Source organism: Streptomyces sp. NPDC033178, from assembly GCF_055577685.1.
In genome coordinates this window covers 148,438-205,849 of sequence record NZ_JBVIPT010000018.1, presented here as the reverse complement: position 1 = coordinate 205,849, position 57,412 = coordinate 148,438, and the positions used below count along the sequence as shown (strand labels likewise).

General features: G+C 66.9%; 51 protein-coding genes (1 of these 51 cut by a window edge). 39 read left to right on the top strand and 12 right to left on the bottom strand.

Annotated features, from left to right (window positions below; all coding sequences use genetic code 11):
• Positions 1-556, bottom strand: the beginning of a protein-coding gene (locus ACZ5VQ_RS37110; RefSeq protein ID WP_469108808.1) for a CaiB/BaiF CoA transferase family protein. The gene continues 590 nt to the left of window position 1, outside the view; 556 of the gene's 1,146 nt are visible here — the first part of the coding sequence; its start codon is at positions 554-556; the stop codon falls past the left edge of the window.
• A 276-nt stretch (positions 557-832) separates the two neighbouring features.
• Between ACZ5VQ_RS37110 and ACZ5VQ_RS37105 the strand changes: the two genes are divergently transcribed.
• From ACZ5VQ_RS37105 to ACZ5VQ_RS37090, 4 genes are all read left to right on the top strand, one after another.
• Positions 833-1,147, top strand: a complete 315-nt coding sequence (locus tag ACZ5VQ_RS37105) for a 2Fe-2S iron-sulfur cluster-binding protein (protein WP_469108807.1) — start codon at positions 833-835, stop codon at positions 1,145-1,147.
• A gap of 2 nt (positions 1,148-1,149) precedes the next feature.
• Positions 1,150-2,403 (top strand): NAD(P)/FAD-dependent oxidoreductase, encoded by a 1,254-nt coding sequence (locus ACZ5VQ_RS37100; RefSeq protein WP_469108806.1) that lies wholly within the window; start codon positions 1,150-1,152, stop codon positions 2,401-2,403.
• 438 nt (positions 2,404-2,841) lie between these two features.
• Positions 2,842-3,309 carry a hypothetical protein gene (locus ACZ5VQ_RS37095; protein ID WP_469108805.1) on the top strand — a complete coding sequence of 156 codons (468 nt, stop codon included), beginning with the start codon at positions 2,842-2,844 and terminating at the stop codon, positions 3,307-3,309.
• Positions 3,310-4,616: 1,307 nt separating this feature from the next.
• Positions 4,617-5,717 (top strand): LLM class flavin-dependent oxidoreductase, encoded by a 1,101-nt coding sequence (locus ACZ5VQ_RS37090; protein WP_469108804.1) that lies wholly within the window; start codon positions 4,617-4,619, stop codon positions 5,715-5,717.
• A gap of 150 nt (positions 5,718-5,867) precedes the next feature.
• Here ACZ5VQ_RS37090 and ACZ5VQ_RS37085 read toward each other — a convergent pair whose 3' ends face one another.
• On the bottom strand, positions 5,868-6,641 hold the full coding sequence (locus tag ACZ5VQ_RS37085) for an SDR family NAD(P)-dependent oxidoreductase (protein WP_469108803.1): 774 nt from the start codon (positions 6,639-6,641) through the stop codon (positions 5,868-5,870).
• Positions 6,642-6,967: 326 nt separating this feature from the next.
• Here ACZ5VQ_RS37085 and ACZ5VQ_RS37080 point away from each other — a divergent pair, with 326 nt between their 5' ends.
• The 8 genes from ACZ5VQ_RS37080 (at position 6,968) to ACZ5VQ_RS37045 (ending at position 14,831) form a co-directional block, all read left to right on the top strand.
• Positions 6,968-8,038 (top strand): phosphotriesterase family protein, encoded by a 1,071-nt coding sequence (locus tag ACZ5VQ_RS37080; protein WP_469108802.1) that lies wholly within the window; start codon positions 6,968-6,970, stop codon positions 8,036-8,038.
• 301 nt (positions 8,039-8,339) lie between these two features.
• Positions 8,340-9,581 carry an acyl-CoA dehydrogenase family protein gene (locus ACZ5VQ_RS37075; RefSeq protein ID WP_469108801.1) on the top strand — a complete coding sequence of 414 codons (1,242 nt, stop codon included), beginning with the start codon at positions 8,340-8,342 and terminating at the stop codon, positions 9,579-9,581.
• 2 nt (positions 9,582-9,583) lie between these two features.
• A complete protein-coding gene (locus ACZ5VQ_RS37070; protein ID WP_469108800.1) occupies positions 9,584-10,372 on the top strand; it encodes an enoyl-CoA hydratase/isomerase family protein in 789 nt (262 codons plus the stop codon).
• Complete coding sequence (locus ACZ5VQ_RS37065) at positions 10,369-11,172, top strand: enoyl-CoA hydratase/isomerase family protein (protein WP_469108799.1); 804 nt, start codon at positions 10,369-10,371, stop codon at positions 11,170-11,172. The genes ACZ5VQ_RS37070 and ACZ5VQ_RS37065 overlap by 4 nt, the downstream gene beginning before the upstream one ends.
• Before the next feature lie 7 nt (positions 11,173-11,179).
• Positions 11,180-12,358, top strand: coding sequence for an acyl-CoA dehydrogenase family protein (locus ACZ5VQ_RS37060; protein ID WP_469108798.1), 1,179 nt, complete (start codon positions 11,180-11,182; stop codon positions 12,356-12,358).
• 12 nt (positions 12,359-12,370) lie between these two features.
• Positions 12,371-13,372 (top strand): acyl-CoA dehydrogenase family protein, encoded by a 1,002-nt coding sequence (locus tag ACZ5VQ_RS37055; RefSeq protein WP_469108797.1) that lies wholly within the window; start codon positions 12,371-12,373, stop codon positions 13,370-13,372.
• A gap of 130 nt (positions 13,373-13,502) precedes the next feature.
• Positions 13,503-14,108: an enoyl-CoA hydratase/isomerase family protein gene (locus ACZ5VQ_RS37050; RefSeq protein WP_469108796.1), complete on the top strand. Its 606-nt coding sequence runs from the start codon at positions 13,503-13,505 to the stop codon at positions 14,106-14,108.
• Between the two features lie 105 nt (positions 14,109-14,213).
• Positions 14,214-14,831 (top strand): DoxX family protein, encoded by a 618-nt coding sequence (locus ACZ5VQ_RS37045; protein WP_469108795.1) that lies wholly within the window; start codon positions 14,214-14,216, stop codon positions 14,829-14,831.
• 237 nt (positions 14,832-15,068) lie between these two features.
• Here ACZ5VQ_RS37045 and ACZ5VQ_RS37040 read toward each other — a convergent pair whose 3' ends face one another.
• Entirely contained in the window at positions 15,069-16,271 is a 1,203-nt protein-coding gene (locus ACZ5VQ_RS37040; RefSeq protein WP_469108794.1) for an ABC transporter substrate-binding protein, read from the bottom strand.
• 731 nt (positions 16,272-17,002) lie between these two features.
• Here ACZ5VQ_RS37040 and ACZ5VQ_RS37035 point away from each other — a divergent pair.
• Complete coding sequence (locus ACZ5VQ_RS37035) at positions 17,003-19,795, top strand: ABC transporter permease subunit (protein WP_469108793.1); 2,793 nt, start codon at positions 17,003-17,005, stop codon at positions 19,793-19,795.
• Positions 19,792-20,532 (top strand): ABC transporter ATP-binding protein, encoded by a 741-nt coding sequence (locus ACZ5VQ_RS37030; RefSeq protein ID WP_469108792.1) that lies wholly within the window; start codon positions 19,792-19,794, stop codon positions 20,530-20,532. Before ACZ5VQ_RS37035 ends, ACZ5VQ_RS37030 begins: the two co-directional genes overlap by 4 nt.
• Before the next feature lie 254 nt (positions 20,533-20,786).
• Here the strand turns inward: ACZ5VQ_RS37030 and ACZ5VQ_RS37025 are convergent, their stop codons facing one another.
• A complete protein-coding gene (locus ACZ5VQ_RS37025) occupies positions 20,787-21,314 on the bottom strand; it encodes a flavin reductase family protein (protein WP_469108791.1) in 528 nt (175 codons plus the stop codon).
• 95 nt (positions 21,315-21,409) lie between these two features.
• On the bottom strand, positions 21,410-21,724 hold the full coding sequence (locus ACZ5VQ_RS37020) for a hypothetical protein (protein ID WP_469108790.1): 315 nt from the start codon (positions 21,722-21,724) through the stop codon (positions 21,410-21,412).
• 231 nt (positions 21,725-21,955) lie between these two features.
• Here ACZ5VQ_RS37020 and ACZ5VQ_RS37015 point away from each other — a divergent pair, with 231 nt between their 5' ends.
• From ACZ5VQ_RS37015 to ACZ5VQ_RS37000, 4 genes are all read left to right on the top strand, one after another.
• Positions 21,956-22,396: an FAS1-like dehydratase domain-containing protein gene (locus tag ACZ5VQ_RS37015; protein ID WP_469108789.1), complete on the top strand. Its 441-nt coding sequence runs from the start codon at positions 21,956-21,958 to the stop codon at positions 22,394-22,396.
• On the top strand, positions 22,393-22,854 hold the full coding sequence (locus ACZ5VQ_RS37010) for a MaoC/PaaZ C-terminal domain-containing protein (protein ID WP_469108788.1): 462 nt from the start codon (positions 22,393-22,395) through the stop codon (positions 22,852-22,854). Before ACZ5VQ_RS37015 ends, ACZ5VQ_RS37010 begins: the two co-directional genes overlap by 4 nt.
• A gap of 145 nt (positions 22,855-22,999) precedes the next feature.
• On the top strand, positions 23,000-23,401 hold the full coding sequence (locus ACZ5VQ_RS37005) for a Zn-ribbon domain-containing OB-fold protein (RefSeq protein WP_469108787.1): 402 nt from the start codon (positions 23,000-23,002) through the stop codon (positions 23,399-23,401).
• Positions 23,401-24,600: a thiolase family protein gene (locus tag ACZ5VQ_RS37000; protein WP_469108786.1), complete on the top strand. Its 1,200-nt coding sequence runs from the start codon at positions 23,401-23,403 to the stop codon at positions 24,598-24,600. Before ACZ5VQ_RS37005 ends, ACZ5VQ_RS37000 begins: the two co-directional genes overlap by 1 nt.
• Before the next feature lie 316 nt (positions 24,601-24,916).
• On the opposite strand, the gene ACZ5VQ_RS36995 is transcribed toward ACZ5VQ_RS37000, so the two are convergent.
• A complete protein-coding gene (locus ACZ5VQ_RS36995) occupies positions 24,917-25,087 on the bottom strand; it encodes a hypothetical protein (RefSeq protein WP_469108785.1) in 171 nt (56 codons plus the stop codon).
• A 151-nt stretch (positions 25,088-25,238) separates the two neighbouring features.
• On the opposite strand from ACZ5VQ_RS36995, the gene ACZ5VQ_RS36990 reads away from it, so the two are divergent.
• The 6 genes from ACZ5VQ_RS36990 (at position 25,239) to ACZ5VQ_RS36965 (ending at position 31,999) form a co-directional block, all read left to right on the top strand.
• Complete coding sequence (locus ACZ5VQ_RS36990) at positions 25,239-26,219, top strand: alpha/beta fold hydrolase (protein WP_469108784.1); 981 nt, start codon at positions 25,239-25,241, stop codon at positions 26,217-26,219.
• Positions 26,220-26,333: 114 nt separating this feature from the next.
• Entirely contained in the window at positions 26,334-27,329 is a 996-nt protein-coding gene (locus ACZ5VQ_RS36985; protein ID WP_469108783.1) for an SDR family oxidoreductase, read from the top strand.
• A 491-nt stretch (positions 27,330-27,820) separates the two neighbouring features.
• Positions 27,821-28,981, top strand: a complete 1,161-nt coding sequence (locus tag ACZ5VQ_RS36980; protein ID WP_469108782.1) for an amidohydrolase family protein — start codon at positions 27,821-27,823, stop codon at positions 28,979-28,981.
• Positions 28,982-29,107: 126 nt separating this feature from the next.
• A complete protein-coding gene (locus ACZ5VQ_RS36975; RefSeq protein ID WP_469108781.1) occupies positions 29,108-29,551 on the top strand; it encodes a Zn-ribbon domain-containing OB-fold protein in 444 nt (147 codons plus the stop codon).
• Positions 29,548-30,768 carry a CaiB/BaiF CoA transferase family protein gene (locus tag ACZ5VQ_RS36970; RefSeq protein ID WP_469108780.1) on the top strand — a complete coding sequence of 407 codons (1,221 nt, stop codon included), beginning with the start codon at positions 29,548-29,550 and terminating at the stop codon, positions 30,766-30,768. The genes ACZ5VQ_RS36975 and ACZ5VQ_RS36970 overlap by 4 nt, the downstream gene beginning before the upstream one ends.
• 37 nt (positions 30,769-30,805) lie before the next feature.
• Positions 30,806-31,999, top strand: a complete 1,194-nt coding sequence (locus tag ACZ5VQ_RS36965) for a thiolase family protein (protein WP_469108779.1) — start codon at positions 30,806-30,808, stop codon at positions 31,997-31,999.
• Positions 32,000-32,278: 279 nt separating this feature from the next.
• Here ACZ5VQ_RS36965 and ACZ5VQ_RS36960 read toward each other — a convergent pair whose 3' ends face one another.
• Positions 32,279-33,451: an acyl-CoA dehydrogenase family protein gene (locus ACZ5VQ_RS36960; protein ID WP_469108778.1), complete on the bottom strand. Its 1,173-nt coding sequence runs from the start codon at positions 33,449-33,451 to the stop codon at positions 32,279-32,281.
• 225 nt (positions 33,452-33,676) lie between these two features.
• Positions 33,677-34,555 (bottom strand): SDR family NAD(P)-dependent oxidoreductase, encoded by an 879-nt coding sequence (locus ACZ5VQ_RS36955; RefSeq protein ID WP_469108777.1) that lies wholly within the window; start codon positions 34,553-34,555, stop codon positions 33,677-33,679.
• A gap of 147 nt (positions 34,556-34,702) precedes the next feature.
• Between ACZ5VQ_RS36955 and ACZ5VQ_RS36950 the strand changes: the two genes are divergently transcribed.
• Together ACZ5VQ_RS36950 and ACZ5VQ_RS36945 are read left to right on the top strand one after the other, a co-directional pair.
• On the top strand, positions 34,703-35,677 hold the full coding sequence (locus ACZ5VQ_RS36950) for an LLM class F420-dependent oxidoreductase (RefSeq protein WP_469108776.1): 975 nt from the start codon (positions 34,703-34,705) through the stop codon (positions 35,675-35,677).
• A gap of 98 nt (positions 35,678-35,775) precedes the next feature.
• On the top strand, positions 35,776-36,654 hold the full coding sequence (locus ACZ5VQ_RS36945) for an amidohydrolase family protein (RefSeq protein ID WP_469108775.1): 879 nt from the start codon (positions 35,776-35,778) through the stop codon (positions 36,652-36,654).
• Between the two features lie 324 nt (positions 36,655-36,978).
• Here the strand turns inward: ACZ5VQ_RS36945 and ACZ5VQ_RS36940 are convergent, their stop codons facing one another.
• Positions 36,979-38,070, bottom strand: coding sequence for an acyl-CoA dehydrogenase family protein (locus ACZ5VQ_RS36940; protein WP_469108774.1), 1,092 nt, complete (start codon positions 38,068-38,070; stop codon positions 36,979-36,981).
• 518 nt (positions 38,071-38,588) lie between these two features.
• Here ACZ5VQ_RS36940 and ACZ5VQ_RS36935 point away from each other — a divergent pair.
• From ACZ5VQ_RS36935 to ACZ5VQ_RS36910, 6 genes are all read left to right on the top strand, one after another.
• Entirely contained in the window at positions 38,589-39,419 is an 831-nt protein-coding gene (locus tag ACZ5VQ_RS36935; protein ID WP_469108773.1) for a mycofactocin-coupled SDR family oxidoreductase, read from the top strand.
• Positions 39,420-39,437: 18 nt separating this feature from the next.
• Positions 39,438-40,907: an aldehyde dehydrogenase gene (locus tag ACZ5VQ_RS36930; RefSeq protein ID WP_469108772.1), complete on the top strand. Its 1,470-nt coding sequence runs from the start codon at positions 39,438-39,440 to the stop codon at positions 40,905-40,907.
• A gap of 1,048 nt (positions 40,908-41,955) precedes the next feature.
• Positions 41,956-43,182 carry a cytochrome P450 gene (locus tag ACZ5VQ_RS36925; RefSeq protein ID WP_469108771.1) on the top strand — a complete coding sequence of 409 codons (1,227 nt, stop codon included), beginning with the start codon at positions 41,956-41,958 and terminating at the stop codon, positions 43,180-43,182.
• 142 nt (positions 43,183-43,324) lie between these two features.
• Positions 43,325-44,155 carry a mycofactocin-coupled SDR family oxidoreductase gene (locus tag ACZ5VQ_RS36920; protein WP_469108770.1) on the top strand — a complete coding sequence of 277 codons (831 nt, stop codon included), beginning with the start codon at positions 43,325-43,327 and terminating at the stop codon, positions 44,153-44,155.
• A gap of 132 nt (positions 44,156-44,287) precedes the next feature.
• Positions 44,288-45,745: an aldehyde dehydrogenase family protein gene (locus ACZ5VQ_RS36915; protein ID WP_469108769.1), complete on the top strand. Its 1,458-nt coding sequence runs from the start codon at positions 44,288-44,290 to the stop codon at positions 45,743-45,745.
• Positions 45,746-45,870: 125 nt separating this feature from the next.
• Entirely contained in the window at positions 45,871-46,338 is a 468-nt protein-coding gene (locus ACZ5VQ_RS36910) for a nuclear transport factor 2 family protein (RefSeq protein WP_469108768.1), read from the top strand.
• A gap of 178 nt (positions 46,339-46,516) precedes the next feature.
• Here the strand turns inward: ACZ5VQ_RS36910 and ACZ5VQ_RS36905 are convergent, their stop codons facing one another.
• The gene (locus ACZ5VQ_RS36905; protein ID WP_469108767.1) at positions 46,517-47,569 is read right to left on the bottom strand and encodes an LLM class F420-dependent oxidoreductase; all 1,053 of its coding nucleotides are present in this window, start codon (positions 47,567-47,569) and stop codon (positions 46,517-46,519) included.
• A gap of 423 nt (positions 47,570-47,992) precedes the next feature.
• A complete protein-coding gene (locus ACZ5VQ_RS36900) occupies positions 47,993-48,220 on the bottom strand; it encodes a TfuA-like protein (protein ID WP_469108766.1) in 228 nt (75 codons plus the stop codon).
• Positions 48,221-48,470: 250 nt separating this feature from the next.
• Here ACZ5VQ_RS36900 and ACZ5VQ_RS36895 point away from each other — a divergent pair, with 250 nt between their 5' ends.
• Positions 48,471-48,719: an HNH endonuclease gene (locus ACZ5VQ_RS36895; RefSeq protein ID WP_469108765.1), complete on the top strand. Its 249-nt coding sequence runs from the start codon at positions 48,471-48,473 to the stop codon at positions 48,717-48,719.
• Positions 48,720-48,873: 154 nt separating this feature from the next.
• On the opposite strand, the gene ACZ5VQ_RS36890 is transcribed toward ACZ5VQ_RS36895, so the two are convergent.
• On the bottom strand, positions 48,874-49,602 hold the full coding sequence (locus ACZ5VQ_RS36890; RefSeq protein WP_469108764.1) for a GntR family transcriptional regulator: 729 nt from the start codon (positions 49,600-49,602) through the stop codon (positions 48,874-48,876).
• Between the two features lie 620 nt (positions 49,603-50,222).
• Here ACZ5VQ_RS36890 and ACZ5VQ_RS36885 point away from each other — a divergent pair.
• The 6 genes from ACZ5VQ_RS36885 (at position 50,223) to ACZ5VQ_RS36860 (ending at position 57,335) form a co-directional block, all read left to right on the top strand.
• Positions 50,223-51,269 carry an ABC transporter permease gene (locus ACZ5VQ_RS36885; protein WP_469108763.1) on the top strand — a complete coding sequence of 349 codons (1,047 nt, stop codon included), beginning with the start codon at positions 50,223-50,225 and terminating at the stop codon, positions 51,267-51,269.
• Entirely contained in the window at positions 51,269-52,216 is a 948-nt protein-coding gene (locus ACZ5VQ_RS36880; RefSeq protein WP_469108762.1) for an ABC transporter permease, read from the top strand. The genes ACZ5VQ_RS36885 and ACZ5VQ_RS36880 overlap by 1 nt, the downstream gene beginning before the upstream one ends.
• Positions 52,217-52,258: 42 nt before the next feature.
• On the top strand, positions 52,259-53,179 hold the full coding sequence (locus ACZ5VQ_RS36875; RefSeq protein WP_469108761.1) for an ABC transporter ATP-binding protein: 921 nt from the start codon (positions 52,259-52,261) through the stop codon (positions 53,177-53,179).
• On the top strand, positions 53,176-54,006 hold the full coding sequence (locus ACZ5VQ_RS36870) for an ABC transporter ATP-binding protein (RefSeq protein WP_469108760.1): 831 nt from the start codon (positions 53,176-53,178) through the stop codon (positions 54,004-54,006). The genes ACZ5VQ_RS36875 and ACZ5VQ_RS36870 overlap by 4 nt, the downstream gene beginning before the upstream one ends.
• Positions 54,007-54,297: 291 nt before the next feature.
• Positions 54,298-55,980, top strand: coding sequence for an ABC transporter substrate-binding protein (locus ACZ5VQ_RS36865; protein WP_469108759.1), 1,683 nt, complete (start codon positions 54,298-54,300; stop codon positions 55,978-55,980).
• A gap of 44 nt (positions 55,981-56,024) precedes the next feature.
• The gene (locus tag ACZ5VQ_RS36860) at positions 56,025-57,335 is read left to right on the top strand and encodes an NtaA/DmoA family FMN-dependent monooxygenase (RefSeq protein WP_469108758.1); all 1,311 of its coding nucleotides are present in this window, start codon (positions 56,025-56,027) and stop codon (positions 57,333-57,335) included.
• The last annotated feature ends 77 nt before the right edge of the window (positions 57,336-57,412 follow it).

Below are 57,412 nucleotides of genomic sequence, written 5' to 3'. Positions count from 1 at the left end.
GACCGCTGGACGACCGCTCGAACAGCGCGCTCACCACACCGAGGACGAGGAACATCGACCCCCCGCCGTAGTCGCCGAGCATGTTGAGCGGGAACACCGGCCGCTCCTCCCGACGCCCGGTGGCCCACAGCGCGCCGGTCAGTGACAGGTAGTTCACGTCGTGGCCGGCGGCCTGGGCCAGCGGCCCGTTCTGCCCCCAGCCGGTCATCCGCCCGTACACCAGCCGTGAGTTGACGGCAGCGCAGTCGTCCGGCCCGATTCCCAGGCGCTCGGTGACACCCGGGCGGAATCCCTCCAGCAAGACGTCACTGCCGCGGACAAGGTCCAGCACCAGGTCACGGCCTTCCGGGGCACGAATGTCGACCTGGACCGAGTGCCGGCCGCGGTTGACGATGTTGCGGGTGGGGTCGGCGGAGCCCGACACCACGGCATTTTTGACCAAGCGGTCGACGCGTACGACATCGGCGCCGAGATCAGCGAGCACCATCGCGGCCAGAGGCACCGGGCCGATTCCGGCCAGCTCGACGACGCGGATACCAGCGAGAGGTCCGGGCACGGCAGCTCCTCGAAGGATGTCTAGGACAGGTGGATGGCAGGCGACACCTTACCCCCGTCCTCAACATTGGATACAGTCGTAGTACAGACGCAAGATGCGCTGCATTGCCGTCCGACGGGCTGGAGTGTTTTACCGCAGGCATGGTTCTCTGATTTGCGACACTTGGATCCCGTGACAGCGGCAGTTGGCAGGTCTAGCGTCCAGACGCGGACACCAGTTTCGAGCTGGCTTCTTCCCGCACACACCCACTCAGATAAGGCAATTCACGTGGTTAAGGTGACCTACGTCAGGCCGGATGGCAGTGAGACGATCGTTGATGCGGAGGAGGGCACGTCGGTGATGGCGGCAGGAGTCGCGAACGGCGTCACCGAGCTCATGGCTGAGTGCGCGGGGACACTGTCGTGCGCGACTTGCCATGTCTATGTCGCCGAGGGTGATCTCGACCGCTTGGACGAGGTCGGAGCGGACGAGAACGAGATGCTGGACTTCACCGTCTCACCCCGCGAAGCGGGCAGCAGGCTCAGCTGCCAGATCGTCCTGACTGCCGATCTGGACGACCTCGTCGTCCGTGTCGCTCCCAAGCAGGACTGATCGTGAGTACCGTCATCATCGTCGGCGCAGGACAGGCGGGGTGTCAGACCGCGGCATCGCTGCGCGAGGAGGGTTTCGACGGCCGAATCGTCATCGTCGGTGATGAGCCCCATCTGCCCTATCAGCGTCCACCGCTGTCCAAAGGGCACATCACCGGCAAGGCTTCGCGAGAAAGCCTCTGGCTGCGACCGGAAAGCTTCTACCTGCAGCAGGACATCGAGCTCCTCTTTCCCGAGCAGGTCACGAGGATCGAGCGTGACCGCAAACAGGTCTGGCTCGGGAGCAGGCCCTCAATGGCCTACGACCACCTAATACTGGCCGTGGGCTCGCGGAACCGCACGCTGCCGCTCGGCGGTGTCGAGCTGGACGGCGTCGTCGCGTTGCGCACGCTGGCGGAAGCGGATGACGTCCGTGAGCGGCTCACCTCCGCAGGGGACGTCGTCGTCATAGGAGGGGGATTCATCGGCCTGGAGGTCGCCGCGACCGCGGTCGCCCTCGGCAAGCGGGCCACCGTTATCGAGATCGGCCCTCAGCTGCTGGGCAGGGTTGTGTCCGGGGAGATGGCCGACTTCTTCGTCGAGGCACACCGGGCTCGTGGTCTCGGCATCGAGTTGTGCACCAGCGTCGCTGAGATCACCGGGGCCGGGAAAAAGGTCGCGGGCGTGCGAACGAGGGACGGGCGGCAGATCCCCGCCGACCTCGTGCTCATCGGAGTCGGCGCTCAGCCGAACGTGGAACTCGCCGCCGAGGCGGGTTTGGCTGTCGATGACGGAATCGTCGTCGACGAGCAGCTGCGCACGAGTGATCCGTCGATCTCCGCGGCCGGTGACTGCGCGACCTTCCCGAGCTCATTCGCCGAAGGGAAGCGCGTCAGGCTCGAATCGGTGCAGAACGCGACAGCGCAATCGCGTTGCATCGCTGCCCGGATCGTCGGGAGCCCGTCGAAGTATCACAGCGTGCCGTGGTTCTGGAGCGATCAGGCGGATCTTAAACTGCAGATAGCCGGGCTGACCGCGGGACACAAGAAGACGGCCGTCCTGGGAGAGCTGGAGGACGAGCGCTTCTCAGTGCTGTGCTTCGACGAAGCCGATCGTCTCATGGGGGTGGAATCCGTCAACCGCCCCGCCGACCACATGGCCACCCGGCGCATCATGGAGGCCGGTGCCGGACCGAGTCGGCTCCAGGTGCTGGAAAAGGGGTTCAGTCTCAGGTCCTATGCAGCAGCACTCAAGAAGCGCACCGCGGCGACGGCCTGAGCGGGTCTCGGGGAAGTGAGGTATGCCCCCAGGCAGCCGGCACAGCATCTCGCCGCACTGCGGCGTCACCCGAGTATGGTCCCGTTACAGCCCTGTACGAGGTTGACACGGCAGGGCAGTACGCCGACGCACCGCACCACGGTGACATCAGCCGCTCCGCGGCAGGTCCGGGCACTGTGGGTGTCCATACGTTCGTCAGCTCGCTGACCCCTCCGACTCGATGCATTTCACGGATCGTCCGAGGCTGGACTTGCCCTTCTGGTCCGCTCTCGGCGGTTTTCATAGGAGGGTGACCCTCACACTCGTTGGACGCTGCGGCCCCGTCTCGTGTTACGCGCTTCGCGTCCCCTATTCTGAGAGTGGTCAAGGCTGGGTTCATTGCATAATTGGACTGGGCAACCAGCTCGGTGCCTCCATCGAGATCGCGAAGGACGGGTCATGGCGACAAGGACAGCGAAGGCATCTGCCAACAAGCCGGACGGCAGGCCAAGGCAACGCGCGGGCTCGATGTCCGATGCTCATAAGGCGGCCCTCGCGGAAGGCCGGGAGCAGGGCCAAGTGGTCCGCCGCTACCTCGAAGCCGTCGAGGCGCAACCGGCTCGCAAGGGCCGGCGCCGGACGCCGGAGGCGATCGAGAGTCGCTTGGCGGCAATCGAAGCGGAGACGGCGACTGCGCCGGCCGTGATCCGTCTCCAGCTGGTACAGGAGCGGCTCGACCTGCTGGATGAGCTACAGAACTCCGAATCCTCGGAGCAGATGCAGGAGCTGGAAGACGCGTTCGTGGAGGTTGCGCGGGCCTATAGCGAGCGCAAGGGCATCTCGTACGCCGCGTGGCGGGAGATCGGTGTGAGCGCGGCGGTCCTCAAGCGGGCGGGCATCGATACCCGATCCGCGTTCAAGCTCTAGGGCTGAGGACGAACGTTCGCCGGGTCGTCGGGCCCGCCAATGCCGGCCACCCCGACGTCCTGGCCGCTCCATGCCGCGAACGCGCCCAAGTCCGCACCGAACCCAGGCGGTGCTGGGGAGGCCCGCGACTCCGGACCGCCTGACCGAAATCGCCTACCACACCCGGCAGACGTTCCTGGGCAGCACCGGAGGCAGTCTTCGGGGCGAGCCTGTTCGGTCCGCTGGACCGCGAAGAGCGCTCCGGCCTCGGCCGTCACCGTGTCGTCTCAGCCGTCGCTGTGTCGTTCGGCTCGTCGGCCGCGCTGGTTCGAAACCCTTCCGCCCCTGCAGGCGGTTCAGCCGTGCCTCCATGGTCAACGGCGTATCGAAGGACGGATGCTGCGGAAACCGACCTTGAGGGGGCGGCGTGCGGCGGTGGCCGCCCATCACTCGCCAGTGACCCGAGAATCTCGTCGAACACCAGGATCACCGTCCTGTGTGGACGCCTCCGTCCCACCCATGTCGTAGCGTGAGCCGCCCAGCCCGCACAGTGCGATCGATTGTCCAGCGAGCCGACTTGTGGCCGCCTATTTCGTTGAAAATGGGCACGCTAGCCGTAGATGCATGGTACACACGTCAGGTCGCCGATGCGGCACGTCAACCGCTGCCGTACTCGAAAACCAGCCGACCGCCGGGGCATCAGAAGGATCCATGCGCAAGGCTTCGTCTCTTCGCTGAGATGTGCATAATGGTATGGCGGTATATGCCAACGGTAGAGGCTCCGAATACTTGTATCGCTGCCGCACAGAGCGATGAAACATGGCGTGCGGTACTGTCGAATCGAAGCCGCGCCGATCAGGTCGGTCGCAGTGGATGGCCCGCCATCGGAAGCGAGCCGGCCCAGCCGGTGACCGCTGACGCCGACTGGCCCGCTCAAGCTGGACGTGCGCTCTGTTTGGTTTCCATCAGTGCGCAGACGTGGCGCGGTGGATGCTCGTTGACCTCGTGCGGCGCTCGGTCGCCAACGGCATCAGCCAGTACATCGGTTCGGTCCTGGAGGGATTGGCACTTGCGGATCTAGTATCGGACCGTACGATACGGAGTGGAGGCAGGTCGACGTAAGGGAGAGGGTCGTCGAACGACAATGGCCACCGCCTGGTTGTGGTGTCAAGCAAGCCCAACTGCTCCAAGTGGGAGCCGTGGAGGCCGGACAAATCAGATGTGTGATCGCTTGTGGGTAGGTCGTCTGCACCACAATGAAGCGTCACTCATAGACCTGATCGAATTGCTCTGATAAGCCACATTCAGGGCTCGGAGAGGAGAGTCGTGTGAAGGTCGGATTGGGTGCCATGTTCCAGGGGGACGGCAGCACCATGACGGATCGGGAGGTCTGGGAAACCGATCTCGCGATGGCCGACGAGGCCGAGGCCTTGGGCTTCGACTCGGTGTGGGCTACGGAACACCACTTCACGCGCTATCACATGTCGCCGGACCCGTTGCAGTTCGTCACCTACATGGCCGGGCGCACCTCGCACGTCCAACTCGGCACGATGGTGACTGTGCTGCCGTGGCGCCAACCGGTCCGCGTCGCGGAGAACATCATCGTCGCCGACCACCTGTCGAAGGGGCGGCTGCTCCTGGGTGTCGGGCGAGGTACCGGGCCGGTGGAGTTCGAGGGCCTGGGCGTGGAGATGGAGACCGCCCGCGAGAACCTCAAGGAGATGACTGACGTCGTTGTCCGCGGGCTTGAGACCGGCATCATGGAGTACGACGGCGAGCTCATCAAGCAGCCGCGCGTCGAGTTGCGCCCGGAGCCGTACAAGTCGTTCAAGGGCCGCGTGTTCGGTGCGTCGGTCTCTCCGGAGTCGGCGGAGATCCTGGCCGGCCTCGGCGCCGGTGTCCTGGTCATCCCCCAGAAGCCCTGGGGCATCGTCGCGAAGGAGATGGAGTCCTACCAGCGGTTGTACACGCAGTACAACGACGCTGTGCTGCCTCCGTCGGTCGTCGCCGGCTGGACGTTCGTGGACGAGGACGAAGAGCGCGCGTACGAGATGGCGCACAAGTACATCGGTGGCTACTTCCACTCGGTCGTAGAGCACTACGGCTTCAATCGTCCGCTGCTCAAGGACATCAAGGGCTACGAGTCGCACGCCGTCATGTACGAGCGGCTGAGCAAGCCGGGCGGTCTCGAGAAGATGACCGAGGGATACGTCAACCTCAAGCCCTACGGAACGCCTGAACAGGTGTACGAGAAGATCAAGGGTTTCTCGTCGGTCGTCGGAGCCGACCACTTCGTGGGCGTGTTCCGCTACGCCGGGATGACCGCTGACGAGGGCAATCGGAACATGCAGTTGTTCGTCAAGGAGATCCTGCCCGAGCTCAAGAAGCTGGACATCAGCACTGTTGTCCCCGAGGTCGGGGTGGCCTGATCGGGCGACTGTTCGCCGCACCCGCACTGCTGGGTCGGCAGGCATCGAAGAGGCGGGGTTCCCGGACGTGATCCGGGAACCCCGCCTCTTCGGCCTTCGGGAGAACGGCCTTCGGAAGGGTGGTCTTCCGAAGGCGGGGCGGAGGGCCGCTCAGTTGCGGCTGGGCGCCGCGACGCCGCCGTCCACAGCGATCAGTTCACCCGTGACGTACGACGATTCCGAGGACAGCAGGAAGGACGCCACCTTCGCGATCTCGTCCGGGTCCCCGACACGCTTCAGCGGTGCGCCGCGCTCGATGGCGGCGCGGCGCTCCGGGGTGAGCTTCGCGCGGTTCATCTCGGTATCGATGAAACCGGGCGCGATGGAATTGACCCGTACGCCCTGGGGGCCGAGTTCCATCGAGGCCACCTTGGTCAGGGCCAGGACACCGGCCTTGGAGGCGGCGTATGCGGCGCTGTTCTTGCGCACCACGCGAGCCTGTCCGCTCGCGAGCGTGACGATCGAGCCGCCTTCGCCGAGGTGCGGGGTGACTGCCTGCACCGCCCACAGGGTTCCGGTGAGGTTGATGTCGATGACGCGTCGCCACTCGTCCTCGGTGAACTCGGCGATGCTGTGCGGCGGCTGGTTGACTCCGGCCGCGTGCACGAGACCGGTCAGTGAGCTGAACGCCGCCAGGGCCGCCTCGACCATCGCGGCGCAGCCGGACTGCGAGCGCACGTCGACGGCCACGCCGATCGCGATCTTGTCGCTGCCGACGGTATCCATGGTCGCCGTGAGGGCCCGCGCCGCGTCGGCGGCCTTCTCGCCGTCGATGTCCGCGACGACGACCTGCGCGCCCTCTGCGACGAGGCGCTGCGCGCAGGCGCGCCCGATGCCGCTCGCGCCGCCGGTGACGATGACGACCGATCCCTTGTGCCTGGTCATGTCGATGATGACGCTCCTCTACGGATGACGGGCGAAGCATTGCGACGGAGCCCTCGATGTGGCGGTGACATGGCTACACGGCCAGTCGCGGGTCGGCTCACGGGAAGCTGCGGATTGAGTCGTTCAAGGACAACGTCAAAGCGCACGCAAGTAAGCTTTCATATGGCATTGTTTCTCGCCAGGCATATACATTACCGAACGTGCTCACATACGATGAGTCTGTGAGGTCACATCATCGTCATAGACGCGGTGAACGGACGAACACGAGGGACGATCGCCTTGCAGAGGATTCGGGTGACAGTCGGTCGCGTTACGGGCGGCCGAGCGTGAGCGCGGCGCCGGGATGCGCGCAAGTAGCGTCCACACGCGACGACATCTGGACGACAACCGGACGGCTGCCGCTCGACGAGCTCGGTATGACTCTCGTTCATGAGCACGTCAAGATAGTGGTGCCGGGTGCCGATATGGACCCGACGAAGAGCCTCGATCGCGCCGACGCGATCGCGCGAGCCGTCGACGCGCTCTCGGAACTTCACGACCACGGCGTGCGCACGGTCATCGATCCGACCCCGATCGACCAGGGTCGCGACGCCGAGCTGATCGCTGAAGTGTCGAGCCGCAGTGGGATCAATCTGGTCTGCGCGACCGGTTTCTACTTCGAGGACGAGAACCGCGGCGTGCCGTTCTACTGGCGCCAGCGGCAGCCCGAGGAGATCGCCGAGCTCTTCATCGCCGAGCTGGAACGCGGCATCGGGGCGACTGGTATCCGGGCCGGAGTGATCAAGGCTGCGACCGGTCGTACGGTCGGCCAGCACGATCGCAAGATCTTCGAGGCGGCGGGCATCGCTTCGGCCGCGACCGGTACCACGATCATCACTCACACCGAGCACTCCTTGCACGGTGAGGAGCAGCAGCGGATGCTGCGGGAGGCGGGCGCCGACCTGAGCCGGTGCATGATCGGCCATCTGGACAAGCTGACCGCCGGCGAGCTGATCAAGCTGGCCGAGGCCGGTTCGATGGTGAGCGTGGACCGGATCGGGTGGGACGTGCTCGGTGACGAGGGGCACCGGGCGGACCTGGTGGCAGCGATGTTCGAGGCCGGGCTGTCCGACCGGCTGTGTATATCGCAGGACCGCGTGTCGACGTATTGGAGCCCGCGTCCGCAGTTCTGGGTGCCACAGGACAAGCAGGATTACGTTGACAACGTGCGGGTGCCCGCACTGTTGCGGGACGGCACGACGAAGGGCTTCGCCTACCTGTTCACCCACTTCGCTCCGCTGCTGGAGGAACGCGGCGTTCGGCGCGAGCAGTTGTGCCGGCTGCTCGTCGACAACCCCAGGCGGCTGCTCGGTGGACCTTCCGGCGAGAGCCGTCCTGCACTTACGAGCGATCAGTGATTGTTCGACATTCATTTACCAACGGTGGTCGGGGTCATTCAGGTACAGTCTTGCCCCGTGCATGGGCTTCATATACGCTTTGATGACGGCTCAATTGTAGCAATCGCGGGACGATTTATTTCAGCGATGCCGCTACATGGAGAACCCCGAGGCCGCCGGTGTTCGTCTGCCGCCCGTCCGGCATCCACAGCACCGATGTCGGCCGGCTGCCGCCCGGGCGACCCCCGCTTCGATCCGATCCCGGCCCGGTTGAGCCAGGCGTTGGGCGACATCGCACAAGCTGCCGACTAAGGAGATTGTCTTGACTGCCCTGCACCGCGACCCGGAGGCGGACGCCGACGTCGAGATGATCGTCGATGGCGTGTTGTCCTTCGCGCGCCGCTATGTCCAGCCGCTGTGGGAGAAGCACAGCGACGTTCTCGAAGACCCGCGCAAGGCGTACACCGACGACGGCAGCCCGTCGGACGCGGTGGTGGAACTGCGCCGCCAGACTCGGATGGCGGCGGCGGAGGCCGGCTACTACACGTTGTTCGCCCCTGAGGAACTGGGCGGCGGCGCCCAGGGCGCAGTCGTGTCGTTCACGCTCTACGAAGCACTGTTCCGCGAATTCGGGCCGGGTCGAATCCTGTTGGAGGACGTGGTCGGGAAGTGGAACCGGGGGCCGAGCGGGCTGATCAGCTACTTCTCCGACGCGCTCCAGGCCGAGCTGTCCGACGACCTCATGTCGGGCCGCAAGACGTTCTGCTTCGCGCTGTCCGAGCCGGATGCCGGCTCGGACGCGTGGGCGCTGACCACCCGCGCGGTACGCGTGGACGGGGGGTGGCGCATCAATGGTGTGAAGCAGTGGATCAGCGACTCGCCGTACGCCGACTACGCTCTCGTCTTCGCAGTCACTGATGACGAGCTGCGTGGAAAGCGCAAGGGCGGCATCTCGGCCTTCTTCGTGCCGATGGACAACCCCGGCGTGAAGGTGGCGTCGGTGATCAAGCTGTTCGGGGAGATCGGTGGCAGCCGAGCGATCCTCACCTTCGACGACGTCGTGGTGCCTGACACCTCGGTCGTGGGCACGCCGGAGCGCGGGTTGGACATCGCGCGTTCGGGTGTCTCGCTGGGGCGGATGCACAACGCCGGTCGCGCGGTGGGTACCGCGCGGTGGGCGCTCGCGCAGGCGGTCGACTACTCGCAGGTGCGCAAGACCTTCGGGGAGCTGATCTCCTCGCACCAGGCGATCCAGTTCAAGCTCGCCGACTCGGCGATGGAGATATATGCGGGCCACACGATGGCGCTGGACTGCGCGCGGCGCATCGACGCCGGGGAGAAGGTCGAGAAGCAGCTGGCGATGGTGAAGGCGTTCACCTGCGACACGAGCTTCGAGGTGCTCGACCGCTGCATCCAGATCCACGGCGGCATGGGCCTGACCAACGACGCAAGGCTGGTCGACGGCTGGCACTCGCAGCGGGTGTCGCGGCTGGCCGATGGCTCGGCCGAGATCATGCGGCGTAACGTGGCGCGCGCGCTGCTCCGCGGCGACCTGGGGATCTGACTGTGACTGTCTCCGATGCGGGCGCCGGTATCAGCTGGAGCGAGGGCAGTGGCATCGCCACCGTCACGATCGACCGGACGGACATGCGTAACTCGCTCGACCGTCCCAGCGTGCTCGCACTGATCGAGGCGTTCGAGAAGACCACCGACGCCCGGTGTGTGGTGTTGCGCAGCACCGGCACGTCGTTCTGCTCCGGCGGCGACCTGCCGCATCTGGAGAGGCTCGCGGCGAAGCCCGATGAGATCCGGGGCTCGATCGAAGGATCCTTCCAGCTGCTGATGCGCAGGGTTCGGGAGCATCCGGCACCGGTGATCGCGCGGGTGCAGGGGCCCGCTGTGGGCGCGGGCGCCGATCTCGCGCTCAACTGCGATGTGCGGGTCGCCTCGTCCGATGCGTGGATCCGGGAGTCGTGGATCGACCTCGGTGTGATCTCCGCGCTCGGTGCGTCGGTCAACCTGTCCGCCGCGGGCGGCCCCGGCTTCGCGCTCGATGTTCTGCTGTCCGGCCGCAAGGTGCGGGCCGACGAGGGCCTGGCGCGCGGGTTGTTCCAGCGGGTGGTCGCACCGGGCGAGCTCGACGGCGAGGTGCAGGCGTTCGCCGGGCGCGTCGCCGGGCTCGATGCGGACGGCGTGCGTGCGATGAAGCAGCTCGTCCGGCTCGTCCACGACGACGACTTCGACGTCGCGCTGCGTGCGGGCGTCGATCACCAGGAGCGGCTGATGCGCGCGCCGGAGTTCGCCGTACGCGTACGCACCATCCTCGACAGCATCAGCCGCAGGAGCGCGAAATGAGTGATCGCATGACGAGTGACACGACCGGTGCGCCGATGTTCGAGACGATCGAGTTCACCGTGTCCGACCACGTTGCCACCGTGACCCTCGACCGCCCGGAGGCGCTCAACTCGTTCAACCGGACGATGCTCGACGAGTTCGTCGAGGTGTGGCGGCGGTGCCGCGAGGACGACGACATCCACGTCGTGGTGCTGCAGGCCAACGGGGCACGTGCGTTCTCCACCGGCGTCGACCAGAAGCAGGGTCGTCGTCGTGCGACCAATCCGTGGCAGGACGAGGACCCGGGTTCGTCCCTCGGCGCGAAGCAGAACCGGTGCTGGAAGCCGCTGATCGTGGCACTGCACGGGATGGTCGCCGGTGGGGCGTTCTACTGGGTGAACGAGGCCGACATCGTGATCTGCGCCGAGGACACCGAGATGTTCGACCCGCACACCAGCTACGGCATGACCTCGGCACTGGAGCCGATCGGCCTGCTGCGTCGTGCGCCGTTCGGCGAGGTGATGCGCTTCGCGCTGATGGGCCTCGACGAGCGGATCGGCGCGCGCAAGGCGCTGTCGATCGGCATCGTGAGCGAGGTCGTGCCGGGCGAGTCGCTGCGGGCGCGCGCGCAGGTGCTGGCTCAGCGGGTCGCGTCGAAGCCGCCGATCGCGGTGCAGGGCACGGTGAAGGCGATGTGGCAGTCGATGGACATGAGCGCGAGTGGTACCCGCGCGATTCCCCAGATCTTCCCGCAGTTCGGCAACCCGCTGGCTCGTACGGCCTTCACGCCGGGCAGCCGCCCGAAGTACGAATTGAGGTGAGGACGCGATGGAGCTGAGTTTCACGGCGGCACAGGACGACTTCCGCGAGGAGGTCCGTACCTGGTTGCAGGAGAACATTCCGGCGGAGGATCCGCCGCACGGCGACTTCGAGGAGATGGTCGCCTATGACGTGGAATGGCAGCGCCGCCAGTTCGACGGAGGCTGGGCCGGTATCTCGTGGCCGAAGGAGTACGGCGGCCGCGGGCTGTCGACGGTCGAGCAGCTGATCTGGTTCGAGGAGTACGCGCGCGCGCAGGCGCCGACCGGGCGCACCAACTTCGTCGGGGTCAGTCACGCGGGTCCGACGTTGATCAACCGTGGTACGGAGCAGCAGAAGCAGGCGCATCTGGAGAAGATCCTGCGCGGTGACGAGGTCTGGTGCCAGGGGTTCTCCGAGCCCGAGGCGGGCTCGGACCTCGCGTCGCTGCGCACCCGGGGTGTGATCGACGGCGACAAGATCGTGGTCAACGGGCAGAAGGTGTGGACGAGCTTCGCGTGGGCGGCCCAGTTCCAGGAGCTGCTCGTGCGAACGGATCCGGACGCGCCGCGGCACAAGGGCATCACCTGGGTCATCTGTGACATGCGCTCGCCCGGTATCACGATCCGGCCGATCCGTACGATCGCGGGGGACGAGGACTTCTGCGAGGTCTTCTACGACGACGTGGAGATCCCGCTGTCCAACGTGGTGGGGGAGGTGAACGACGGCTGGAAGGTGGCGATGACCACGCTGTCGTTCGAGCGCGGCACGGCCTTCATGTCCGAGCAGGTCGCGCTGTCCACCGCCGTCGACCGGCTCATCGGCGTCGCGCGCGAGCGCACTGTGCCCGGCACGTCACGGCGCGCCATCGACGACGACGAGTTCCGCTTCCGGCTCGCCGGGCTGCGGGCTGACGTCTACGCGTTGCGGGCGATGACCTATCTCGGTATGTCGCGCAACATGAGCCGGGACCAGCCCGGCCCGGAAGGCTCGTACCTGCGGCTGACGGTGGGGGAGACGATGCAGCGCATCGCCCAGCTGGCGATGGACCTGCTCGGCCCCGAAGGGCTGGTGGCGACGCCACCGATCCGCCGGCGCAGCAACTGGAGCAACGACTACCTGTACAGCTTCTCGCGCACGATCAGCGCAGGCACGAAAGACATCCAGCGCAATCTCATCGGTGAGCGCATCCTCGGACTGCCCAGATAGAGGGGTACCACTGTGATCGACCTGATGCCGGACGCCGATCAGGAAGCGCTGATCGAGTGGGTCCGCGACTTCCTCGACAAGGAGCTGCCACGCAACCGCTGGCTCGACAGCGATGTTCACGACCCGGCGATCGCCGAGCTCATGCCCCGCATCGGACAACTCGGCTGGTTCCGTCTGGCCGGAGTCGACGGCGACGGACCGAGCTTCGTCGACGAGGCCCTGCTGTTCCGCGAGCTTGGCCGACACCTCGTACCAGGGCCGCTGATCTCCACGACCATCGCCGCCGATCTCGCCGCGCGATCCGGCAACGACGCGCTCGCCGAGTCGTTCGCCACCGGCCGGTCACTCGCCGGGATCGCGGAGTTGGTCGATGGCGACCGCCTGATGATCCTGGCCGGCGCGCCCGTCGACTACCTCCTTGTCGTCGACCCGCGCAGCGGCGGACTCTCGGTGGTGGAGTACTCCGGGGTGCCCGAACACCGGTTCGCCCCCTCGATCGATCCGTTCCACGAGATCGCGTTCGTCGAGGGGCCCATCAACGCGCCGGTGGTGACGGCCGGCGAGCATGCCGTGGAGGTGCTGGCCCACGCCCGGTTGCTCGTTGCGGCGTACCTCACCGGGCTCGCCGAGGGAGCACGCGACGACTCCGCGGCCTACGCCGGCGAACGCGTCCAGTTCGGCAAGCCCATCGCGGTGTTCCAGGCCGTCAAACACCGTTGCGCCGACAACGCGCTGCGTGCCGAGGCCGCGTGGGCGTCGACCGTGGTCGCGGCGCTGCGTCTGCGCGATGTGCCGGTGGCCGACGCCGAACTCGATGTCGTCGTGGCCAAGGTCGTCGCGGGTGACTCGGCCGTACGCAACGGACGCGACAACATCCAGAACCACGGCGGCATGGGCTACACGTTCGAGAACCTCGCACACCTCTACCTCAAACGCGCTCATGTGCTGATCAACGTCCTCGGCGACACCCGCTCGTTCACCGACTCCCTGCTCGAAAGCACTCCGACCTGGTGACCGGCGAGTCCGCCCGGGTTGGGTGCCATGACGTCGGAGTGGGCCTCGGAGCGCCCCTCTGCCGCGCGCGCAACCGTGGCGGGCCGGAGAGCGGTACGGCACAGATTTTCAGAAGGAGGTGCCCCACATCATGCGCATCCAGAGCCATCGGACTGTCCGCTTCGACGTGGTCGATCGCATCGCATGGATTACCCTCAACAGGCGCAGCGCCCTCAACGCCGTCGATGACACGATGGCCGAAGACCTGCACAGGGCCTGGTCGCGTGTGGCGACGACGACACCCCCCACCGAGGGAGTCGTGCTGATCGGGGCCGGCGTCGAGGCGTTCTCACTGGGCATCGACCGTTCCCCCGGCGCGGTCCCTGCCCTGCCGGACAGTCTCGTGCCGCCGCGGCTGGACGTCCCCCTGGTGGTTGCCGTCAACGGGATGGCATGCGCCGAGGCGCTCGACCTCGTGCGTGCCGCCGATTCAGTGGTGGCCGCCCAGCACGCGCGCTTCTTCGCCCTCAGGCCGCCCTCACCGCCGGACAGCAACGCCGCGATGCGCGCCGCCGAAGCCCACACGGCAGGGCTTGTGGATACCGTGGTTCCGGCTGTGTGGCTGCGCACTGAAGCGGAGAAGACGGTGCGTCGGCTCGCCGGGAGTGAGAAAGGCACCGCGAGCGCAAGACAGTCCAAGCCGGATCTGGACACCGCCTGGCGTCGGCTCGCTGACACCATCGCGCAGCGGCCGTAGACCTCCTGACCGGCAGTCTGCCGTCCCGCACAAGCAGCTCGTGGCCGGCCGCGACCTCCCCCGATACGCCGGGGCGCGGAGCACTCCACACAGAGGAGAAAAACCATGTCGACACGCATCCACCACGCGCGGGACGCCGACGGTCGCGACGCCGCGGCGTTGCTGCTGCGCGCCGCACTGGGGCCGATGCTGTTCGCGCATGGCTGGAACAAGGTCCGCGGGCCAGGTGGGCTGAAGGGCACCACCGGCTGGTTCCGGGCGCTGGGCCTTGAGCCGGCCACCGTCCATGCCCGGATGGCTGCCGGCACCGAGATGGCGGCGGGCGCAGCCCTCGCCCTCGGCGCGGCCGGCCCGTTGCCCGCGGCCGCGACCGTCGGGCTGATGACCGTGGCCGCCCGCACCGACCACCGTGGCAAGGGCTTCTTCGTCTTCAAGGGCGGCTGGGAGTACACCGGCGTCGTCGCCGGCGCCGCTGTGGCGTTGGCCGCGCTCGGGCACGGTACCTACTCGCTCGATGCCGTGTTCGGGTGGCGGCGCTCCGGGCCGAGAGCGGCGCTGCTTGCCGCCGGGCTCGGCGCCGCCGGCGCGGCGGCCCTGCTCACGGTGTCCTATCGACCGGCGGACGAACCGGACAGCACTGGCTCGGCGGATGAGCAGGACAGCACTGGTCCGGCGGATGAGCAGGACAGCACTGGTCCGGCGGATGAGCAGGAGCAGCACTGATCCAAGCGGTCTCGGGGAAGTGAGGTACGCCCCCGCCCCGCCCGGCACGCGCCCCACCCTCCAACCGGCTTCGCTCGGTTCGGCTCCGACAGTGCACCCCGTCGCCGCGCCGGGCGAAGGGGTGCACTGCCTTGAAGGGGTGCACTGCCTTGGTGCGCCGAGGCCACCTCGCCGGTGACGAGGTGGCCTTCGGTCGCCGCATCGAACTACGGCGTGCGGGCGGCAGCGGACGACGAATCAGCTACCGGGGACGACCTTCCCGGTGAGGACGTTGAGGAAGGCGGTGGGTGTGATGTCGACCTGCTCGCCGTTCTTGATCTCGTGGTTCACCACCGTGGGGGCGAACAGGCGCGCGAACCCGGTCACTCCGGTCTCCTTGGTGAAATTGACCGGCGGGGTGAGGCCGTCGGTGGTGAGCGACGACGTCGCGTCGAAGGTGTCCAGCACGCTCTGGCGCGTGAGGTCCTTGCCCTTCATGACCTTGGCGAACGACTTGATGCCCAGCCAGGCGTTCATACCCTCGTCGCTGGTATCAACGGAGGGCTGGTACTTCGTCATGTCGGCTAGGTAGTTCTTGCGTCCGGCGCTGTTGTAGCTGTAGCAGCCGGTCGACTGGATGTTGGTCGTGTCGTCGATCTGCTTGATGGCTGACGGCGTCATCACGGTCGATGCTGTTTGGATCTTGCCGGTGTAGCCCTGCGCCCGCAGTTGCTTGATGCCCGCCACGCTCAGAGGCTCAGTCAGTGACAGGAGCACGCCGTCGGGCTTCTTCGAGTTCGCCTGGGCGGCGTAGGACGTCATGTCCGAGGCGGTGCTCGGGACGGCCACCTGCAGGACTTTCGATGACGGGAAGAGCGTTTCGACCTTCTCGCTGAGGAATTCCACGCCCGGATGGCCGCCCGGAGTGTCATAGAACATCACGACGATCTTCTTAGCGCCCTGCTTGGCGAGCCACTCGGCCATGCCGCTCTGGATGCCGATCCCCCCGCAGTCGGTCGCAAAGCCGACCTTGGACGCGAAGTCTGGTGCGGTGTACGGCTTGGACGCGACGGCTGCCATCTTTCCGTTGAGTACGCCCATGATGGGGCCGCCGCCCGCGTAGTCGTTGTTTCCGACGGTGGCGATGATCGACTTGTCTGTGACCGCCTTTTGCGCGCAGGCCGAGGCCTGGTTCTGGTTGCCGTGGGTGTCGCAGATCTTCAGGTCGATCTGATGGCCGTCAACACCGCCGGCGGCGTTGACGGCCGAGACCGCGGCCTTGGCGCCAGGGATCACGTGGTCGCCCGGCAGTCCCGCGCCGGTTGCTGTGATCATCATCAGGCTGACCTTGCCGCCCGACGAGGTAGAACTTCCGCCGTCTTCGCCCGACGTGCAGGACGACAGCAGAACGCAGAGGGCCGTCCCTGAGACTGTCGAGATTGTTCTGAGCGATCTCTTCAACGCCGTGCTCCTTCTTTGGCCAGTTTCCCGTTCGGGACTGATGCGTCGGGGCGACTGCGTCTCGCGATACCGAGTGACCGCGCGCCGATTTCATGGATGCACATGCGCTCACTGGCCGGATACCTTCCGGGTCGAGCGTGGCCGGGAGTCTTGCCTACAGGTCAATAAGGTGTCAACGATAAGTCAAGTAGGCGCGAAGCCGATATGGAATCGTTACTAAAGTCCATTGAAGCTCTTTGGGTAGATTGCTCCGGCATGGTTTCCCACATCATTCAACTCAAGTTAACAACAGTCATTCAACGTACATCGCGCCACGATAGGTCGCCATCGAGCGGGCGCTTCCGGCGTCTACCTGTTCAAGCACCCCGAAGGAGGGTGTTACAGCTGGTGCAATCACGAGCTGTGGGAGGCGGTCTCGTGTCCGCTCGACGGAGTATGCGTGACGCATACGTTGACATGTAAGCCATGCAAGCTGACACTCTGTGTGGCGACTGGGCGACAAACATTCATGTCCTATGGGCTGCGTCCACTGCACGATGTGAGTGTCTGAGGATGGCGCGGCCGTACACGCGGCATGCTGGCCGTGTACTTGGCGGCGTACTCCTATCATCCGGCTGCGCGATCACCTTCATCCCGATGTCCGATGGCGTAGGTGCAGCTCAATCGCAGAGTGAGCGTCGTACCGTGCCGTCGCCGGTAAAGCGTCCGCGCATCCGACCAGAGGGACAGGCATGCAGGAGATAATCGGGTTCGCGCTGTTCGGCCTCGGAGCCGCCGCTGTTTACACGCTGCTCGCTCAGGGCGCGGTGCTCATCTACCGTGGGTCCGGGGTGGTCAACTTCGCGCAGGGCGGCTTCGCGCTCGTCGGCGCCTACGTCTATTACGAGGCACTCAAGGTCGTGCCGAAGTGGCCCGCCGCCCTGATCGGTGTCGCGGCCGCCGCAGCGCTCGGACTGCTGGTCCAATTCGCGATCATGTGGCCGATGCGCAGATCGTCGGCGCTGGCCCGGGTGGTCGCCACTCTCGGCATCCTCTCGGTGCTGACCCAGGCCGTGTCGATCCGGTATCAGAGCACGACGTACTACGTGCCATCGCTGGTGCCGCAGGGAGGTGTGTCGTTCGCCGGCGTGTCGCTCTCGCAGGATCGGCTCTGGCTGTTCGGTATCGCACTGGTCTTCACCACGGCTTTGTGGCTGGGCTACCGCTACACACGTATCGGTCTGGCCACATCCGGGGTGGCGGAGAACCAGACCCTGGCCGCGAGTCTCGGCTGGTCTCCTCGCATGATCGCCGGTCTCAACTGGACGCTGGGTGCGGCCCTGGCGGGCGCGGCGGGCGTGCTGCTGCCGCCGATTGCCGGTGGGCTCACGCCGAACGTGTTTGTGTTGCCGATGGTGACGTCGCTGTCCACGGCTCTGATCGGCTCGTTCCGATCATTTCCGCTGACGATGCTCGGCGGCGTGATCATCGCGGTGTTGCAGTCGGAATGCACGCACTACATCTCGACGCCCGGGTGGACGAACGCCGTCCCGTTCCTCGTCATCATCGTGCTGATCGTCGTGCGCGGTAGGGCACTGCCACTGCGCAGCTTCCGTTCCGACCGCCTGCCTGCCGTCGGCAGCGGCAAGATCAATCCCGTCGGCGTCGTCGTCGGCCTCGGGCTGTCCCTTCTCGGCATCTATGGTTTCAGCGACGCGTTCGCCAACTCGGTCACTGTCTCCGCGGCCTTCGCACTCGTGGCACTGTCCCTCGTCGTGGTCACCGGCTATGCCGGTCAGATCAGCCTGGCCCAGTACGCGCTGGCCGGCGTGGGCGCACTCGCCTCCGCACGCATGATGGCGGTCTGGCACGTACCGTTTCTTGCGGCACTGGTGCTGAGCATGGGGGTCACGGTGCTGGTCGGGCTGGTGATCAGCCTCCCGGCCCTGCGCGCCCGAGGCGTGAACCTCGCGGTGGTGACGCTCGGCCTCGCGCTCGTGATCGAGACGGTTGTGCTGGGCAACCCCGACTACACCGGCGGTGTCGTGAACGGCACCGTGGTGAGCGACCCGAACCTGTTCGGGTGGGACATCCAGTCGGTGCAGTATCCACGCCGGTACGCGCTTGTCTGCGTGATCGTGCTCGCCCTGGTCGCCGTGTTCGTGGCCCGTCTGCGACGGCGCGGTGCCGGCCGTCGCCTGCTCGCGGTGCGTGACAACGAACGGGCAGCGGCGAGCGTCGGGGTGAACGTCGTCGGGGCCAAGCTCTACGCGTTCGGTGTGGGTGCCGCGTTGGCCGCACTGGGCGGTTCGCTGATCGCGCTCAAGGACAGCTTCGTCGACTTCACGCAGTTCGGCACGGTGCAGTCGATCAACGTGCTGATGCTGACGGTCATCGGCGCTGTCGGCTTTGTACTGGGCGGCTTCGTCAGCGGGGTCGCGGCCGTGGGCGGTGCCTTCCAGCAGTTCCTGTCGAACTACTTCGAACTGTCGAACTGGTGGCTGCTGATTCTCGGCCTGTTGCTGATCGTCCAGCTCGTCGTGCTGCCCGACGGCATCGCATCGGATCTCGGCCGCCAGGGGCGGATGGTCACCGGACTGGTCGGGCGCTTCTACCGCCGAGCGCCGAAATCGCGGGCGGTTGATGTCCCCCAGGTGCTGGGCCGTGTGGTGGCCAAGCCGCTCGAACTGAAGGACGTCACTGTCCAGTTCGGGTCCACTGTCGTGTTGAACAAGGTCAACCTGACCGTCAGCCCCGGCGAGGTGGTGGGGTTGATCGGCCCCAACGGCGCCGGCAAGACGACGCTGATCGACGTCGCGACGGGCCTCGTCAAGGCTCGCGCCGGCCAGGTGCTGCTCGGCGGCGAGCCGGTCGACCGGCTCAGCACGCGTCAGCGGGTTCAGCGCGGGCTCACCCGTTCATGGCAGTCGGACGAGCTGTTCGAGGTCATGACGGTGGCCGAGAACCTGCGGGTGGCCGCTGAGCCGGGCGGCTTCGGCTGCTATGTCCGTGACATCGTGTGGCGCGAACGTCCGCTGCCGCCTTCCGTCGCGGCGAGCGTGCGGCAGTTCGAACTGGAGGAGCTGCTCGAACAGCTGCCCACCGAGCTTTCCTACGCCACCCGTCGACTCGTCGGTGTGGCCCGGGCGATGGCCACGGAGCCGTCGATCCTGCTGCTCGACGAGCCCGCCGCCGGCCTCGACGAGAACAGCACCGAGGAACTGATCAGCCACATCCGCCGTCTCGCCGAGGAACGCGGGCTGGGCATCCTGCTCATCGAACACGATGTCTCGATGGTCATGCGTACCTGCGACCGCGTCGTCGCGATCAACTTCGGCGAGGAGATCGTCACAGGCACGCCGGCCGAGGTACGTGCCCACCCGGCGGTCATTTCCGCCTACCTGGGCCGTACCGAGGGGCACCACGCAGGCCGCACCAGGGCTGGTGCAACTGTCGGAGCAGGGACCGATCCCCTCTTGGAGCCATCGGCCCCCTCGCCGGACGCGAGCCGGAAACTCACTCCCCGAATCGGAGACAACCGGTGATACCCATCGAGGAACGCGCCGTCGGTACCGCGCCGGTACTGCACGCGAAGAACATCTCGGTCGGCTACGGCAGGATCGCGGTGATCCGCGGGCTCGACCTCAGCGTGGCGCCCGGGGAGGTGGTGGCCCTGCTGGGCGCGAACGGCGCCGGGAAGAGCACGACCCTCATGGCGCTCGCGGGCCTGCTGCCGCTGACCGGTGGAGAGATCTACCTCGGCGACAAGCGCACCACCGCGCCGTTGTACCGCCGCAGTCGCCAGGGTGTCGCCTACCTGCCTGAGCAGCGGGGCGTGTTCCGCGAGCTGACGACGATGGAGAACTTGCGACTGGGCCGAGGGGACCCGCAGGTGGCACTCGACCTCATCCCTGAACTCAAGCGGGTCGCCGACCGCAAGGCGGGCTTGCTGTCAGGCGGCGAACAGCAGATGTTGGTGCTCGCTCGGGCGATCGCCGGCAAGCCGCGCATCCTGCTCTGTGACGAGCTCTCGCTCGGCCTCGCGCCCGTTGTCATGGACCGGCTCTACGACCTGCTCGGTACGGCTTCGGAGGGGGGCGTCGGGATGATCATCGTCGAGCAGCACGTGCGTGCCGCTCTCGAATTCTGCGACCGCGCCGTTGTTCTCAAGCGCGGGCGGATCGCGCTGCAGGGCACCAGAGCGGAGCTGGCCGGACGCCTTGATGAGATCGAGTCCCACTATCTGTCCTCCGTGACCGACGACGACGTGCCGGACTTCTGACCGTTTTCATCCGCTCCGTGTGAGTGGGCCGTGACACGCACGCTCGCGGCATTGCCGAAACGCCCTCGCGGCTCAGCTGCGAGGGCGTTTCGGCGGCGGTTCGGGGCGAGGGCGGCCTGTGGCCTGTGCTGTGGCCTCGGTGTCGACGGGGCCGGAATTGACCTGGTATCTGCGGTTAGCCTCGCGGTATGGGCAGCCGGTCTCCGTCACTGTGACCTCGTTAACTTCGTGTTCGCGGTACGAAATCCTCGATGTCAGTCGGTTCCGGCCCGTATGGCCGCCTCGGCCGTCGACGTGTACGCGCCGCGGTGAAACACCAGCGCGTGGGCATCGCGTCCGATGTCGAGATCGAGTACGCGGCCGAGTACGAGCGTGTGGTCGCCCGTCTCGATCTCATGCTCCAGTTCGCAGTCGAGCCAGGCGAGGCAGCCGTCGAGCACCGGAGCACCGTTGCGGCCGGGACGCCACGGTACGCCGGCGAACTTGTCGCCTCCGCTCGTGGCGAAGCGACGGCTGATGTCGATCTGGTCATCGGCCAGCACGTTCACGCAGAACCAGTGCGCGGCGCGCATGCCGGGCCAACTGGTGGACGTCTTCGAGGGAAAGAAGCCGATGAGGGGCGGATCGAGCGAGACCGACACGAACGAGCCGACGGCGAGACCCACCGGCCCGTCCGGCCCGGCTCCAGTCACGACCGTGACGGCCGACGGAGTGTGCGCCATGATCTCGCGGAACCGGGCGGACTCGATGACCTCGTCGGTCCGAGGGGACGAAAGAGCCATAACGACCTCCGACTATTCCACTGCCGCAAAGTAATGTCGTACCGAACGATACTAGTTGGTCTCACGCCCGTCCAGCGTCCCTGAGGTGCCGGCCGTCAGTCGCTGCTCGGAAGGACGCGCGCCTGCTTGACTGTCAGAGGGGTGCCACCCAGGGCCAACGTGCCGCGGCCCGCCTTGGTCACCAGGACCTCCAGTTCGCCGGCGTCGCCCGCGGAGTAGCGCTTGCCGAGCTGTGTGCCCGTGTCGGAACCCGGCACGAGTGGTGCCCGCTCGGTGGTCGGCTCTGGCGACATCGGTACCCCGCCGCAGGTGAGTTCGACGCCGTCATGGCCGACCGCACGGATGACGATGACCTCGGTGTCGCATGCGCTGCTGCGCAGTTGCATCCCCGGCTTCAGATCCATGCTCATGTGCTCCCGTACCTCGGTGCGTGAACGGTTCGCCGACGCGAAGCGTCCACATCTGTAGCGGCCATCTATTTCGTCATAGGACGCGATCGGATACGGTCAGCATAGTACAGTGCATGGCCAGGACAAGTAAGTTGCCATTGAAGGCCATACGGTCATCTCATTGCAGACTATCTTGACAGTGATTGTCGCGGAAGAGCTTCAGAGACAGCCAGGAGAGGTGGCGGCGTGCCTGTGGACGTCGACAAGATCGGTGCGGCCTGTGCACCGTTTCCCATGCTTATCGAGGTCGGTAAAATCCGCGAGTTCGCGCGGTCGGTGAACTCGACCCATCCCGACTATCTGGAGTCGTGGACACCGGTCAGCCCGCCGACCTTCCTGGCGGCAGCGTCGTTCTGGATGAGCGAGGAGAACTCGCCCATGCTTCAGGCGAACCTCGACTTCGAGCGCATCCTCAACGGTGCGCAGGAGTTCGTCTTCCATGGGCCGCCGCCGCGCGCGGGTACCAAACTCACGGGCACGGGACGCATCGACAAGGTCTACCAGAAGACCGGCAAGCGAGGTGGGGCGATGACGTTCCTCGAGGTGGTCTATGAGTACGTCGACGAGTCGGGAACAACGGTTGCCGAAGTGCGCTCCACCGTGATCGAGACGGCCGGAGTGGTGGACGCATGAGCACGTCAGGATCGGTACGCGATACCCGCGTCCGTACGGCGGCCGATGCTGCGGACTGGGACGCGATCACCGTGGGCGACACCATGGAGCCGTTCGTCGAGGCACCACTGACCATCACGGACTTCGTCCGGTACCAGGGCGCTGCCAACGACCAGAATCCGATGCACCACGACGCCGCGTTCGCGCAGCGCGCCGGGTATCCGGGGCCGTTCGCCGTCGGCATGCGGCAGTCAGGCGTGCTCGCCGACTATGTGGTCGGAGTGTGGGGTCCCGACAACGTGCGCCGGTTCAAGGTGCAGTTCCGGGAACAAGCCTGGCCGGGTGACGAGCTGACCTACGCCGCGAAAGTCGTCACGAAGAACGAGAACGACGGGCAGCGTGAGGTCGAGCTCGAAATGACGGTGACCCGGCAGACCGGGGGTGTCCACATCCTGGGCTGGGCAACGTTCGTCGTGTGATCGGTCGAGACCGGTCGATCGTGGTGAGGCGGGCTGTAAGCCAATCAAGCTTCGAGTGACTCTGAATCAACACATGAATCTTCCGAAAATGGTTGCCCTGCGAACGCATCGCGCCAGTGTGTAGCGAGGGAAGAGGTGGGAGTCCGTGGACACACATATTCCGCTGGTCGACTATCTGGTGCTCGGCGACCGGCCGCACCTGATCGCCCACGAGTGCACCAAGTGCCGCGCGCGGTACTTCGACCGCCGCAACGCCTGCGCGAGCTGCTTCGCCACCTCGTTTGGTGACGTGGACGTCGCCACCGACGGGACGGTCCGGTCATTCACGGTCGTCACGTTCGCGGCTCCAGGCATCGACGTCCCGTTCGTCGCCGCAGTGATCGACTGTGACGGCACGAGCGTGCGGGCGAACCTCGTGAACGTGCCACCCGATCCCGAGCACGTGCACCTTGGGATGAAGGTGCGTCTGACGACGTTTCCGATCGGCACGGATTCGCAGGGTACCGAGGCGGTCGGCTTCGGTTTCGAGCCGCAGGAGGTGGCGTGATGACCGATCCGGTGTGGATCGTCGGGATCCATATGACGAAGTTCGGCAAGTACCCGGACAAGGACATCGTCGACCTGGCGGCCGAGGCGTCGCTCGCGGCGTTGACCGACGCCGCCATGACGATGCGGGACATCGGCGTGCTCGTGGCGGGCAACCAACTGGGCCAGAACCGCTCGGTGGGCCAGCTGGTCCAGAAACAGATCGGCCAGACAGGCATCCCGGTGTTCAACGTCGCTAACGCCTGTGCCACCGGTGCCACCGCGCTGAAAACCGCGATCATGGCAGTGCGGGCGGGGGAGTGCGAGGTCGGGCTCGCCGTCGGCGTGGAGAAACTGGCAGGCATGGGCCTGCTTGGCGCCGAGGCGCGCAACGACTCCGATGTCTTCACGCCGTCGGGTCGGCAGGGTGCGGTGGCGGCGCTGGACGGCCGGGTCGGGACGAGCTCGATGCCAGGTGTGTTCGCGCAGGTGGGGATGGAGTATGCGCACCGCTATGGCGAGGTGGATTTCGAGACGTTCGCGCGTATCTCGGAGAAGAACCACGCCCACTCGACGTTGAACCCGCTGGCGGCGTACCAGAAGCGCATGTCGCTCGACCAGATCATGAACGATGTCATGATCGCCTACCCGAACACTCGGCCGATGTGCTCGGCCAACTGCGACGGCGCGGCTGCCGCCGTTGTGGTGTCGGCGGAGAAGTTGAAGACCCTCTCGCTCGACCAGCGCCGCCGCGCGGTGAAGGTGGCCGCGTCGGTGCTCACCACGGACCCGTGGGAGGAGGCCTGCCAGGTGTTGCCGGACATCAACACGCTCACCCGCAACGCCGCCCGCCAGGCGTACGAGCAGGCCGGCGTCTCCCCGTCCGATCTGGACCTGGTGGAGCTGCACGACTGCTTCGCGACGGCCGAGTTGGTGCACTACGACAATCTGATGCTCTGCGACGAGGGCAACGCGGTCGACTTCTTCGAGTCCGGTGCCACCTGGCGCGACGGGTCGACACCGGTCAACGTATCCGGTGGCCTTCAGTCCAAGGGGCACCCGATCGGTGCGACCGGCATCGCGAACATCTGGGAGATCTGTCACCACCTGCGCGGTGAGGCCGGAGACCGTCAGATCCAGGGCGCCACCGTCGGGCTCGCGCATGTCATCGGGCTCGGGTCCGCATGCGGCGTGCACATCCTGGAGAAGTCGGCCGCCTGAGAGCGCCGCCGCGGGGAGGAAGACGCAAGTGGCCGGCCGCTGGACATTGATGTGCCGACGCGCGCTTTCGCGTAAGACACAGGGCGGCCGGCCGACGGACGCGTGACTCGGGCACGAGGCGATTGCCGACCCGCGGCGCGGGATCACCCAGCTCCGGCTCTTCGTTCTCCTCACCGCGTGGATGTGCCACCAAGCCGCCCACCGCCGACGCGCGGCGTGCGTGGTGGAGGCGGTCAAGCTCATGGGCCTGCTTCATGGGCGGGTTCATATCACCCGCACGGCGTGTTCGGAGCTTCCCACGAGACGCGCTGGATCGTTAGAGGTGCTGGTCGAGCATGGCGACCTCCAGTGAGATCAACAGCTCGCGGGCCTCGTAACGGGTTTGCAGCAGGTCGAGCTTCCGGAGCACGTCGTGGGTCGCGTGAATCTCCGTGGAGATGGCCTCGATGCGCCACTCAAGGGCGACGCGGTCGATGGTAGCCGTCATGGGTACCTCCGAAAGGATGAGCGACGAGACCGACGTTAGTTTTGTTCGGTACTAGATAATACCGTCCGTTCCTTGTTTACCTCTTGGGTGGCGAGTCAGGCAAGGGCTCGGACAGGCCCGAAATCCACACCAGAATCGGACGGTACGAAACATGGCCGGACACATCGGCGGCGAGCACCGGGCATCCGAGCGGGCGATGGGGCGACGGATCCATGGCGCTTCGCGGAGCACCCATCGCGACATCGCTACCGGAACGGCAGGTACCTCCTCCGGGACCCCTGCGCTCGAACTGTTCACGGCAGTCGGCTCCGATATTGAGCTGACCGGCGACATCCGCCGTGCCGAGCGGCCGGTGGGCGAGGTCGTGCTCCTGCATGGCGGGGGCCAGACGCGACATTCGTGGGGCTCGGCGAGCGCGGTGCTCGCCAGGCGCGGCTGGACCGCGATCACCTTCGACGCACGGGGGCACGGCGACAGCGGCTGGTCACCCGGAGCGGCCTACGCCGCCGCCGACGGCGCGGGCGACCTCCGCGCCGTGGTGGAATCCGTCTGCACCGACACGCCGGTGCTGATCGGGGCGTCCATGGGCGGCGTGACCAGCCTGCTGGCCGTCGGCGAGAATCCCGGCTTCGCCCGAGCGCTCGTGCTCGTCGACATCGTCCCGCGGATCGAACCCGGGGGAGCGGACCGGATCCACGCCTTCATGACCGCACGCCCGGACGGCTTCGCCACTCTGGACGAGGCCGCCGAGGCGATCCGGCTCTACAATCCGCACCGCGCACGGCCGGTGAACCCGAACGGCCTGCGCAAGAACGTGCGGCAGCGACCGGACGGCCGCTGGTACTGGCACTGGGACCCGGCCTGGCTGGACCACGGCCGGCGCCCGGTCGAGCGGGAATCACGCGCCGACCACCTGCGGGCGGCCGCGGCCGCGGTCACTGTGCCGGCGCTGCTCGTTCGGGGCACGGAGTCCGACATTGTCAGCGACGAAGGTGTCGCCGACCTGCTCGCCGCCAACCCCGCAATCCAGGTGGAGGACGTACCGGCCACCGGGCATATGGTCGCCGGAGACGACAACACCGCCTTCGGTGAGGCACTGCTCGGCTTCCTGGACGGGCTTGTCGCCACCTGAGCACAACGACTCACCCGGCAGCCGCTGAGAGGCGCGCTGCGGCGCGATCGATACCAGATGTGCGCGCTCCGATCTCACGCTCAACATCGACAGGTATGAGTCCACGCCATTTACTTGGAGCAGTTGACCCATTTAGAGTGCCTGGATACGTTCATTTTATCTACTAGAAGGAGCGTAATGGGTGCACTGGATGGGCGTGTCGCCATCATCACGGGGGCCGGGAACGGCTTGGGCCGTGAGCACGCGCTGCTGTTCGCGCGCGAGGGAGCCAAGGTCGTGGTCAATGACCTCGGCGGGGACGCGCATGGCGCCGGCGCCGATCGCGGGCCGGCCCAGCGTGTGGTGGACGAGATCATCGCGGAGGGTGGCGAGGCGGTCGCGAACACCGACAGCGTGGCCGACTGGGACGGCGCGAAGCGCCTGGTCGACCAGGCGGTCGAGGCATTCGGCGACCTCCACGTCCTCGTGAACAACGCTGGGATCCTGCGCGACCGTATGTTGGTGAACATGACCGAGCAGGACTGGGACGCGGTCATGGAGGTGCATCTCAAGGGCCACTTCTGCCCGAGTCGGCACGCCGCAGCCTACTGGCGTGACCGTTCGAAGGCGGGTCACGAGGTCAACGCTGCCATGATCCACACATCCTCCGCCTCGGGGGTGCTGTTCAATGTCGGGCAGACGAACTACGGCGCAGCCAAGGCGGGCATCGCGTCCTTCTCGGCGATCTGTGCGCAGGAGCTCGGGCGCTACGGTGTTCGCTCGAACGCGATCACGCCCAATGCCCGCACCCGCCTCACCTCCGGGTTGCGCGACAAGTACGACGAGCCGGACGCGGCGGACGCCGAGTGGGACCCGCAGCATCCGGGCAACGTCTCACCGATGGTCGCCTACCTGGCCACTGCCGACTGCACCATCACCGGCGAGTTGTTCCATGCTTCGGACGAGCTCGTCCTGCGCTACCAGCCACACGCCGTCATCGGCGACGTGAGCGCGGGCGGGAAGCGGTGGACGGTGAGCGGCCTGCGTGCGGCGATACCGAAGCTGATGAGCGCCGAGCGGCGCGGTGGACTCGACGAACTGCGCGCGTTCTACCCGGAGGCTGCCGGCTGACCGGCTGTCGGCGTGGGCCTTCGATCCGATGTGAGCACGTTCGCGGACGCGCCGCATGCTGCATCTTCGACGGCTGCTGCCTGCGTCGGACCGAGCAGTGTGGCCACGGGACTGCCATCGGCGAACCTCGACGGACGCCCTGGCGGCATACCGGCCGGCGCATGCGGCAGGGCGAGCTGTATGAGACGGCGGCCGCGATCATGTCCACCGCGAAGAGGCGCGAACAGGCCTGCACCGGCGCCTGACAACCCGCTCGACCAAGTCCGTGTGCACTCGACCGAGTTCCTCCTCGGGCTGAAGTCGTCGGCGCGTGGGCTCGCCTGCGGCGGTAAGCATCGCGACCATATAGCCGATCAGTGAGCTGCATGCTTCAGTCTGATCGATCCACGATCTATCCATATAAGCATTGACGCAGAAGCCAGAAATATGCTGTTCTGGGATTGCATCAATGACATCCTCCCCTGATGTTGAATGTGAGGCGAAGCGCCGCAATGACTGCCGTCAAGTTCGTAGATGTGGACAGCCACGTCACCGAGCCGCCCGACCTGTGGACGAGCAGGATCTCCAAGAAGAACGCCGAGTACGCGCCTGTCGTCATCACCGATGAGAAGAGCGGTCGCCCTCGGTGGCGACTCGGCAAACACCTGAGCTTCTACGTCGCCGAGCTGAATCACGCGGGGTGGCACGAGTTCTACCCCTCGTCCCCGCCGGACTACGCCGACGCCGATCCGGGCGGCTGGGACCCGGCGGCGCGGGTCAAGAAGCTGGACGAGAACGGAATCCTGGCGCAGGTGCTGTACCCGAACATCATCGGGTTCCACGCCTTCGCGTTCATGGAGATGCCGCGCGAGCCGGGTCTGGAATGCGTGCGCGCCTACAACGACTTCCAGGCCGAGTTCGCGGCGAGCCAGCCGGGACGGTTCCTGCCTCAGATGTTCCTGCCGTTCTGGGACGTCGAGGCGTCGGTCGTCGAGATGAGGCGGTGCCGCGAACTCGGGCACAAGGGCGTCAACCTGGGTTTCGAGACCGAGGCGATGGGCCTTCCGCCGCTGCGGGACGAGCACTGGACGCCGCTGCTCGCCGAAGCGCAGGAGCTGGGGCTGCCGATCGATTTCCACATCGGAACGGCGATGCGCACCGGTGAGCAGATGACCAAGCGGATGATGTCGCAGCGCCTGGACGAGCTGCGCTGGGCGCAGAACGTGGCGATGGAGTTCATGGGCAACGGCCGTGGGATCTCCGAGATCATCATGGGCGGGATCTGTAAGCGCTTCCCGCGGCTGAATTTCGTGTCGGTCGAGAGTGGCTTCGGCTACATTCCGTTCCTGCTGGAATCCCTCGACTGGCAGTTCCGCAGCATGTCCTGCGACAAGCTGAATCCGGACTGGCTGCTGCCCAGCGAGTACTTCCGCCGGCAGATCTACACGACGTTCTGGTTCGAGAGCGGTATCGGGCGTCAGATCGACCTCTACCCGGACAACGTCATGTTCGAGACCGACTACCCGCACCCGACCAGCCTGTCGCCGGGCGAGGGCTCCTACGCCCTGTCGCCGCAGGACACGATCGCGAAGAACCTGGCTGATCTCAGCGAGGAAAACCGCCGTAAGGTGCTCTTCGAGACCGCGGCGAAGGTGTACGACATTTCCCTCTGACCGCGGCGGGCACATCCGTCCGGGCGACCGCCAACCGGTGGCGCGATCGGGTCTCGTTGCGCCACCGGGCCGACCCACGGCTTCACTACGGAACCACGGCTTCACTACGAAAGTGAGGTGCATGTTATGCCCGTCCGGTTGTTGCCCACGCTGAACGAATACAACCGCGACTTCTGGACCGGGGGGAGCGAGAGCTCTCTGCGCATTCAACAGTGCGGCCACTGCGACTACTACATCCACCCGCCGGCGCCGGTGTGCCGTCGCTGCAAAGCGATGGAGAATCTCAACCCCGTCGAGATGTCCGGTAACGCGACGGTGATCACCTACACGATCAACCGCCACCCGTGGAGCGAGGGCCAGGAACCGTACGCGATGGCCCTGGTCCAGCTCGACGAGCAGGCCGACCTGCGGCTGGTGACCAACATCGTCGACTGCCCCCTTGAGGACGTCCACATCGGTATGCGTGTACACGCCGTGTTCGAACAAGTTGACGACATCTTCGTACCGGTCTTCGCGCCCGGGACCTCCGCCGACGTCGAGCGGACCATTGCGACAGGAGCTGGGTCGTGAGCAAGTTGCTTGAAGGGGTGCGGGTCATCGAGGTCTCGATGTGGGGCTTCGTACCGACCACCGGCGTCGTACTCGCGGACTGGGGCGCCGACGTGGTCAAGGTCGAGCACCCGGACGCGCCGGACCCGGCCCGCGGCCTCATGACCAGCAGTTGGGTGGCCGGGAAGAACGGCGTCCGCTTTCTGTTCGAGATCTTCAACCGGGGTAAGCGCTGCGTGGGCATCAATCTCGGCCACCCGGACGGCCGCGAAGTGCTCTACAAGCTGCTCGCCGAGGCCGACGTGTTCGTCACCAGCCTGCGCGCCGACGCCCGGGCCCGGCTCGGGATCAGTGCCGAAGAGCTGACCGAACGCTTTCCGCATCTGGTGTACGCGAGCGGCAGCGGCCTCGGGACGGAGGGGCCGGACGCCAACCAGGGTGGCTACGACCTGTCGGCCTACTGGTCACGCGCGGGCGTCGCCTACTGCCTGACGAAGCCGGACGCCAAGTACCCGGCCGACATGCCGTCGCCCGGCTTCGGCGATGTACCGGCAGGCACCATCCTGGCCGGTGGCATCGCGGCCGCACTGTACCGGAAGACGCGAACCGGCAAGGGGTCGGTGATCGATCTGTCTTTGCTCAACACCGGTATGTGGGCCATCGAGGGGGAGATCACCGCGACCGACTCCATCGAAGCAGACCGGTTCTACCAGGGAGACGGCCGCAACTCGAAGAACCCGCTCGTCGCGATGTACCGCACGAAGGACGACCGTTTTGTCCAGCTTGTGATGACCGACGGCGACCGGCACTTCGCCGACTTCTGCCGTCACATCGGCCGTCCGGACCTCGTGGACGAGTCTCGTTTCAACGTTCAGGCCGCACGCCGCGAGAGCAGCGACGAACTGATCGCGATCCTGGAGGAGGTCTTCGCGAGCCGCACCTTCGACGAGTGGAGGCAGGCGCTCGCGGGCACCACGGGCGTATGGGCCGCGGTCGCGTCGCCGCGGGAGATCCCCAACGACCCGCAGGTGAAGGCCAACGAGTACGTGCGCACGCGCCAGGACAGAGAGGGTCGCGACTACCTGAGCGTGGTCAGTCCGGTGCGCGCGCTGGGCGACCCCGACGAGGACAAGCTCCCGGCGCCGGCCCACGGAGAGCACACCGACGACGTGCTGCGGGAACTCGGCATGGAATGGGACGACGTGGTCGCGCTCAAGGTGTCGGGGGCGATCCTGTGACTGCGCGAGCCACCGGCGAGGCAAGAAGGACGGGCTCATGAGCAAGTTGTTCGGTGGCAAGGCCGTGGTGAGCGGTGTGGGACAGTCGCAGATCGGTCGCAATCTCAACCGCTCCGGGCTGGAGCTCACGGCCGAGGCGTGCCTGCGCGCGATCTCCGACGCGGGCTTGCGGCCGGAGGACATCGACGGGCTCACGACCTATCCCGGTGCCGGCAGCACAGACCCGGGCTTTGTCGGCGGCGGCGCGTACGAGGTGCTCGACGCCCTCGGACTGAATGTCGACTGGTTCACCGGCAGTTGGGAGACACCGGGACAGTTCGGCCCGGTGATCAATGCCTGCTCGATTGTCGCGGCGGGCATTGCCAAGCATGTCCTGGTGTTCCGCTCCGTCACCGAGTCCAGCGCGCAGAAGGGCCGGGGGCGCCGCGCCGTCGTGCCCGGCGGCGACTTCGGGACGCGGATCGTGGAGCGGCACTGGAGCGAGTGGATCGGCCCGTACGGCGGGTATCCGCCGAATCTGGTGGCGATGCGCGCGCAGCTCTACATGCACGAATACGGCCTCACCCCCGAGCAGCTGGCCTGGGTGACGCTCAACGACCGGCGGCACGCGGAGCTGAACCCGAACGCGATCTTCCGTACCCCGATGACGATGGACGACTACTTCGCGTCCCGCATGATCACGACACCGTTCCGCCTCTTCGACTGCGACGTGCCGTGCGACGGGTCCACCGCCGTGATCATCTCGCACGCCGACACCGCGCCCGACCTGCGCCGCGCGCCGGTGCGGGTGGAATCCGCGGGATGCTCGATGCGGGGACGCGCGGCCAAGGCGCACTACGCCGTGGGCAAGAGTTCGCTGCACGACACCGGCGACTACCTGTGGGCGCACACCGACCTCAAGCCGAGCGACGTCGATGTGGCCGAGCTCTACGACGGCTTCAGCATGCTCACGCTGCTGTGGCTGGAGGCGATGGGCTTCTGCAAGGTCGGCGAAGCGGGCGACTTCGTCGACGGGGGTAAGCGCATCGGGCTCGATGGAGATCTGCCGCTGAACACGCAGGGCGGACAACTGTCCGCCGGGCGGCTGCACGGCCTGGGCTTCCTCCACGAGGCATGCACCCAGCTGTGGGGTGAGGCAGGTGACCGCCAAGTGCCGAACAACCCTCAGGTCGCGGTCGCGTCGGCGGGCGGCGAGACGTTCTCCGGCGGTCTGCTCCTGACCACGAGCTGATCGCGGAGGACAGTCCTTCGACTCATCTCCGAGTCCCGATGTCCGGTCGGCACCAGCATCATCGTGTGCCGTGCACGAGTTCACCCCGGCGCTCGTTTACTTCGGTGGCGTCGGGGTCTCGGGCGTTCCATGTGGGAGAGGCACGGCCCCCCACGCCGCCCTGCGCGCCCTCTCGCGGCACGAAGCGAAGACCCAAGTACAACCGGGCAAAGGCCCAAGTACATCAGCACGAGGGCCTTCGCCCGGCACTTCGACGAAGACGAGACGAAGATCAGCGCGTCAGACGCCGCGGGGGATGTCTTTCCAGGGAACACCGCGGTCGGCGGCGGGCTCCTTCGGCAGGCCGAGCATGCGCTCGCCGACCAGGCCGCGCATGACATCGCTGGTGCCGCCCACGATCGTCGCCGACGGCGACCACAGGAAAAGGGCTGCCGGGTCGCCGCTGTCGTGTGAGCGCGGCGGGTCGTCCGGGTCGTAGGCGACGAGCGCCTCCTCGCCGTACAGATCGAGAACGAACGAGCGGATGTCCTGCGAAAGCAGCGCGTTGCCGAGCTTCAGCAGCGAGCCTTCGGCACCGGGTGTGCCGGACGACGTACGCCGCTGCGCGGCGCGGAGCTTGACCAGGCGCAGTACCTCGGCCTGGATCCACAGGGACGTCAACTGGTCGCGCTCGACCGCGGTGTGTTCGCCTGTCGATCGCCATGCCTCCAGCGCGTCGGTGATCGGGCCGCTACCGCGCGGCTCGATGACTCCGCCGATCGACACCCTCTCGTTCATGAGCGTGGTGACGGCAACCGTCCACCCCTCGCCCACCTGGCCCAGCCGTGCCGAGTCGGGAATGCGGACGTCGGTGAGGTAGACCTCGGAGAACTCGGCCTCGCCGGTCATCTGCCGGAGCGGGCGGATGTCAACGCCGGAGGTGCGCATGTCCAGGAGAAAGGCAGTCAGGCCGGCGTGCTTCGGGACGTCGGGGTCGGTGCGGGCGATGAGGAGGCCGAAGTCGGCGACCGCGCCCCACGACGTCCACACCTTCTGCCCGTTCACGACCCAGCGGTCGCCCTCGCGGGCCGCCCGGGTGGCGAGAGTGGCCACGTCGGAACCGGCGCCGGGCTCGCTGAACAACTGGCACCACAGCTCTTCGGCGGTGAAGATCGGCCGAAGGTGGCGCGCACGCTGCTCCGGGGTGCCATGGGCCGCGATCGCGGGCCCGCACATGCCGATGCCCATCGGGTTGCGGTGCCAGTCGGACAGCCGGCCCTCGGGTTCGAGCAGGCCGTTGATGGTGGCCTGCGCGCTGCGCGGCAGCCCGAGTCCGCCCTCGCCGACCGGGTGGTGTACCCACGCCAGTCCGGCGTCGAATTGCTCACCGAGGAACTTCACCACGTCGGTACCCGCGGCATGCTCAATGAGGTCGCCAATGATAGCGGGAAGGTCATCTTCACTCACGGTCACGGTCGCCAGCGTAACTCTCCCATTGCATCACGGCAACCACTGTGACTTGTCGCTATCGCTGGCACCTAACTCGTCATACACCCCGCCGCTCGGGAGGGTAGATTGCTGCCAGGTCGCAGACGAGCTATTTTGCTACTGCTGTTGCCTCGATATTTTGAATGGTAAGTGCCTTCATTTGGTGAACATGGCCGAGCAGAAGCGGGACCGCTCGTGCAGGTGCGACTGTCAGGCGGAGTGCGGAGCGAGGCCGGCCAGCACGTCCGCGTGCCACAGCACCTGCCCAGTCGTGATCTCGGGGCTGACAGCGGCCAGGTGCGCCGCGGCGCGGGCGAAATCGTCGTCGCTGCCCCAGTCGTCGACGTGCTGTCCCTGGAGGAGCATGGTGGAGCCGGGCGTGGCGATCGGCTGTGACGGGATGAGCACGTTGGCGGCCACGCCGTGCGACGCGCCCTCGACCGCCGCTGCCTGGGTGAGTACGTGCAGCGCCGCCTTGGTGCTGCCGTAGGCGAACAGCGACGGCCGGCCCGGGTGTTCGTAGGGCGGTGTGCCGGGTTCGAATGCCGCGCGGGAGCTGATCGAAATGATGTTGCCGCGCCCGGTGTCGATCATTCCCGGCAAGGTGAGCTGTATGAGCCGGTACGGGGTGAGGACGTTGATGGCGAGGTGCCGGCGATAAGCCTTGACCGGAACCTCCGCGATCGACGGCGGCCGGGTGAAGCGCACCGCGTCCGAACCGGTCCGTGACGCCTGTCCTGGTCGGCCGCCGACGGTGAGGGCGGCGTTGTTGACCAGCACGTCGATCGCGCCCAGTTGCCCGCGCACCTCGTCGACGAGCCGATCAACCTCCTCCTCGACCATCAGATCGGCCGCGCAGGCCACAGCGGTGCCCCCTGCCTCGCGGATGGCCGCCACTGTTTCGTGGATGGTCCCCGGCAGACGTTCGTCCCACACCTGCTCGCTGCGGGCGGCGACGGCGACAGCCGCCCCCCGGCGGGCCAGTTCCAGTGCGATGCTGCGCCCGAGCCCTCTGCTTGCGCCGGTGACGAGAGCGATGCGGTCGGTGAGTGGTGAGTCGTTGACGGCTGTCATATTGCTGATCAACATGGCCACAATGTTACTGACCGACCCTATCGAACAGAACCGTCATTGCCGTATTGGCATGTCAGCCATTGCATCCTTGTCGCCGATCTGATTGGCTCCTGCCTGCCACACATTTGCTCATTGTCGGAGGTTTCGTTGACCGTGCTGCCGATGGCTGATCCTGAGCAGTGGGGGGTGAGCGCGCCCGTCCCGGGCATCGCACTGCGCGACCACCGCGCGTCCCTGGAAGAGTTCGAGCGGCTCGGCTACTCCGGCATCTGGCCGGGCGAGGCGGCTGGTTACGACGTGTTCACACCGCTCGCCCTGGCCGCCGCCTGGACATCGTCACTGCGTCTCGGCACGGGCATCGTGCCGGTGCAGACCCGCGGACCGGCGGTGATAGCGCAAACGGCGGCGTCGCTGTGTGACGCGGCGCCCGGGCGTGTCGCGCTGGGCATCGGCGCCTCCTCCTTCGCGGTCGCGCAGAGTTGGAACGCGCGGCCGTACGAGCGCCCGCTGGCGCGTACCCGGGACCTGCTGCGGTTCCTGCGTGAGGCGTGGACGGGGGGAAAGGTCAGCGCTCAGTACGAGACCTTCGCCGTCGACGGCTTCCAGCTCCAGGCCCCGCTGCCCGATCCGGTGCCCCCGGTGCTGGTCGCCGCCCTGCGACCCAAGATGCTCGAATTGGCCGGCACGTGGGGTGACGGCGCCATCGTCAACTGGATGTCGGCCGACGACCTCGCACAAGTCACCCCGCTGCTCGGAAAGGGCAAGGAACTGGTCGCACGGGCCAAGGTGATTCCGAGTACCGACTGGCAGCACGTCCGCAGCCTCGCCACCCGCATGATCAACGGATACTTCCACGTGGCGGGCTACCGGGCTTCCCAGGAGTGGCTGGGCCGGGGTCCGGCGCTCACGCCCATGTGGGAGGCGTGGGCGGCCGGTGACCGCAGGCTCGCCACCGAACTGGTTCCCGACGAGGTCGTCGACCAGCTGTTTCTGTGGGGCGATCACGCCGCCATCCGCCGCGGTCTCCAGCGCTATGCCGAGAGGGGGGCCACCACGACGGTGCTCACCTTCTACAGCCCGGTCGATCGTATGTTCGAAGTGCTGCGTGCACTCTCCGCCCCCGGAGTGCGGCGATGACCGGCGTTCTGGGGGTCCGGCGCCATGATCCGGACGATCCCCGCTGCGAACAGCCGATCGATCCGGCTACGGAGATCTGTGATCCCCATCATCACCTCATGGACCACGAGTGGATCCGTTACGGCGTCGGCGACCTGCTGGCCGACCTCGGAGCCGGGCACCGGGTGACATCGACGGTGTACGTCGAGTGCTCGGCCGCGTATCGACGCGAGGGCCCGCCCGACCTGCGGCCGGTCGGTGAGACCGAGCATGTGGTGGTTCAGCCGGTACCACCCGGGGTCATGCGAGGCATCGTGGCGCACGCCGACCTGGCGCTGGGCTCCCGGGTCGAGCGTGTACTCGAAGCCCATCTCACCGTTGCGGGCGAGCGGCTGCGCGGCATCCGCTACTCCACCGCCTGGCACCCCGACCGCAACAACGGCGCACGCGTGCCCGGCATGCTCGCCGACGAAGGGGTACATGCCGGTATCGGCGTCCTCGGCCGCTTCGGGCTGTCCCTCGACTGCTGGGTACACCCCCACCAGCTGGACGAAGTGGGCGCGGTGGCGCACCGGTTCCCCGAGCAGCGTTTCGTCATCAACCACCTCGGCACACCGCTGGCCGGGCTGGACAAAGTCGACGACTGGTCCGCCGCGCGCGAGGCCTGGCGGTCCGGCATGGCCCGCCTGGCACACCACGAGAACGTCTCGATCAAGATCGGCGGGCTCGCCGGGACCCTCGTGGGCTCCCCGTGGGCAGTGGACGACCGGCCGAGTTCGACGCAGATCAGCGATTTCTGGCAGGCCGACGTCACATGGTGCATCGACACCTTCGGCCCGAAGCGCTGTATGGCGGAGAGCAACTTTCCGATCGACGGGATGGTCGTCGACTACGTGACCCTGTGGAATGCGCTGAAGCGACTGGTCGCTGCCTACTCTGTGGAAGAGCGCTCCGCTGTGCTGCACGGTACGGCGACAGGTACGTACGCTCTTTCCTGAGTAGCGCGAGAAGGCTGGAGATCAGCAGCCGGAATATCCTGTTCCGTCGAACTCGGTGAGGTCTTCGTGGAAGCGTGGCGGCAGCGCGCCTACCGACGCGTGCCGTTGAGATCTCTGCGTCTGTCTCTTCGGCGCGCGCCAGGCGGCGTGGCCTTCGATCGACGTCCGGGGCGTGCACACCGCCCCCGCCGACCTTGTCGCGGGGGGCGATCAACCTCTTGCGGATGCGCTCGCGCAGCACCCACGCACAAAGTCGCTGACGCGGGTGGAGGCCGGACGGAACCGCACCGGAAATCGTCCGGTGCCCACAGCCGTGCGATCAGCCTACAGGCGCAGGGCGTCGGCAACGCGGGTTCGTTGATCGGCCGGCTGCCCCAGCAGCAACTGCTGCGACTTGGCACGGCGGAAGTACAGATGCGCCACGTGTTCCCACGTGAACCCGATGCCGCCGTGCACCTGGATGTTGTCGGCTGCCACGCGGAAGAACGCGTCGGAGCAGTACGACTTCGCCATCGCCGCCGCGAGCGGGGTGTCGGCGGGGTCGTGCACGAGCGCCCACGTGGCGTACGCCGCGGCGGCCTCGGCGAACTCCACCCGCATGACCATGTCCGCGCAGCGGTGCTTGACAGCCTGGAAACTCCCGATCGGCCGGCCGAACTGGACGCGCGTCTTCGCGTAGTCGACAGACATGTCCAGACACATGCGGGCCGCGCCGACCTGTTCGGCGGCGATCGCGGAGAGAGCGTGGTCCAGCGCCACCGAGGCCGCCCGGGCGCCGTCCCTGCCGATGCGGTGTGCCGGGCAGTGTGCCAAACGCACGTCGGCGATCCGGCGAGTGAGATCCAGCGCCGGCCGCGCCGTGCGGGTCAGGCCCTGAGCCCCGGACTCGACGGCGAAAACGCCCGTTCCGTCGGGCGCCTCGGCCACGACCAGCAGCAGACCGGCGGTGATGGCGTCCAGAACGACACCGCGCCGTCCGTCGAGCACCCAGCCGTTGCCGTCGGGTGCCGCGGTGACCGACTCCGTGCCGGGTGCGGGCAGTACTACGGCCACCACCAGCGACCCGTCGGCGATCCGCGGCAGATACTGCGCGCAGGCCGCCTCGTCGCCCGAGGCGAGGAGCAGTTCCGCCGCGATGACGACCGTCGACAGATACGGGCCGCCGTACAGCACTCGTCCCATCTCCTGGAGCACGACGCCGCGCTCCACCGCGGAGTAGCCGGCGCCGCCGAAACGCTCGGGTATCGCCAGCCCGTGTACGCCCATCTGCTCGGCCAGCCGGCGCCACACCGTGCGGTCGAAGCCGTCCTCCGTGCCGAGCTGACGATGCAGCTCCGATGGACCGCAACGGTCGCTGAGGAGGCGCCGCGTCGCCTCGCGTAGCTGCCGTTGCTCGTCGGTGTCGATGAGCTGCATGGTGGGAGGCCCTTTCCGCGTGGATCCTTGGCCAAATATACAAGTCACTGCCGCTTGGCCACCTCATGGCGCCTCGGTCGCGCGCTCGCATTGGTATGCAGGTGGCACCTGCATTTATAGTCCAGTCAGCAGGCATATTTGAAGGTGCTGTGTAGTGGATCACGCCGGACACGCTGCGCCCGAAGGTAACGGCTGCCAGGGAGCCGTAGTGTGCCTCGCGCCTGTCGGGCGTGCCAGACCGTGCTCACCGAAGGGCGCGAGCAGAGGCGGCTCGTGCGCCGTTGTCTCGGGGTCGTGGAGTCCGAGCCAGGTGCGACGGATGCGCAGGCGCAGGCCAGTGCCCGCTGGGCGAGGCTCTCGTGTGGACGAAATCTTCCGAACCAAAGCCAGTCAATGATCTGCTCGGTTGCACAAGTATTGTGGTCCAATCTGCCATGTGACAGTCTGAATGCGCTTGTAGCCAGGCATCGATTGACCATGCAAAGTGCCGCGTGTCGACTGGATGGGGCGAGGTTCAGATGGGACGAGTTGACGGCAAGGTCGCGTTCATCACGGGTGCGGCTCGGGGGCAGGGGCGCGCGCACGCCGTACGGCTGGCTTCCGAGGGAGCCGACATCATCGCGGTGGACGTATGCGGCCCGATCGAGCACAGCGTGGCGCCACCGGCCACGGAAGAGGATCTGGCCAAGACGGCTCAGCTGGTCGAGAAGGAAGGTCGGCGGGTGGTCACCCGCAAGGTGGACGTCCGCGACTATGACGCCCTCAAGGCGGCCGTCGACGAGGGGGTGGCAGAGCTCGGGCGGTTGGACATCGTCTGTGCCAACGCCGGAGTGTGGACCTACGGGCTCAGTCATGAGTTGCCCGGGGCCGAGTGGCGGGAGATCATCGACGTCGTCCTGACCGGCACCTGGCACACCACCAAGGCGACCATCCCCATTCTGCTCGCGCGGAACGAGGGCGGTTCGATCATCCTCACCAGCTCAATGGGCGGGCTCAAGGGTGTGCCGCATCTCAGCCACTACATCGCCGCCAAGCACGGCGTCATCGGCCTCATGCGCTCGCTTGCCAATGAGCTCGGCCCGCACAGCATCCGAGTCAACGCTATCTGCCCGGGCACGGTCGACACCGCCCTTGTGCAGAACCAGTCGACCTATGAACTCTTCGCGCCGGACGTAGCGAATCCGACCAAGGAACAGGCGGCCGAGCGGTTCGCGTCGATCACGGGCATGCCCGTGCCGTGGGTCCAGCCGGAGGACGTCGCAGGCGCTGTGCTGTATCTGGCCTCCGAAGACGGTCGCTATGTCACGGGGTCCACGCTGTCCATAGACGCCGGCACGTTCGCGAAGTAGACAGCAAAGGGAGAAGCAATGGGAGAACTGACTCGGGACACCTTGTTCATCGGCGGTGAGTGGGTTAAGCCTGATTCGACACGGACGATCGACGTCATCTATCCGCACACGGAGCAGGTCGTCGGCCGGGTGCCAGAGGCCTCTGTCCGTGACATCGACGCCGCGGTGTCCGCCGCCCGGACCGCGTTCGACGACACGGATTGGGCCCTGCGGCCTCCGCAGGAACGGGCGGAGATCCTGCGGCGATTCGCCGGTCTCTACGCCAAGCGCCTGAACGAGATGGCCGATCTCATCACGCTGGAAATGGGATCGCCGACCGCCTTCTCGCGCATGGCGCAGGCACCCGGTCCGCTCTCGATGCTCACGACCAACCTGGATCTGGCCGAAACCTATCCGTGGGAGGAACAGCGCACCGGTTCGTTCGGTACACCGGTGTACGTGAGGCGGGAGGCGATGGGCGTGGTGGCGGCCATCGCCCCGTGGAACGGCCCGCAACTCGTCGCGATGAGCAAGATCGTCCCAGCGCTGCTGGCCGGTAACACGGTGGTGTTCAAACCGGCGCCCGAGACACCGCTCGACGCCTACCTCATGGTCGACATGTTCATCGAGGCAGGCCTCCCCGCCGGGGTCCTGAACGTCGTGCCGGCCGGTGGTGAGGCCGGCGAGCACCTCGTGTCGCATCCGGGCGTCGACAAGGTGGCCTTCACAGGCTCGACCGCGGCCGGGCGTCGGATCGGGGCGATCTGCGGCGAACAGCTCAAACGGTGCACCCTCGAACTGGGCGGCAAGTCGGCGGCGATCATCCTGGACGACGCCGATCTGGAGCGTACGATGCGGGGCTTGCGTTCGGCGTCGCTGGCCAACAGCGGCCAGGTGTGCGTTCTGCAGTCGCGTATCCTCGCCAGCCGCGAGCGTTACGACGATGTCGTCGAGGCCGTCGCGGGCATGGTCGAAAGCATGCAGGTCGGGGACCCCATGGATCCGGCGACCGAGATCGGCCCGCTGGCCGCGGCCCGGCAGCGCGACCGGGTCAACGGCTACATCGAGATCGGCCTGGCCGAAGGTGCCCGGATGGTGACCGGCGGAACCGGAGCGCCGAAGAGGCTGGACACCGGCTGGTACGTCAAGCCGACCGTCTTCGCCGATGTCTCCAATGACATGCGCATCGCACGCGAGGAGATCTTCGGCCCGGTCCTGGCCGTGATCCCGTACGACGACGTGGATGACGCGGTTCGCATCGCCAACGACAGTGACTACGGGTTGGCGGGCTCGGTGTGGACGCAGGATGCCGACGCTGGCCTGGACGTCGCTCGCCGGGTACGGACCGGGACATACGGTGTCAATCAGTATCGCGCCGAGCGGCGGGCTCCCTTCGGCGGCTACAAGTGTTCCGGCGTGGGGCGCGAGTACGGCGTCGAGGGCATCGACATCTACACGGAACTGAAGACGATCGTTCCGGAGGAAGCTGCCCCGTCGGTTCCGTCCTGATCCGGTTCGGCCAGTGCCAGGCGAGCCGGCGAACGGCCAATATTCTGGGCTCCGATCCACTAATGACGTAGAGCGATACCTGAAATGGCCGTTCGACCAGCTGCAAAATGGATTCAGGTCGACAGGCTGCCTGGCCGCGGTCACCGCCTCTGCGTCGGTGACCGCGGCACCGGCTGCTTCCGGACGCGGTCGCTTGTAGCGCTTCAACATGCCGGATGCCTTCCGCGCCACGGCAGCCGAGCTGGCAAACCCGGCACCGGTCCAGCTTCAAGACGGCTTGATCACCGGGCAGATGCTCCGCGTGGCTGCGGACTCCGATATGGCTACATTCTTAGATCAGTCCCAGTCATTCGACAGGTATGTACCTCAATATATATGTGAACTAGTTGACTTGATATTGACGTAATCACTACAGTCATTTTTAGTTTGCGGCGCAGCCACATGACTGAGTAACAGGTGCCTGTGCCGAGTCAGGTGGCCGTGTGGGCGATGAGGGAGAACGCAATGGGTGGGCTGGACGGCCGCGTTGCGATCATCACCGGAGCCGGGAACGGCCTGGGCCGCTCAGACGCACTGCTGTTCGCGCGCGAAGGCGCCCAGGTGGTCGTGAACGGCCTTGGGCACGACCCGAGGCGTTACCGGGTGTGGCCGAACGCCGTCACACCCGAAGCCCGGAACTGTCTCAGCGACCGCCGGCCCGCGGGAGAAGTGCGACGAGCCGGAAGACGACAGTCAGGTCCGGGACCCGCGGCAGCCCGGCGGCGTATCGCCGACGGTCGCCTGCCTTGCCATCGCCGACCGCATGATCACCGGCGGCTCTTTCCAAGTACCCGACGAACTCCCACCGCACTACCGACCGCTGGCCGTGACCGAAGGGGATGCGGGCGACAAGCGCTGGATGGTCGGCGAACTGCGCGCCTTCCACCAGGACACCCGCCGCGATCTGAAGTCTCCCCGGGGGGCCCGATGGGGCCGCCGAGAATCCGTGGACAGTGAAACCGGCCGTCGTCTGTGCGTGCGGCCCTGATACCCAGCGAAAGGATTCCCGATGTCAGTGCTCAACGACGACAACGCAGCGATGCGCTGCCCGGCGCACGTGCCGGCCGAGGTTGTGAAGGATTTCGACTACCACACGGATCCAAGCTTCCTCGCCGACCCGTGGGCGGGTTTTGACGCGGTCCGCGACGCGCGGGTGTTCTGGACGAACTCCCACGGCGGGTACTGGGTGATCACGGGAGCGGAGGACATCCGCGAAGCATCCCAGCACCCCGAGTACTTCTCGAGCGAGACCCGGTCCAACGCCAACGACCTCAGCCCGAGCCGGAAGGCCGGCGGTGCGCGACGGCTGATCCCGGTCGGCATCGATCCGCCCGAGCACGGGCGGTACCGGCGCCTGCTGATGGCACCGTTCTCGCCCACCTCGGTGGGCGAGATGAAGGAGCGCATCGCCGAGGTCTGCGAGCAGCTGGTGGCCGATCTCGCCCCGCGCGGTGGCTGCGACTTCCTGCACGAGTTCGCTCAGCCCTACCCGACGATCCTGTTCACCGGGATGCTCGGCATCCCGGCCGAGCGGGCCGAGGAGTTCCTCAGCTGGGAGGACGACATGCTCCACGGCGATCCGGACCGGATCGCGTCAGGAACGCGTAACGTCACGGCCTACTTGGACCAACTCATCGACGAAGTGACCGAGCGCCCGAAGCCCGACCTCATAAGCTTCCTCGTCCAGGGCAAGGTCGGTGGCCGGGACATCACCAAGCAAGAGGTCCTCGACACCTGCATGCAGCTGTTCCTCGCGGGCCTGGACACGGTGTCGACCGCGCTGGTGTCCATCTTCAAGTACCTCGCCGAACACCCGGAGGACCGGCGACGGCTGGTGGAGGACCCCGCCGTGATCCCGGCCGCAGTCGAGGAACTGCTGCGGCTGACCGCGTTCGTGAACGCGTCCCGCACCGTTGCGCAGGACGTCGAGTTCGCCGGTGTCAAGATGAAGAAGGGCGACCTGGTCCTGCTGTCGACCGTGCTGGCCTCGCGTGATCCCCAGGTGGCGGCCGACCCCACCGTAGCCGTGCTCGACCGTCAGACCAATGTGAACCCGGCCTTCGGCGGCGGCCCGCACCGCTGCCTCGGCTCGCACCTCGCGCGCGCCGAGATCACCACAGCGCTCTCGACGTGGCTCGCCCGCATCCCGGATTTCAGCGTCGACAGCGACCAGCCCGTGACGTACCACGGCGGCGGGGTCATGGGCTCGGACCGGCTCAGCCTGGTGTGGCAGTAGCGAAGGGTTTCCGGGCAGGGCCGCATCATCCCGACCTTGCGGTCGCTTTGTTCGAGACCCCAACCACAACCCGAACCCGAACCGAGGGCCTGGGCCTACCCCGGTCCTGCTGAGTGGATCCAACGAAGGGACAAAGAAGGCAATGGGAACTCTCGACGGCAAGGTCGCATTCATCAGTGGTGGAGCTCGCGGCCAGGGCCGGTCACACGCGGTCCGGCTGGCCGAAGAGGGCGCCGACATCGTCACGTTCGACATCTGCGAGTCGCTCGACACGGTCGCCTACGCAGGGGCGGACGACGCGGACCTCGCGGAAACCGTGAAGCTCGTGGAGACCCTCGGCCGCCGAATCATCGCTCGCAAGGCGGACGTCCGGGATCAGGCCGCGGTGCAGGCGGTGCTCGACGAGGGTGTCGCCGAGTTCGGCCGGGTCGACATCGTGCTCGCCAACGCCGGCATCATGCCCATCATCGGTGAGCAGGCCCGGCGACGTCAGGCGTGGCACGACGCGGTCGACATCATGCTCACCGGTGTGCTGCACACCTGTGAGGCCGCGATTCCGCGCCTTATCGAGCAGGGTGAGGGCGGCTCCATCGTCATCACGAGCTCCACCGCGGGGCTGAAGGGGCCGATCCGGGAACTGGCCGTCAAGAATGACGGGTTCCTCGGTTACGTCGCGGCCAAGCACGGCGTCGTCGGTCTGATGCGCGCGTACGCGAACTCTCTGGGCCCGTACGGGATCCGGTGCAACACCCTGCATCCCACCGGCGTCAACACCCCGATGATCGCCAACCCGGAGTTCGCCGAGTTCAGCCAAGTACAACCGAGTCTGGGGGAGGCCATGCACAACACGCTGCCGATCCCGATGGTGGAGGCGGTCGACATCTCCAACGCGATCGCCTACCTGGTGTCCGACGCGGGACGCTACGTCACCGGGGCCGCCATGCCGGTCGACGCCGGAGCGCTCGTCTACTAGGACGCGTCGCATGAGTCGGCTGGGCGCAGCGGTCCTGATCTGTTGCGCCTTGCCATAGGCAGATCGAGCGCGTACCCGGTCGGGGCGGTGCAGCGTCACGTCTGAAGCAGTGCGCGCCGAGAGAGGAAGACCATGGACAGCAACGAGGGCCGTCTGTTCATCGACGGGGAACTACGGGAGGCAAGCGGCGGCCGAAGGTTCGAGGTGATCGATCCGAGCGACGAGTCGGTCGTGGGTACCGCCGCCGACGCGACCGCCGACGACGTCGCGGCTGCCGTCACGGCCGCGCGCACGGCGTTCGACACAACGTCGTGGTCGACCGATCACGCCTTCCGCAAGCGGTGCCTCCTGCAATTGCAGAAGGGGCTCCGCAAGGAGGCCGCCGGGTTCAAGGAGCTCAACGTCGCCGAGGCGGGCCTGTGCGCGAGCGTCGGCGGCCTGATCGACGGTGCCATCGAGGAGATGTCGTTCTCGATGGACCTCGTCGACTCCTTCGGCTGGGAGGAGGAGTTCCCGCCGTACGAGGCCTTCGGTATGCGCAGCCTGCGCACCGTGCGGTACGAGCCGTACGGTGTCGTCGGAGCGATCACCCCGTGGAACGCGCCGACCATGCTCAACCTGTGGAAGCTCGTCCCCGCACTCGCGACAGGCAACACCGTGGTGCTCAAGACAGCGCCGGAGACCCCGCTCGCGGGCGCTGCTCTCGCGCGGGTGATCGCCGAGCACACCGACATCCCGCACGGCGTCGTCAATATCTACAGCTCGTCGGACAACGCCGTCGGCGGTGACGGGCTGACCGGCGACCCGCGCGTCGACATGTTCCACTTCACCGGTTCGACCAAGATTGGGGAGCGTATCGCCGAGCGTGCCGCGAGGGGCGTCCGGAAAGTCGTGCTTGAGCTCGGCGGCAAGTCCGCGAACCTTTTCCTGGAGGACGCCGATCTCGACATCGCGGTGCCGTACAGCGCCTTCATGTGCATGCTGAACAGCGGACAGGGGTGCACCCTGGCCACCCGGATGGTCGTCCACGAGAGCCTCTACGACGAGGTCGTGGAGCGGCTGACCGCGGCGGTCGCGGCGCTCCCGATGGGCGACCCTCGCGACGTCAACAACGTCGTCGGTCCGATCATCCGGCGGGACCAGGTCGACAGGATGGACGGGCTGGTCCAGCGCGCGAAGGAGCAGGGCGCCCGGGTCCTCGTCGGCGGGAAGCGGCCGGACCGCGACGAGGGCTTCTGGTACGAGCCCACACTCGTCGTCGACGTCGCCGAGGACGCCGAGATCGCCCAGACCGAGGTGTTCGGCCCGGTGCTCTCAGTTCTCAAGTACTCGGGCGGGGACGACGAGGCTGTCCGGATCGCCGACAACACCATGTACGGCCTGTCCGGATACGTACAGACCCGCGACGTCGAACGCGGCAAACGGATCGCCCGCAGGATGCGGACGGGCACCGTCAACGTGAACAACTCGATCTACAACGCTCCGGACACCCCGTTCGGCGGCTACGGGGCGAGCGGCCTGGGGCGTGAGCACGGCATCGACGGCTGGCGGGAGTTCCTCCAGGCCAAGACGATCGCCACCCCCGCTTGATCGACCGCCGCAGGTCTTGATCTCGTAACGCGCAAGGGGGGTCCCGACATGGTATGTGCGCCTATGGGTGTGCGGTGTATGCACATATCGTCGCGCTCGTATCATCACGATGACAAGGACGAATCATGACTGCGATCTCTCCCGACCTCGACGTCCTGACGAGCGAACGCGAGATCACGAGGCTCGTGTACAACTACTGTCACGGCATGGACCGTCGGGACATGGATCTGTTCCTCGGCATCTGGACCGACGACGCGGTCTACGCGACCAACACGACGATGGGCGAGTTCGTCGGCAAGGCCGAGATCGAGCGTGGCGTCCGGGAGACCATGTGGCCGACGTTCAAGACAACGCACCACTGGACGGTCAACCTCGTCATCGATGTCACCGGCGACACGGCGAAAGGCATCTCCAACCTCACCGCCCAGTGCGTGCCCATCAGCGGGGGTGCCACGATCGTCGCGGCCACCTATCACGACGAGTTCCGTCGGCAGGACGGCACCTGGCTGATGTCGAAGCGGGGCATCGAGGTGCACCACTTCTCCGACCTCGTAGGCGCCGACTGGGACTCACCGAGCCCGCACGTCGCCTGATCCGCCATCGCCCTATCCACCGTCGCAGGGCCCAGCTGGGAGCAACATCGCCGCCGGGTCCTACGCCGTTGCCGCGAGAGTGGACTACCCGCCCGGCATCACCGAGGAGCGTGACGAAGGCTGCCGGCCGCCGGCTCGCGATGGCGGTTAGCCGCTCGGAGCCACGGGCTCCGAGCGGCTAACCGCAGAAATTCTTGAGCGTCTCCACCGTGCGAACGCGGTCCTCGTGGGCATCCGCCAGAGGCACGACATTGATCGTTCCGACGCCGCTCGCGGCGAAGGCGGCGATTCGATCCTTCACCTCGCTCGCGGAGCCGATGAGCGACACTCCGCGCACCAATTCCTCCGGCAGGGATGCTGCTGCCTCCTCCTTCCGGCCCGCGAGGTAGAGATCCTGCACATGGCGTGCCGCGTCCTCATAGCCGAAACGGCAGAGCAGCGCATTGTAGAAGTTGCGTCCGCGTGCGCCCATGCCGCCTGTGTAAAGGGCAAGGTGGCGGCGGACCTTCATGATCGCTCGGTTCTGCGCATCGAGATCGTCAGTGATTGCCACATGCGTGTCGGCGATGACATGGAGCTCTCCGAGCTCTGGACTCCGCCGGGCCGCACCCTCTCGTAGAGCGTCACCGAACGCGGCGTCTGCTCGCTCCGGGTAGTAGAACAGCGGCGCCCATCCCTCGAAGAGCTCGGCAGCAAGAGTCACGTTCTTCGGACCCATCGCTGCCAGGAACATCGGGATGCGCGGGCGGACCGGGGTGTTGATGAGCTTCAACGGCTTTCCGAGGCCGGTGCCGCCACGCTCTGTGCCGAGGGGCAGCTGGTAGTGCTCGCCGCTGTGTTCGAGCGGCTCTCGTCGCCAGATTGTGCGGCAGATCCCCACGACCTCACGCGTGCGCCCGAGCGGCGCGTTGTACGGAACGCCGTGGAATCCCTCAACGACTTGTGGGCCCGAGGCGCCGATGCCGAGTAGGAAGCGGCCCTCGGACACCATGTCCAGCCCCGCGGCGGTCATCGCCAGAAGGGAGGGCGTGCGGCTGTAGATGTTCAGGATCCCCGCCGCGAGCTTCACTGTCGACGTACGCCCGGCGAGGTACCCGAGCTGGCTCACAGAATCAAACGTGTACGCCTCCGCAAGGAAGACGGTGTCCAGCCCCGCGTGCTCCAGGTCCGTCAGCTCCGCAGCCGCACGTCCGAAGTCGCTGCTGTAAGGCAGTGGCATTCCCAAGTACACAAGTTCTCCTGTCGCCCGGAGCTGCGAGGTTAGTAATGACAGACATACCAGTTCATGCAAATGAGGAGTGATTGAATCTAAGAATAGATGCCAGCCAGTGTGCCTGGCACCACTCAATCAGTCTCCGAAGAGATTACAATGATTCTCGACGGTAGTGCCCTATGTTCCTCGAACGACGTCTGAGCAGGGTCGGAGACTCGCGCAGAGGTCGCCGAAGTGCCGGTCCTCTCGCGCTGTTCGGCCAGCCATCCGGCGAACTCCGTCTCGCCCTGGCGGCGGCAGACGGACCGCACCGCGGCCGTAGTGCGCTGCGGAAAGTAGACCGCGCGCAGCGCCGCCAGCAGATGGGCGGCCCGCTCGCCGTCGAGCACCCGGGCCGACCGGGCCAGCTGAAGGAGTTCCGGAGGTTGACCACCGGCCAGGTCAGCGCGTGCCACTCTCCGTCCGGGGCCTGCCCGACCGCCACCTCGTCGTCGCCGTCGATCTCCCCGAGGCGTAGGCCCTGTAGACGCGGCCGACCCCGAGCATCCCGTACGGCCCCAGTTCGGCCGCCCGCAGCGCGCCGATGCTCGCCGCCCCGATCGCCCGGACCCCTCGGCCCCTCACGGCCAGGGTCTCCTTATGGCGCAGCGCCGGCGCCTGGTGATACACCCCGTCGACCCTGCGGCCAGGCGCTTAGAGGGCGTTTGATGTAGGCGAATTGCCGTTTATTTCCTAGTATGGCTTGGTCAGGTCGGTTGTGGTGGTGCGTGTCCTGCGGGCCCGGTGTGGCGTTGAGGGTGTGTGACTCCGGACGGGATTGCTGTGGTGCGTGGGGAGAAGGAAACCACTGGTCGCCCGCTTCGGCGGGATACCGCTCAAACGACAGCGCACAGCGACACTCAGTGATCTTAAAACCGTCATGGCCAGCAGCAAGCGCAACGAGCTGATCCACCGACTCCTTGCCGACTGCTGCGAGATCTGCGAAGCCCGGACGAACCTGGAAGTGCATCACGTCCGCAAGCTCGCCGACCTCAACAAGCCCGGACGGCGTGAGAAACCGGCATGGGTCTACCTCATGGCCAAACGGCGACGGAAAACTCTCGTGATCTGCCGCCAATGCCACGAGGACACCCACGCCGGGCGGTCGACCACGACGATACGGAAGTGACCACTGGAGAGCCGGATGCCTGGAAATCGGGCCCGTCCGGTTCGGGAAGGGGCCGTCGGAAAAGGACCCGAGCCACGGGAACCTCGTCGGTGGCCTACTTCACTCGGAGGGGGCCAGGGCCCAGCAATGGGCTCCGGCTACCCGACCAGCACACCTAGTCGGAGATGACGGGGCCGTCCACGCCGAGGCGGCTGGCGGTGAAGCTGACCCGGTCGGCGCGCCAGTGCGAGTACGCGAACTCCTGCGGGACTCCGTCGGCGTCGTGGACCACCTGCTCCTTGACCAGCCCGGGCGTGCCCTCGGGGGCCTCCAGCAGTCGGCACGTGCGCGAATCCAGCACGAGCGCGTTGATGGCCGTGTCCACGCGCCCCACAGGTGGGCCCCAGACGAACTCGAACGCCGTGTCGAGGTCGAGCGGCTGACCCCATCCACCGTCAGGTCGCAGCGCGCTGTGGTAATAGGCGGCCCGCACCCCTAGAGGCTTGCCGCCCATCGAGTAGATGTGCTCGATCATGCCGACCTCGCTGGCATCGGTGCACAGCCTCTCGCGGATGAGGGCCGTCGACGGCACGACTCTGTCCTCGAGTCGCTGCACCGCCATCCCGTCGGGCTGATGCCGCCCCGGCACGGGATCGAGCGGGATCTGCACGAGACCGCCCACAATCGTCGTGCCGACGCGCGGTACCCGCTCCACGACCCCGAGCGAGGCCAGCATCTGCAGGCCCTCGCGCACCGCGTTGCGGCTGGTGGCCAGCTCATGGACGAGTGCGTCCTCGCTGAGACGATCGTCGGGCAGCAGCAGGCCGTCCCTGATGGACGTGCGCAGGAGGTCGTGCACGCGGCGCGGCGATCTCTGCAACAGCTCCGCGTACTCCCGACGCATACGAAACAGAGCGGCAGCCCCCTTGTTCATAGCTCCGCCCCGTCTCGATCGACGTCGCTTCCGAGATCTGCGGGGTACGCGTTCATGTCAGCTCCCTTGTGTCCGCAGGCCCTTATCGGCCGACACGCGAGCCGACAATCCGACCCGGTGGCGGCGTGGCCCGAACGTACGGCGCAACTGTTTCGCGGGTATTTCCTGGGCCCGCCGCTGAATATTCTTTGGGTGCGGACACCGTCCGGGCCGGGCCGTTCGCCCGGCCCGTCAGGCGGCGCGAGAGGCCACGGCGTGAGCGTCGCACGGGGAGCTGTCCTGTGCGCGGCCGAATGTCCGAGGCATCCGTCCCGCCCCTGTCCGGCCGCCCCTCCGCGCCTCGATGACCAGCAGGTTCGCAGGCTCCCCACGAGCGGTGGCACGCAACCGACGTGAGGCAGGACCGGACCGGTGGGGAGCGTGCGAGATCCCTTGCGCACGACGCGGCGCGCGGTCGTGAACCAGCGCAAACGGCGCGGAACGTCGGGGATATTGCTGCGAAACAGCCGGTTCATACTCTCGACCCACTCGATGAAGGGAACTGATTGGCACTCCGCCGGTCAGCACATCTCGAACCTCCGGAGTGGCGAATGACAGTGATCTGGCGCCGGAATCGCTGGTGGATAAGCCGTGTCGCCGTGCTTCCAGTACACCTGTTCCTGTTTTCGATCGTGGTCTTCTTCCTCGTACGGCTGATCCCTGGTGACCCCGTGTCCACGATGACGGCGGGACAGCCCGTGACGCCTGAGCAGATCGCGAAGGCACGCGAGTCACTCGGTCTCAGCGGGAGTCTCTGGGAGCAGCTGACGACCTATCTCGGGCATGTCGCCACCCTCGACTTCGGCAGCTCGATGATCACCGGCGTCCCGGTCGGCTCCGACCTGGCACACCGGATTCCCCAGACGATCGAGCTCGCGGCGATCGCCATGGGCGGATGCCTGCTGCTCACCGTGGCCGCCTCGCTGTTCGTCCTGCTGCGCCCAGGCAGCATCGTCGCCAAGGCGCTGACGCAGTACGCACGCACGGCGGGCGCGGTGCCCGACTTCGTGCTCGGCGTCGCCGCGATCTACGTCTTCTACGCGGTGCTGCACTGGGCACCGGCCCCGCTCGGCCTCTACGACAGCCTGATGCAGGGGCCGCCCGAGATCACGTCGTTCCCCCTGCTCGACGCGATCCTGTCCGGCCGCTGGGATCTCGTGTCGTCGATCGCCGGGCATCTCGCCCTCCCGGAGCTGGTGCTGATCGTCACCCACACACCGTTCCTGATGAAGCTGTTCGTCCGCGCGGTGCAGGACTCCTGCGACGCACCGGCGACGCGGTTCCGGATCGCCTCCGGCGCGTCGAGGGTGATGGTGCTGACCAGCATCATCCGTCGGTCGTCGCCATCGGCGATCGCCATGTTCGGCACCATGTTCGGCACCCTGCTCGGTGGTGCCGTGGTGATCGAGCAGCTGTTCAGCCTGCCGGGTCTCGGCTCGTTCGGCATCGCCGCCGTGAACACGGCCGACCTGGTGTCGCTGCAGGCCTTCCTCCTGCTCATCGCAGGGATGTCCCTGACGGTCTTCCTGCTCGTGGACATCGTCAACATGCTGGTCGATCCGCGGCGCCGCCCCGGCGCCACAGAAGGGGCAGTCTGATGTCGCAGATCGAGGACACCACCGTCGGTGTCGATGACACGACCATCGTCGGGGCGCGCCAGGCGCCCGAGCCGACTCCGACCGAGGCCGCCGACGCCGCGGCTCCGACCGTAGTGGAACCCCGTCGTCCCCGGCCGCTTCAGCGGCTGACCAGGTACGGAGCCCTCGTCCCGGCTCTCCTCTTCCTCCTGCTGGCCCTCGTCGGACCGTGGATCACGCCATGGAGCGCGACGCAGGCCGTGGCAGGCCCGCACATCAAGCCAGGCGGATCGCACTGGTTCGGCACCGACTCCTCCGGGCTCGACATCTTCTCCCGGGTCCTGGCGGCAGCGCGCAACGACATCCAGATCGCCCTCACGACAGCGGTCATCGCCACCGTGGTCGGCATCTCGCTCGGTCTGCTCATCGGCATGAACGAGTCCAAGGGGCGCCTGCTGGGCCCGCTGGCCCGCTTCATGGCCCGCGCCCTGGACCTCATGCAGGCCATCCCGACCGTGGTCATCGGCCTGGTACTCGTGGCGTTCTTCGGTGCCAGCGTCCGCACCCTCATCATCTCGCTGGCCGTGATCCTCTTTCCCATCCAGGCCCGACTCGTGCGCACGGAGGTGCTGCGGGTCCGCAGCGAGGCCTACCTCGACGCGGCCCGTATGGCAGGCGAGAGCGAGTTCCGGCTCACCGTGCGCCATGTCCTGCCGAACAGCAGCTGGCCCGCCCTGGAGAACTCCACCGTGCTGTTCAGCGTGGCCATCCTGATCACGTCCGCGCTCGGATTCCTCGGGGTCGGGCTGCAGCCTCCGACGCCCGAATGGGGCTCGATGATCGCGGGCGGTGCCTCGGACGCGGCCGTCGGCCGATGGTGGTCTGGGCTGTTCCCCGCCCTCGCGATGACGCTCTGCGTCGTGGCGTACTCCAATGCCGGCCATCGCCTCATCGGCAGGCGGCATTGATCCGGGCCAATGGCCGAGGTGACGACATCACGAGGAGCTGCCATGTCTGAGATCGCACTCAAGGAAGCGACGACCCCCGCCCAGCAGGAAGAAGACGTCACGCCGCCGCTGCTGGCCGTGACGGACCTGACGGTGCGATACGGCGCCTCGGGGCCCCGTCCGGTGACGGCGCTGGACGGTGTGAGCCTGACCATCGACCGCGGTGAGCGGGTCGCGCTCGTCGGCGAGTCCGGGTCGGGCAAGACCACCATGGGTCTCGCCGTCGCCGGTTTCCTCACGGGTCCCGACGTGGAGATCACCGCCGGAACCGTGACGTTCGACGGCGCCACGCTCGCCCGTAGCGAACGTTCCCGCGTGCCACGTCGGACACCGGGCATGTCGATGATGTTCCAGGACGCCATGACGTCCCTCGATCCGGTGTGGACGATCGGCAGCCAGCTGCGAGCGGTGCTGCGCGCCAACGACAAGCTGACGCGCAAGGAGCAGAAGGACCGGGCTCGGGAATGGCTGACCCGGGTCGGACTCACCGACACCGACCGGGTGATGAAGGCCCGTCCCTACGAGCTGTCCGGTGGCATGCGCCAACGCGCCATGCTGGCGCTCGCACTCGCGGGCAGTCCCCGGCTGCTGATTGCCGACGAACCGACCAGCGCTCTCGACGCCTCGCTCTCGCGCGAGGCGATGGAGCTGCTCGTCGAGCTGACCGACGACTTCGGTGCGTCGCTCCTCATCGTCAGCCACGACATCCACCTGTGCCAGGACTACGCGGACCGCACGATGGTGATGTACGGAGGCCGGATCGTGGAACACGGCGCCTCCCGGACTCTCGCCGAGACGGCGACCCACCCTTACACCGTCGGGTTGTTGCGCTGTATCCCGACGCTCGAGAGCGCGAACCTCGACGAGTTGCCGACTCTGGCGCGCGTCGCAGCCGAGCTCGCCGCGACGGGAGCGCAGCGATGACCCTCACCGAACAGACACCTCAGCGTCGTGACACCTCGTACTCGCTGCTCGAAGTCGACAGTGTGTCCAAGCACTTCGGCGGTCGCGGCCACGGCAGGTTCACGGCGGTGGACGACGTCTCTCTGACGTTCGACTCGACCAAGATGATCGGCATCGTCGGAGAATCCGGATCGGGCAAGTCGACGCTGGCGCGCATGATGGTGGGCCTCGAACGTCCCTCGTCGGGCAGTGTCACCCTCAACGGCCGTGAGTTGGTAGGGCTGTTGGCCGCGACGCGGACCGACCGCGTCTACGCCCGGCGCACCCTGCAGTTCGTCGGGCAGGAAACCACATCGTCGTTCGACCCGCGCCGGACGCTGCGCGACGCGGTGCGCCGCCCGGCGACCCTGCTGCACGGACTCGACGAGGAGGCGGCCGACGCACAGGTCGACAGCGTCCTGGAACGGCTCGGTCTCTCGCCCGCACAGGCCGACCGCTATCCCTCCGAGGTGTCCGGCGGTCAGCGCCAGAGGTTCGCCCTGGCCCGGGGGATGGTCGTCTCGCCCCGGCTGCTCGTGTGCGACGAGGTCGTGTCCGCGCTCGACGTCTCCGTGCAGGGCTCGATCCTCAACATGCTGAAGAAGTACTGCGCCGAGGAACAGGCGGGTCTCACGTTCGTGTCGCACGGGCTCCCCGCCACCGCGTTCATCGCCGACGAACTCGTCGTCATGTACCACGGAAAGATCGTCGAGCACGGGCCCACGCAGCGAATTATCGACGCGCCCGAGCACCCCTACACAATGCGTCTGCTGGACGCCTACCGGGGACACACCACGCCCGCGGCCTAGGGCTGGATCTTCGGGCAATTCCCTTCCGGCGCAACAGACTTGTAACTCGGAAGAGCTGCCGCTGTGGCGGGCCTTTTCCGGTCCGGAAAGGGACTCGCAAGTGGCGCAATAGAGCGTAACTGGTGCGGGCCCGGCCAGAAACACCGCACGTCAAGAGTAATACCAGAGCCGCAGGGAGCCGGGGGCCGGTTATTCGAGCCCGCTCCGCGGAGCGCAGAAGACCTTCAAGGACCCGAAAAGACCTTTCAAGGACCCGAATTCGGGCCCGCACACCGCAAGGGAAGTTCTCCGATGACAAGACGCGCCAGCACCGCCGGCGTCTCCCGCCGCAGTCGTCGTACGACGAGCGCCACGCTTCTCCGCCTCGCCGCCCTCACCGTCAGCACGACGATCGCGCTGACCGCGTGCACGAGCGGCGGCAGCTCCGGCAGCGCCGAGACCACAGCCAACACGTTGCGGGTCGTCGCCCCCGACAGCACGCTCGGCTGGGCACCGGACAACGGCGCGCCCTCCCACGAGGCCCAGATCAACACGCAGGCCACGCTGCTGCGCAAGCCCTACGTCAAGAGCTCCAAGAGCGACTCGCTGCAGCAGGACGTGAACACGTTCGACGGATACCTGGCTTCGGGGTACAAGGTCAGCGACGACGGCCGCACCTACACGTTCACCCTCAAGGACGCGATCAGCGCCGCGGGCAACCACCTGACCGCCGACGACGTGATCTACAGCTTCACGCGGAAGTTCGAGAGTCCCAAGGGCAATGGTCCGGCGGTCTGGACACCGGTCATCACCAGCATGAAGCAGTTCAAGAAGATCGACGACCACAAGGTCAGCATCACCGTCGCCAACCCCGGATACGGCACGACCCTGCTCGCGCTGCTCTCCGACCGTACGACGCAGATCTACGACAGCAAGCTCCTCAAGCAGCACGCGACGGACAAGGATCCCTACGCGGTGGTCTGGTCGTCGGAGAACCCGAACCACGGGTTCGGACCGTACAAGGTGAAGTCCGACACGCCTGGCGTCCAGGTGGTCCTTGAGGCGAACCCGAAGTTCGTCCTCGGCGCGCCCAAGATCAAGAACATCTCGATCAAAATCGTGGCCGACGCGGGCACACGTGCCAACGCGGTGCGGAACAACCAGGCCGATCTCGCCGAGAACCTGCTGCCCGCGGACATGACGGACCTCAAGTCCAGCGGTTCCGGGGTCAAGCTCGCCGCGGTCGACAGTCCGAACCAGTTCATCATGATCCCGCTGGTCACCAACAAGGCGCCGTTCAACGACACCGCCGTGCGGCAGGCCTTCGCCTACGCGGTGCCTTACCAGAAGATCATCGACAACGTCTATCACGGCCTCGCGCAGCGCAACGGCCCGTCGTTCCTGCGCAGCGACGCTCCCGGCTACGACGGATCCGGCTTCACCGACTTCACCTACGACCCCAAGAAGGCGAAGGCGATGCTCGCGGACGCCGGCTTCGGCAGCGGCGTCTCCTTCACCCTGACCGTGAGCGCCGCCGCCCCCGACATGCAGCAGGCGGCGATCCAGATCCAGACGTACGCCAAGGCCGCCGGGTTCGACGTGAAGATCAACCAGCAGCCCGATGCCGCGATCACCGCAGGCCGTGCCGAAGGAACGTTCCAGGCCTGGGTGCTGCGCGACAGCGCCACCACCCTCACGCCGTCGTACGAGCTCGGCATCTACACCGGCAAGGACAGCCCGAACAACCTCGCCAAGTGGGAGGCCTCCGACTTCTACGCCGCCAAGACCAAGGCCGACGCCGAGGCCGACCCGACGACCAAGGCCGCGGGCAAGGCCTTCAACGCCACGGAGCGGATCCTGATCAACCAGGCGCCCATCGTCTTCATCGCACAGATCCAGCCGGACAAGGCGATGCGTTCGACCGTGGACGGCTTCGCGTGGCGGTCGGACAACCAGACCGACTTCTCCGCCATGTCCCTCTCGTCCGCCAAGTAGTCCGCCCAGTCCTCGTACAGGGCTCGTCTAAGGAGTGCACGACCATGTTTCGTCTCGGATGGTTTCTCGGCAGCGGCTTCGGCATCCAGCCGCCCTGGCACGGCCCGTGGGCCGGCACCAACGGCACGGACTGGATGAAGCCGGGGTTCTACGTGGACCTGACGACGGCGCTGGAGCGCGCGGGCTTCGACATGCTGTTCATCGAGGACTCGTCGATGGTCGAGGACACCTACGGAGGGTCGATGGAGGCGACCCTGAAGTACGGCCGGATGGCGCCGAAGAACGACCCCATGCCGCTCATCCCGCTGCTGACCAGCGCCTCCAAGCACATCGGCGTGGTCGGCACGATCTCGACGATCCAGTACCCGCCGTTCATCGCCGCGCGGCTGATGACAACGCTGGACCACCTCACCGAGGGCCGGGCCGGGGTCAACGTGGTCACCTCGGTGAGCCACCGGGTGGCCCAGAACTTCGGCTACGACCAGCACATGGCGCACGCCGACCGCTATGCCATGGCCGAGGAGTGGATGGACGTCGTCAGCGCCCTGTGGGAGTCCTGGGATCCCGACGCGGTGCTCATGGACCAGGACGAGCCCCGCTACGTCGACCACACCAAGGTCCGTCCCATCCACCACGAGGGCAAGCACTTCAAGGTGCGCGGGCCGCTCAACACCGTTCCGGGACCTCAGGGGCGGCCCGTGGTCGCGCAGGCGGGGAACTCCGTACCGGGCCGGGAGCTCGCCGCCCGGCACGCGGACACGATGCTCGCCCTCGCCGAGGATCCCGCGGCGATGAAGGCGCTCCGCCAGGACATGGACGAGCGGCTCATCAAGCACGGCCGTAAGCCGCAGGACCTGAAGATCCTTTTCATGGCCCTGCCGACGCTGGGCGAGACGGACGCCGACGCCCAGGAGGTGTTCGACCGTACCGATGCCCTCAGGTTCACCCCCGAGGCCATCGAGAACCGGCTGTGGGACATGTCGTACACGAGTGGGGGCGCCTTCGACTACTCCAAGTACGACCTCGACGGCCCGGTTCCCCAGCAGCTCGGCAACGGCGAGACCACCACGGCCAAGGCGAGGCTCAAGGGCACCGAGAACATGACCCTGCGCGAGATGGTCACCCGGCAGGACCGCTACGGCATGAAGTTCGTCGGTTCGCCGGACACCGTCGCCGCGCAGATGGGCGAGGCCATGGAGGAGGCCGGCGGTGACGGGTTCCTCATCCGCGGACCGATGACCCGCCGCTACATCAGCGAGATCGCCGACGGTCTGGCACCCGCGCTGCGCAAGCGCGGGCTCATCCGCAACGGGTACACCCACCCGACCTTCCGCGAGAACCTGCTTGAGTTCTGACCTCACCGGGGCGGGGGGGGGGGGGGGGGGGGGGGGGGGGGGGGGGGGGGGGGGGGAGGGGAAGGGGGGGGGGAGGG

Bases quoted from the DNA above. Each gene is read 5' to 3' on its own strand.
- ACZ5VQ_RS36870 (WP_469108760.1), top strand. From the start codon at position 53,176: ATGACCCTCACCGAACAGACACCTCAGCGTCGTGACACCTCGTACTCG.
- ACZ5VQ_RS37085 (WP_469108803.1), bottom strand. From the start codon at position 6,641: ATGACCAGGCACAAGGGATCGGTCGTCATCGTCACCGGCGGCGCGAGC.
- ACZ5VQ_RS36990 (WP_469108784.1), top strand. From the start codon at position 25,239: ATGGCCGGACACATCGGCGGCGAGCACCGGGCATCCGAGCGGGCGATG.
- ACZ5VQ_RS36910 (WP_469108768.1), top strand. From the start codon at position 45,871: ATGACTGCGATCTCTCCCGACCTCGACGTCCTGACGAGCGAACGCGAG.
- ACZ5VQ_RS37025 (WP_469108791.1), bottom strand. From the start codon at position 21,314: ATGGCTCTTTCGTCCCCTCGGACCGACGAGGTCATCGAGTCCGCCCGG.
- ACZ5VQ_RS37045 (WP_469108795.1), top strand. From the start codon at position 14,214: ATGTCGACACGCATCCACCACGCGCGGGACGCCGACGGTCGCGACGCC.
- ACZ5VQ_RS37010 (WP_469108788.1), top strand. From the start codon at position 22,393: ATGAGCACGTCAGGATCGGTACGCGATACCCGCGTCCGTACGGCGGCC.
- ACZ5VQ_RS36895 (WP_469108765.1), top strand. From the start codon at position 48,471: ATGGCCAGCAGCAAGCGCAACGAGCTGATCCACCGACTCCTTGCCGAC.
- ACZ5VQ_RS37050 (WP_469108796.1), top strand. From the start codon at position 13,503: ATGCGCATCCAGAGCCATCGGACTGTCCGCTTCGACGTGGTCGATCGC.
- ACZ5VQ_RS36915 (WP_469108769.1), top strand. From the start codon at position 44,288: ATGGACAGCAACGAGGGCCGTCTGTTCATCGACGGGGAACTACGGGAG.
- ACZ5VQ_RS36950 (WP_469108776.1), top strand. From the start codon at position 34,703: ATGGCTGATCCTGAGCAGTGGGGGGTGAGCGCGCCCGTCCCGGGCATC.
- ACZ5VQ_RS36980 (WP_469108782.1), top strand. From the start codon at position 27,821: ATGACTGCCGTCAAGTTCGTAGATGTGGACAGCCACGTCACCGAGCCG.
- ACZ5VQ_RS36975 (WP_469108781.1), top strand. From the start codon at position 29,108: ATGCCCGTCCGGTTGTTGCCCACGCTGAACGAATACAACCGCGACTTC.
- ACZ5VQ_RS36860 (WP_469108758.1), top strand. From the start codon at position 56,025: ATGTTTCGTCTCGGATGGTTTCTCGGCAGCGGCTTCGGCATCCAGCCG.
- ACZ5VQ_RS36935 (WP_469108773.1), top strand. From the start codon at position 38,589: ATGGGACGAGTTGACGGCAAGGTCGCGTTCATCACGGGTGCGGCTCGG.
- ACZ5VQ_RS37095 (WP_469108805.1), top strand. From the start codon at position 2,842: ATGGCGACAAGGACAGCGAAGGCATCTGCCAACAAGCCGGACGGCAGG.
- ACZ5VQ_RS36880 (WP_469108762.1), top strand. From the start codon at position 51,269: ATGTCGCAGATCGAGGACACCACCGTCGGTGTCGATGACACGACCATC.
- ACZ5VQ_RS37065 (WP_469108799.1), top strand. From the start codon at position 10,369: ATGAGTGATCGCATGACGAGTGACACGACCGGTGCGCCGATGTTCGAG.
- ACZ5VQ_RS36865 (WP_469108759.1), top strand. From the start codon at position 54,298: ATGACAAGACGCGCCAGCACCGCCGGCGTCTCCCGCCGCAGTCGTCGT.
- ACZ5VQ_RS36955 (WP_469108777.1), bottom strand. From the start codon at position 34,555: ATGTTGATCAGCAATATGACAGCCGTCAACGACTCACCACTCACCGAC.
- ACZ5VQ_RS36875 (WP_469108761.1), top strand. From the start codon at position 52,259: ATGTCTGAGATCGCACTCAAGGAAGCGACGACCCCCGCCCAGCAGGAA.
- ACZ5VQ_RS36945 (WP_469108775.1), top strand. From the start codon at position 35,776: ATGGACCACGAGTGGATCCGTTACGGCGTCGGCGACCTGCTGGCCGAC.
- ACZ5VQ_RS36925 (WP_469108771.1), top strand. From the start codon at position 41,956: ATGTCAGTGCTCAACGACGACAACGCAGCGATGCGCTGCCCGGCGCAC.
- ACZ5VQ_RS37060 (WP_469108798.1), top strand. From the start codon at position 11,180: ATGGAGCTGAGTTTCACGGCGGCACAGGACGACTTCCGCGAGGAGGTC.
- ACZ5VQ_RS37000 (WP_469108786.1), top strand. From the start codon at position 23,401: ATGACCGATCCGGTGTGGATCGTCGGGATCCATATGACGAAGTTCGGC.
- ACZ5VQ_RS37020 (WP_469108790.1), bottom strand. From the start codon at position 21,724: ATGAGCATGGATCTGAAGCCGGGGATGCAACTGCGCAGCAGCGCATGC.
- ACZ5VQ_RS36920 (WP_469108770.1), top strand. From the start codon at position 43,325: ATGGGAACTCTCGACGGCAAGGTCGCATTCATCAGTGGTGGAGCTCGC.
- ACZ5VQ_RS36885 (WP_469108763.1), top strand. From the start codon at position 50,223: ATGACAGTGATCTGGCGCCGGAATCGCTGGTGGATAAGCCGTGTCGCC.
- ACZ5VQ_RS36940 (WP_469108774.1), bottom strand. From the start codon at position 38,070: ATGCAGCTCATCGACACCGACGAGCAACGGCAGCTACGCGAGGCGACG.
- ACZ5VQ_RS36995 (WP_469108785.1), bottom strand. From the start codon at position 25,087: ATGACGGCTACCATCGACCGCGTCGCCCTTGAGTGGCGCATCGAGGCC.
- ACZ5VQ_RS36965 (WP_469108779.1), top strand. From the start codon at position 30,806: ATGAGCAAGTTGTTCGGTGGCAAGGCCGTGGTGAGCGGTGTGGGACAG.
- ACZ5VQ_RS36890 (WP_469108764.1), bottom strand. From the start codon at position 49,602: ATGCGTCGGGAGTACGCGGAGCTGTTGCAGAGATCGCCGCGCCGCGTG.
- ACZ5VQ_RS36930 (WP_469108772.1), top strand. From the start codon at position 39,438: ATGGGAGAACTGACTCGGGACACCTTGTTCATCGGCGGTGAGTGGGTT.
- ACZ5VQ_RS37035 (WP_469108793.1), top strand. From the start codon at position 17,003: ATGCAGGAGATAATCGGGTTCGCGCTGTTCGGCCTCGGAGCCGCCGCT.